General features: G+C 71.4%; 53 protein-coding genes and 2 tRNA genes. 28 read left to right on the forward strand and 27 right to left on the reverse strand.

Annotated features, from left to right (window positions below; genetic code table 11):
• The coding region (gene cueR, locus AC6H2I_RS24975; protein ID WP_497503474.1) for a Cu(I)-responsive transcriptional regulator at nucleotides 1-522 on the reverse strand (522 nt) is incomplete at its 3' end.
• 241 nt (nucleotides 523-763) lie between these two features.
• On the opposite strand from cueR, the gene AC6H2I_RS24980 reads away from it, so the two are divergent.
• The 6 genes from AC6H2I_RS24980 (at nucleotide 764) to lexA (ending at nucleotide 5,916) form a co-directional block, all read left to right on the forward strand.
• Nucleotides 764-1,354, forward strand: coding sequence for an anthranilate synthase component II (locus tag AC6H2I_RS24980; RefSeq protein ID WP_497503475.1), 591 nt, complete (start codon nucleotides 764-766; stop codon nucleotides 1,352-1,354).
• A complete protein-coding gene (gene trpD / locus AC6H2I_RS24985; protein ID WP_497503476.1) occupies nucleotides 1,351-2,403 on the forward strand; it encodes an anthranilate phosphoribosyltransferase in 1,053 nt (350 codons plus the stop codon). The genes AC6H2I_RS24980 and trpD overlap by 4 nt, the downstream gene beginning before the upstream one ends.
• Nucleotides 2,400-3,197: an indole-3-glycerol phosphate synthase TrpC gene (trpC, locus tag AC6H2I_RS24990; protein WP_497503477.1), complete on the forward strand. Its 798-nt coding sequence runs from the start codon at nucleotides 2,400-2,402 to the stop codon at nucleotides 3,195-3,197. Before trpD ends, trpC begins: the two co-directional genes overlap by 4 nt.
• Nucleotides 3,198-3,248: 51 nt before the next feature.
• Complete coding sequence (moaC, locus tag AC6H2I_RS24995; protein WP_497503478.1) at nucleotides 3,249-3,734, forward strand: cyclic pyranopterin monophosphate synthase MoaC; 486 nt, start codon at nucleotides 3,249-3,251, stop codon at nucleotides 3,732-3,734.
• Complete coding sequence (locus tag AC6H2I_RS25000; protein WP_497503479.1) at nucleotides 3,731-4,966, forward strand: molybdopterin molybdotransferase MoeA; 1,236 nt, start codon at nucleotides 3,731-3,733, stop codon at nucleotides 4,964-4,966. Before moaC ends, AC6H2I_RS25000 begins: the two co-directional genes overlap by 4 nt.
• A 158-nt stretch (nucleotides 4,967-5,124) precedes the next feature.
• Entirely contained in the window at nucleotides 5,125-5,916 is a 792-nt protein-coding gene (lexA, locus tag AC6H2I_RS25005) for a transcriptional repressor LexA (protein WP_497503480.1), read from the forward strand.
• Between the two features lie 30 nt (nucleotides 5,917-5,946).
• On the opposite strand, the gene AC6H2I_RS25010 is transcribed toward lexA, so the two are convergent.
• Nucleotides 5,947-8,046 (reverse strand): ComEC/Rec2 family competence protein, encoded by a 2,100-nt coding sequence (locus tag AC6H2I_RS25010; RefSeq protein ID WP_497503481.1) that lies wholly within the window; start codon nucleotides 8,044-8,046, stop codon nucleotides 5,947-5,949.
• 256 nt (nucleotides 8,047-8,302) lie between these two features.
• Between AC6H2I_RS25010 and gltA the strand changes: the two genes are divergently transcribed.
• Nucleotides 8,303-9,619: a citrate synthase gene (gene gltA / locus AC6H2I_RS25015; RefSeq protein WP_497503482.1), complete on the forward strand. Its 1,317-nt coding sequence runs from the start codon at nucleotides 8,303-8,305 to the stop codon at nucleotides 9,617-9,619.
• 207 nt (nucleotides 9,620-9,826) lie between these two features.
• Here gltA and AC6H2I_RS25020 read toward each other — a convergent pair whose 3' ends face one another.
• Nucleotides 9,827-10,450 carry a glutathione S-transferase family protein gene (locus AC6H2I_RS25020; RefSeq protein WP_497503483.1) on the reverse strand — a complete coding sequence of 208 codons (624 nt, stop codon included), beginning with the start codon at nucleotides 10,448-10,450 and terminating at the stop codon, nucleotides 9,827-9,829.
• Nucleotides 10,451-10,545: 95 nt separating this feature from the next.
• Here AC6H2I_RS25020 and AC6H2I_RS25025 point away from each other — a divergent pair, with 95 nt between their 5' ends.
• On the forward strand, nucleotides 10,546-11,094 hold the full coding sequence (locus AC6H2I_RS25025; protein WP_497503484.1) for a hypothetical protein: 549 nt from the start codon (nucleotides 10,546-10,548) through the stop codon (nucleotides 11,092-11,094).
• A 7-nt stretch (nucleotides 11,095-11,101) separates the two neighbouring features.
• Here the strand turns inward: AC6H2I_RS25025 and AC6H2I_RS25030 are convergent, their stop codons facing one another.
• Nucleotides 11,102-11,941: a glycosyltransferase family 2 protein gene (locus tag AC6H2I_RS25030; protein WP_497503485.1), complete on the reverse strand. Its 840-nt coding sequence runs from the start codon at nucleotides 11,939-11,941 to the stop codon at nucleotides 11,102-11,104.
• 175 nt (nucleotides 11,942-12,116) lie between these two features.
• On the opposite strand from AC6H2I_RS25030, the gene AC6H2I_RS25035 reads away from it, so the two are divergent.
• Nucleotides 12,117-12,752, forward strand: coding sequence for an ATP-dependent Clp protease proteolytic subunit (locus tag AC6H2I_RS25035; protein ID WP_497503486.1), 636 nt, complete (start codon nucleotides 12,117-12,119; stop codon nucleotides 12,750-12,752).
• Nucleotides 12,753-12,874: 122 nt separating this feature from the next.
• On the forward strand, nucleotides 12,875-14,905 hold the full coding sequence (locus tag AC6H2I_RS25040) for a M3 family metallopeptidase (RefSeq protein ID WP_497503487.1): 2,031 nt from the start codon (nucleotides 12,875-12,877) through the stop codon (nucleotides 14,903-14,905).
• Between the two features lie 342 nt (nucleotides 14,906-15,247).
• On the opposite strand, the gene AC6H2I_RS25045 is transcribed toward AC6H2I_RS25040, so the two are convergent.
• Together AC6H2I_RS25045 and AC6H2I_RS25050 are read right to left on the reverse strand one after the other, a co-directional pair.
• Nucleotides 15,248-15,676: a hypothetical protein gene (locus AC6H2I_RS25045; protein ID WP_497503488.1), complete on the reverse strand. Its 429-nt coding sequence runs from the start codon at nucleotides 15,674-15,676 to the stop codon at nucleotides 15,248-15,250.
• 17 nt (nucleotides 15,677-15,693) lie between these two features.
• The gene (locus AC6H2I_RS25050) at nucleotides 15,694-16,059 is read right to left on the reverse strand and encodes a hypothetical protein (RefSeq protein WP_497503489.1); all 366 of its coding nucleotides are present in this window, start codon (nucleotides 16,057-16,059) and stop codon (nucleotides 15,694-15,696) included.
• 305 nt (nucleotides 16,060-16,364) lie between these two features.
• Here AC6H2I_RS25050 and AC6H2I_RS25055 point away from each other — a divergent pair, with 305 nt between their 5' ends.
• The 7 genes from AC6H2I_RS25055 (at nucleotide 16,365) to AC6H2I_RS25085 (ending at nucleotide 22,545) form a co-directional block, all read left to right on the forward strand.
• Nucleotides 16,365-17,999 (forward strand): fumarate hydratase, encoded by a 1,635-nt coding sequence (locus AC6H2I_RS25055; protein WP_497503490.1) that lies wholly within the window; start codon nucleotides 16,365-16,367, stop codon nucleotides 17,997-17,999.
• Between the two features lie 159 nt (nucleotides 18,000-18,158).
• Nucleotides 18,159-18,461, forward strand: a complete 303-nt coding sequence (locus AC6H2I_RS25060) for a type II toxin-antitoxin system ParD family antitoxin (RefSeq protein WP_497503491.1) — start codon at nucleotides 18,159-18,161, stop codon at nucleotides 18,459-18,461.
• Entirely contained in the window at nucleotides 18,458-18,832 is a 375-nt protein-coding gene (locus AC6H2I_RS25065) for a type II toxin-antitoxin system RelE/ParE family toxin (RefSeq protein ID WP_497503492.1), read from the forward strand. The genes AC6H2I_RS25060 and AC6H2I_RS25065 overlap by 4 nt, the downstream gene beginning before the upstream one ends.
• An 81-nt stretch (nucleotides 18,833-18,913) precedes the next feature.
• Nucleotides 18,914-19,588 (forward strand): RluA family pseudouridine synthase, encoded by a 675-nt coding sequence (locus AC6H2I_RS25070; protein WP_497503493.1) that lies wholly within the window; start codon nucleotides 18,914-18,916, stop codon nucleotides 19,586-19,588.
• A 73-nt stretch (nucleotides 19,589-19,661) separates the two neighbouring features.
• The gene (locus tag AC6H2I_RS25075; protein WP_497503494.1) at nucleotides 19,662-20,513 is read left to right on the forward strand and encodes a TIGR02587 family membrane protein; all 852 of its coding nucleotides are present in this window, start codon (nucleotides 19,662-19,664) and stop codon (nucleotides 20,511-20,513) included.
• Between the two features lie 10 nt (nucleotides 20,514-20,523).
• A complete protein-coding gene (locus AC6H2I_RS25080; RefSeq protein ID WP_497503495.1) occupies nucleotides 20,524-20,934 on the forward strand; it encodes a hypothetical protein in 411 nt (136 codons plus the stop codon).
• Between the two features lie 258 nt (nucleotides 20,935-21,192).
• Nucleotides 21,193-22,545: a methyl-accepting chemotaxis protein gene (locus tag AC6H2I_RS25085; RefSeq protein WP_497503496.1), complete on the forward strand. Its 1,353-nt coding sequence runs from the start codon at nucleotides 21,193-21,195 to the stop codon at nucleotides 22,543-22,545.
• Between the two features lie 54 nt (nucleotides 22,546-22,599).
• On the opposite strand, the gene AC6H2I_RS25090 is transcribed toward AC6H2I_RS25085, so the two are convergent.
• Nucleotides 22,600-23,907, reverse strand: a complete 1,308-nt coding sequence (locus AC6H2I_RS25090; protein ID WP_497503497.1) for an amidase — start codon at nucleotides 23,905-23,907, stop codon at nucleotides 22,600-22,602.
• A gap of 107 nt (nucleotides 23,908-24,014) precedes the next feature.
• On the opposite strand from AC6H2I_RS25090, the gene AC6H2I_RS25095 reads away from it, so the two are divergent.
• Both AC6H2I_RS25095 and AC6H2I_RS25100 read left to right on the forward strand, forming a co-directional pair.
• Nucleotides 24,015-24,089 (forward strand) — tRNA-Asn (locus AC6H2I_RS25095).
• A 2-nt stretch (nucleotides 24,090-24,091) separates the two neighbouring features.
• Nucleotides 24,092-24,168, forward strand: a tRNA-Asp gene (locus tag AC6H2I_RS25100).
• Here the strand turns inward: AC6H2I_RS25100 and AC6H2I_RS25105 are convergent.
• The 13 genes from AC6H2I_RS25105 to AC6H2I_RS25165 all read right to left on the reverse strand — a co-directional run bounded on the left by AC6H2I_RS25105 (nucleotide 24,147) and on the right by AC6H2I_RS25165 (nucleotide 37,653).
• Entirely contained in the window at nucleotides 24,147-24,482 is a 336-nt protein-coding gene (locus tag AC6H2I_RS25105) for a DUF1488 family protein (protein WP_497503498.1), read from the reverse strand. The two genes, AC6H2I_RS25100 and AC6H2I_RS25105, sit on opposite strands and share 22 nt — an antisense overlap.
• Before the next feature lie 29 nt (nucleotides 24,483-24,511).
• Nucleotides 24,512-25,546, reverse strand: coding sequence for an MBL fold metallo-hydrolase (locus AC6H2I_RS25110; protein ID WP_497503499.1), 1,035 nt, complete (start codon nucleotides 25,544-25,546; stop codon nucleotides 24,512-24,514).
• Between the two features lie 80 nt (nucleotides 25,547-25,626).
• A complete protein-coding gene (locus AC6H2I_RS25115; RefSeq protein ID WP_497503500.1) occupies nucleotides 25,627-26,523 on the reverse strand; it encodes a polysaccharide lyase family 20 protein in 897 nt (298 codons plus the stop codon).
• 121 nt (nucleotides 26,524-26,644) lie between these two features.
• Complete coding sequence (locus AC6H2I_RS25120; RefSeq protein ID WP_497503501.1) at nucleotides 26,645-27,052, reverse strand: VanZ family protein; 408 nt, start codon at nucleotides 27,050-27,052, stop codon at nucleotides 26,645-26,647.
• Complete coding sequence (locus AC6H2I_RS25125) at nucleotides 27,049-27,258, reverse strand: hypothetical protein (protein ID WP_497503502.1); 210 nt, start codon at nucleotides 27,256-27,258, stop codon at nucleotides 27,049-27,051. The genes AC6H2I_RS25120 and AC6H2I_RS25125 overlap by 4 nt, the downstream gene beginning before the upstream one ends.
• 21 nt (nucleotides 27,259-27,279) lie before the next feature.
• Nucleotides 27,280-28,863, reverse strand: coding sequence for an FAD-dependent oxidoreductase (locus tag AC6H2I_RS25130; protein ID WP_497503503.1), 1,584 nt, complete (start codon nucleotides 28,861-28,863; stop codon nucleotides 27,280-27,282).
• Nucleotides 28,860-29,333: a hypothetical protein gene (locus AC6H2I_RS25135; RefSeq protein WP_497503504.1), complete on the reverse strand. Its 474-nt coding sequence runs from the start codon at nucleotides 29,331-29,333 to the stop codon at nucleotides 28,860-28,862. Before AC6H2I_RS25135 ends, AC6H2I_RS25130 begins: the two co-directional genes overlap by 4 nt.
• A gap of 5 nt (nucleotides 29,334-29,338) precedes the next feature.
• A complete protein-coding gene (locus tag AC6H2I_RS25140) occupies nucleotides 29,339-29,737 on the reverse strand; it encodes a c-type cytochrome (RefSeq protein ID WP_497503505.1) in 399 nt (132 codons plus the stop codon).
• A gap of 199 nt (nucleotides 29,738-29,936) precedes the next feature.
• The gene (locus tag AC6H2I_RS25145; RefSeq protein WP_497503506.1) at nucleotides 29,937-31,355 is read right to left on the reverse strand and encodes a hypothetical protein; all 1,419 of its coding nucleotides are present in this window, start codon (nucleotides 31,353-31,355) and stop codon (nucleotides 29,937-29,939) included.
• Nucleotides 31,356-31,369: 14 nt separating this feature from the next.
• The gene (locus AC6H2I_RS25150; protein WP_497503507.1) at nucleotides 31,370-32,452 is read right to left on the reverse strand and encodes a glycosyltransferase family 2 protein; all 1,083 of its coding nucleotides are present in this window, start codon (nucleotides 32,450-32,452) and stop codon (nucleotides 31,370-31,372) included.
• A 94-nt stretch (nucleotides 32,453-32,546) separates the two neighbouring features.
• Nucleotides 32,547-34,808, reverse strand: coding sequence for a GumC family protein (locus AC6H2I_RS25155; protein ID WP_497503508.1), 2,262 nt, complete (start codon nucleotides 34,806-34,808; stop codon nucleotides 32,547-32,549).
• 181 nt (nucleotides 34,809-34,989) lie between these two features.
• Nucleotides 34,990-36,525: a lipopolysaccharide biosynthesis protein gene (locus AC6H2I_RS25160; protein ID WP_497503509.1), complete on the reverse strand. Its 1,536-nt coding sequence runs from the start codon at nucleotides 36,523-36,525 to the stop codon at nucleotides 34,990-34,992.
• A gap of 60 nt (nucleotides 36,526-36,585) precedes the next feature.
• On the reverse strand, nucleotides 36,586-37,653 hold the full coding sequence (locus AC6H2I_RS25165; RefSeq protein WP_497503510.1) for a nitroreductase family protein: 1,068 nt from the start codon (nucleotides 37,651-37,653) through the stop codon (nucleotides 36,586-36,588).
• Nucleotides 37,654-38,075: 422 nt separating this feature from the next.
• Here AC6H2I_RS25165 and AC6H2I_RS25170 point away from each other — a divergent pair, with 422 nt between their 5' ends.
• From AC6H2I_RS25170 to AC6H2I_RS25185, 4 genes are all read left to right on the forward strand, one after another.
• Entirely contained in the window at nucleotides 38,076-39,365 is a 1,290-nt protein-coding gene (locus tag AC6H2I_RS25170; protein WP_497503511.1) for a polysaccharide pyruvyl transferase family protein, read from the forward strand.
• A 297-nt stretch (nucleotides 39,366-39,662) separates the two neighbouring features.
• Nucleotides 39,663-40,799: a non-hydrolyzing UDP-N-acetylglucosamine 2-epimerase gene (gene wecB, locus AC6H2I_RS25175; RefSeq protein WP_497503512.1), complete on the forward strand. Its 1,137-nt coding sequence runs from the start codon at nucleotides 39,663-39,665 to the stop codon at nucleotides 40,797-40,799.
• Entirely contained in the window at nucleotides 40,783-42,033 is a 1,251-nt protein-coding gene (gene wecC / locus AC6H2I_RS25180; protein ID WP_497503513.1) for a UDP-N-acetyl-D-mannosamine dehydrogenase, read from the forward strand. The genes wecB and wecC overlap by 17 nt, the downstream gene beginning before the upstream one ends.
• A 29-nt stretch (nucleotides 42,034-42,062) precedes the next feature.
• Entirely contained in the window at nucleotides 42,063-42,884 is an 822-nt protein-coding gene (locus AC6H2I_RS25185; RefSeq protein WP_497503514.1) for a WecB/TagA/CpsF family glycosyltransferase, read from the forward strand.
• Between the two features lie 6 nt (nucleotides 42,885-42,890).
• Here the strand turns inward: AC6H2I_RS25185 and AC6H2I_RS25190 are convergent, their stop codons facing one another.
• From AC6H2I_RS25190 to AC6H2I_RS25205, 4 genes are all read right to left on the reverse strand, one after another.
• Nucleotides 42,891-43,883 carry a CBASS cGAMP-activated phospholipase gene (locus AC6H2I_RS25190; RefSeq protein ID WP_497503515.1) on the reverse strand — a complete coding sequence of 331 codons (993 nt, stop codon included), beginning with the start codon at nucleotides 43,881-43,883 and terminating at the stop codon, nucleotides 42,891-42,893.
• Nucleotides 43,880-44,335, reverse strand: coding sequence for a PIN domain-containing protein (locus tag AC6H2I_RS25195; protein WP_497503516.1), 456 nt, complete (start codon nucleotides 44,333-44,335; stop codon nucleotides 43,880-43,882). Before AC6H2I_RS25195 ends, AC6H2I_RS25190 begins: the two co-directional genes overlap by 4 nt.
• Nucleotides 44,336-44,361: 26 nt before the next feature.
• On the reverse strand, nucleotides 44,362-44,838 hold the full coding sequence (locus AC6H2I_RS25200) for a HigA family addiction module antitoxin (RefSeq protein WP_497503517.1): 477 nt from the start codon (nucleotides 44,836-44,838) through the stop codon (nucleotides 44,362-44,364).
• A 101-nt stretch (nucleotides 44,839-44,939) separates the two neighbouring features.
• Nucleotides 44,940-45,314 carry a type II toxin-antitoxin system RelE/ParE family toxin gene (locus AC6H2I_RS25205; protein ID WP_497503518.1) on the reverse strand — a complete coding sequence of 125 codons (375 nt, stop codon included), beginning with the start codon at nucleotides 45,312-45,314 and terminating at the stop codon, nucleotides 44,940-44,942.
• Nucleotides 45,315-45,405: 91 nt separating this feature from the next.
• Here AC6H2I_RS25205 and AC6H2I_RS25210 point away from each other — a divergent pair, with 91 nt between their 5' ends.
• The 3 genes from AC6H2I_RS25210 (at nucleotide 45,406) to AC6H2I_RS25220 (ending at nucleotide 50,399) form a co-directional block, all read left to right on the forward strand.
• Nucleotides 45,406-46,584 carry a hypothetical protein gene (locus AC6H2I_RS25210; protein ID WP_497503519.1) on the forward strand — a complete coding sequence of 393 codons (1,179 nt, stop codon included), beginning with the start codon at nucleotides 45,406-45,408 and terminating at the stop codon, nucleotides 46,582-46,584.
• 70 nt (nucleotides 46,585-46,654) lie between these two features.
• The gene (locus AC6H2I_RS25215) at nucleotides 46,655-49,018 is read left to right on the forward strand and encodes a hypothetical protein (protein ID WP_497503520.1); all 2,364 of its coding nucleotides are present in this window, start codon (nucleotides 46,655-46,657) and stop codon (nucleotides 49,016-49,018) included.
• 13 nt (nucleotides 49,019-49,031) lie between these two features.
• A complete protein-coding gene (locus AC6H2I_RS25220) occupies nucleotides 49,032-50,399 on the forward strand; it encodes a hypothetical protein (RefSeq protein ID WP_497503521.1) in 1,368 nt (455 codons plus the stop codon).
• A gap of 188 nt (nucleotides 50,400-50,587) precedes the next feature.
• Here AC6H2I_RS25220 and AC6H2I_RS25225 read toward each other — a convergent pair whose 3' ends face one another.
• A complete protein-coding gene (locus AC6H2I_RS25225) occupies nucleotides 50,588-52,276 on the reverse strand; it encodes a DUF4347 domain-containing protein (protein WP_497503522.1) in 1,689 nt (562 codons plus the stop codon).
• 484 nt (nucleotides 52,277-52,760) lie between these two features.
• Between AC6H2I_RS25225 and AC6H2I_RS25230 the strand changes: the two genes are divergently transcribed.
• Complete coding sequence (locus AC6H2I_RS25230) at nucleotides 52,761-53,360, forward strand: class I SAM-dependent methyltransferase (protein WP_497503523.1); 600 nt, start codon at nucleotides 52,761-52,763, stop codon at nucleotides 53,358-53,360.
• A gap of 133 nt (nucleotides 53,361-53,493) precedes the next feature.
• Nucleotides 53,494-53,754, forward strand: a complete 261-nt coding sequence (locus AC6H2I_RS25235; RefSeq protein WP_497503524.1) for a hypothetical protein — start codon at nucleotides 53,494-53,496, stop codon at nucleotides 53,752-53,754.
• A gap of 12 nt (nucleotides 53,755-53,766) precedes the next feature.
• On the opposite strand, the gene AC6H2I_RS25240 is transcribed toward AC6H2I_RS25235, so the two are convergent.
• Complete coding sequence (locus tag AC6H2I_RS25240) at nucleotides 53,767-54,210, reverse strand: cupin domain-containing protein (RefSeq protein ID WP_497503525.1); 444 nt, start codon at nucleotides 54,208-54,210, stop codon at nucleotides 53,767-53,769.
• 53 nt (nucleotides 54,211-54,263) lie between these two features.
• Nucleotides 54,264-54,869, reverse strand: a complete 606-nt coding sequence (locus AC6H2I_RS25245; RefSeq protein WP_497503526.1) for a glutathione S-transferase N-terminal domain-containing protein — start codon at nucleotides 54,867-54,869, stop codon at nucleotides 54,264-54,266.
• Between the last annotated feature and the right edge of the window lie 184 nt (nucleotides 54,870-55,053).

Genomic DNA, 55,053 nt, shown 5'->3' on the forward strand with positions numbered 1-55,053 from the left:
CCGGCGCGGCCGGCGGCTGCCACGACGCCGGGCAGCCCGGGCGATGAGCGCGCGGCGCGGTAAGCGGCGGCCGCCGCCCGCCCGGCCCCGGCCGAAGGCGGCCGGCACCCGCCGTGTCGCGCCGGCGCGGCGCGACGGGTCGGCGATGCCGTCCAGGATCGGGCAGTCGGGCCGGTGGTCGCCGGCGCAATGGTCGACCAGATGCTGCAGCGTGCCCCGCATGGTCAGCAGCTCGGCGACCTTGGCGTCGATGGCGGCGATATGGTTCAGCGCCAGCGCGCGCACATCGCCGCTGGCCCGCTCCCGGTCGTGCCAGAGCGCCAGCAGCGCCGCCACCTCCTTCACCGGGAAGCCCAGCGACCGGGCGCTGTGGATGAACCGCAGGGTGGCCACGTCGCGCTCGCCGTAGACGCGGTAGCCGGCGGCGGTCCGCCCCGCCGAGGGGATCAGGCCGACGCTCTCGTAGTAGCGGATCGTCTTCGCCGGTACGCCGGAGCGGCTGGCGACGGTGCCGATGTTCATGGCGGGTCCCGGATGCGGTGCGACGGCGCGGCCGTGCCGGCGCGGGAACGCGCCGGCGCAGCACCGGCACACTCCGCCTTCCAGTGGCGGGAAGGTCAAGCGCGTTTCGCGCGCCCCCGCTGCCCGCCGGCTGCGCGGCCGGCGCGCCCGGTGTGCGGACACGGCCGCGACGCTGGAAATCCGCCGACCGGCCGGTTAGGGTAGCGCCCCGTGAACGAGGCCGGAACGGCGGACCGCTGCCATGCTGCTCCTGATCGACAACTACGACAGCTTCACCTACAACCTCGTCCATTACCTGGGCGAGCTCGGGGCCGAGGTGGTGGTGCGCCGCAACGACGCCCTCACGGTCGCCGAGGCGATGGCCCTCAAGCCCGACGGCATCGTGCTGTCCCCCGGCCCCTGCGACCCCGACAAGGCCGGCATCTGCCTGCCCCTGATCGCCGCGGCGGAGCGGACGCGGATGCCGCTGCTGGGGGTGTGCCTGGGCCACCAGGCGATCGGCCAGGCCTTCGGCGGCAACGTCGTGCGGGCGCCCCTGCCGATGCACGGCAAGGTCGACTCCATCCACCACGAGGGGCGCGGCGTGCTGGCCGGCCTGCCCTCGCCGTTCCGCGCCACCCGCTACCATTCGCTGATCGTCGAGCGCGGCAGCCTGCCGGAATGCCTGCGCGTCACCGGCGAAACCGCCGACGGCCTGATCATGGCGCTGATGCACAAGGAGCTGCCGATCCACGGCGTGCAGTTCCACCCCGAGAGCATCGAGAGCGAGCACGGCCACGCCATCCTCAAGACCTTCCTGACCACCACCCGCCCGCTGGAGACCGCAGCATGAGCCAGCCCGGGTCCGGCGACCTCGCCGACATGAAGGCCATCCTCGGCCGTGTCGCGTCGGGCGCGCGCCTGGGGGAGGCCGACGCCGGGCGCGCCTTCGACATCATCATGTCGGGCAACGCCACGCCGTCGCAGATGGGCGGCTTCCTGATGGCGCTGCGGGTGCGCGGCGAGAGCGTCGACGAGATCGCCGGGGCGGCCCGGATCATGCGCGCCAAGGCGGTGCCGGTGGCCGCGCCGCCCGGCACCATCGACACCTGCGGCACCGGCGGCGACGGCGCCGGCACCTACAACATCTCCACCGCCGCCGCCCTGGTCGTGGCGGCCTGCGGCGTGCCGGTGGCCAAGCACGGCAACCGCGCCATGTCGTCCAAGTCGGGGGCCGCCGACGTGCTGGCGGCGCTGGGCGTCAACCTGGACTGCGACATGGCGCTGGTGAAGAAGGCGCTGTGGGAAGCCGGCATCGGCTTTCTGATGGCGCCGCGCCACCACCTGGCCATGCGCAACGTTGGGCCGACCCGGGTGGAGCTGGGCACGCGCACCGTCTTCAACCTGCTGGGGCCGCTGTCCAACCCGGCCGGCGCCCGGCGCCAGCTCCTCGGCGTGTTCGCCGCCCAGTGGGTGGAACCGCTGGCCCAGGTGCTGAAGCGGCTGGGCTCCGAGGCCGCGTGGGTGGTGCACGGCAGCGACGGGCTGGACGAGATCACCACCACCGGGCCGACGCGGGTGGCGCAGCTGCGCGACGGCGCCATCACCGTGTTCGACGTCGAGCCCCAGGACGCCGGCCTGTTCGTCGCCTCGCCCGAGGCGCTGAAGGGCGGCGACGCCGCCACCAACGCCGCGGCGATCCGCGCGCTGCTCGACGGCGCCCACGGCGCCTACCGCGACATCGTCCTGCTCAACGCCGCCGCCGCCCTGGTGGTGGCCGGCACGGCGCAGGACCTGCGCGGCGGCGTCGACCGCGCCCGCCACGCCATCGACAGCGGGGCGGCCCGCGACGTCCTGGCCCGCCTTGTCGCCATCACCAACGAAGCGATTCCCACCGTATGAGCGATGTCCTGACCCGCATCTGCGACGCCAAGCGGGCGTTGGTTGCGGCGCGCAAGTTCGCCCGCCCCCTGGCCGAGGTCGAGGAGGCGGCGCGCGCCGCCGGGGCACCGCGCGGCTTCGCCGCCGCCCTCCGCCGCGCCGTCGCCGACGGCCGCTACGGGCTGATCGCCGAGATCAAGAAGGCCAGCCCGTCCAAGGGCGTGATCCGGCCCGACTTCGACCCGCCGGCGCTGGCCCGCGCCTACGCGCTGGGCGGCGCGTTCTGCCTGTCGGTGCTGACCGACGAGCCCTACTTCCACGGCCGCGACGAGTACCTGGTCGCCGCGCGCGCCGCCGTCGACCTGCCGGCCCTGCGCAAGGACTTCATGCTCGACCCCTACCAGGTGGCCGAGGCGCGGGCGCTGGGCGCCGACTGCATCCTGCTGATCATGGCCGCCCTCGACGACGGCCAGGCGGCGGAGCTGGCCGCCGCCGCCCATGGCTGGGGCATGGACGTGCTGGTCGAGGTCCACGACCGCCCGGAGCTCGATCGCGCGCTCCGGCTGGACGTCGCGCTCTATGGTGTGAACAACCGCAATCTCAAGACCTTGGCGGTCGATCTTGCGACAACGGAAGACCTGGCGCCGCATCTGCCGGCGGGCCGCACCCTGGTCGCGGAAAGCGGCTTGAACAGCCCGGCGGACCTGGCGCGCATGGCACGGATCGGGGCGCGCTGTTTCCTGGTGGGCGAATCCCTGATGCGCCAGGACGACGTCGCCGCCGCAACACGCGCCCTGCTGGCGGACCCCGCCTGAGCGTCGCGGCGGCCGGATCACGGAGACGACCTGCGGGTCGGGGGAGGCGCGATGAGCGGCGGGTTCACCCATTTCGACAGCGAAGGCCGGGCCGTCATGGTCGACGTCTCGGACAAGGCGTCGACCGCGCGCACGGCCACCGCGCGCGGCAGCGTGCTGATGCAGCCGGAGACGGTGCGGCGCATCCTCGACCGCGGGTTCAAGAAGGGCGACGTGCTGTCGGTGGCGCGGCTCGCCGGGATCATGGGCGCCAAGCGCACGCCCGACCTGATCCCGCTGTGCCACCCGCTGATGCTGACCTCCGTCACGGTCGACCTGACGGTCGATCCCGCCCGCAACGCCGTGGACATCGAGGCGACCTGCCTGGTGACCGGGCAAACCGGCGTGGAGATGGAGGCGCTGACCGCGGTGACGGTGGCGGCCCTGACGGTCTACGACATGTGCAAGGCGGTCGACCGCGGCATGACCATCACCGAGGTCCGCCTGGTCCACAAGGCCGGCGGCAAGAGCGGCGACTGGGGCGCGGCACCGGCATGACGCCGCCGCTCCTGAGCGTGGACGAGGCGCGGGCGCGCATGCTGGCCGCCTGCCCGCCCCTGCCCGCCGAAACGGTGCCGCTGACCGCGGCGCTGGGCCGGGTGCTGGCCGAGCCGGTGGTGGCCCGGCTGACCCAGCCGCCCTTCGCGGCGTCGATGATGGACGGCTGGGCGGTGCGCGCCGCCGACGTCGCCGGGGCGTCGGCCGGCGCCCCGGTGATCCTGCGCCGCGTCGGCGAGGCCGCCGCCGGCCATGCCTTTCCCGGCACCGTCGGGCCCGGCGAGGCGGTGCGGATCTTCACCGGCGCGCCGCTGCCCGCCGGCGCCGACGCGGTGGTCATGCAGGAGGACTGCGAGCCCGCCGACGGCGGCGCCGGGGTGCGCGTCGGCCGCGCCGTGGCGCCCGGCCGCTTCGTCCGCCCGCCCGGCCTCGATTTCACCGCCGGCAGTGCGGTGCTGGCCGCCGGCCGCCGGCTGACCAGCCGCGACGTGGCGCTCGCCGCCGGCGCCAACGTGCCCTGGCTGTCGGTGCGACGACGCCCCCGCGTGGCCGTGCTGGCCACCGGCGACGAGGTGCGCCTGCCCGGCGACCCCCTGGGCCCGAGCCAGATCATCAGCTCCAACGCCTTCGGCCTGTGCGCCCTGGTGGACTCCCAGGGCGGCGTCGCCCACAACCTGGGCGTCGTCGCCGACGACCCCGCCGCCCTGGCCGAGCGGGTCGCCGCGGCCGACGGCGCCGATCTTCTGGTGACCGCCGGCGGCGCCGCCCAGGGCGACCACGACCTGGTGCGCGGCCTGATCGGCGGGGCGCCGGCCGTCCACGGCGTGGCCATGCGGCCCGCCAAGGGCATCCTGTTCGGGCAGGCCGCCGGGCGCCGCCTGCTCGGCCTGCCGGGCAACCCGGTGTCGGCGGCGGTGGCCGCGGTGCTGTTCCTCAAGCCCATGCTGCGGGCCTTTCAGGGGCTGCCCGCCGAGGACGGGCCGCAGCGCTTCGCCCGCCTGGCCGCGCCGCTGCCGGCGAACGGTGACCGCGCCGACCATGTCCGCGCGACGCTCTCCTGGACCGATGACGGGGAGGCCGTCGCCACCCCGTTCCCCCGCCAGGACGCCGCCATGACCACCCGCATGGCCTGGGCCGACGCTCTGGTCCTGCGCCCGCCCCACGCGCCGCCGGCACGGCAGGGCGACCGGGTGGCGATCCTGCCGCTCGGCGGTGGCTTTCTGGAGCTTTGACCAGACGGCGACTCGGCGGTTATCTTTTCCACCGGGGCACCGTTTCAGGCTTGACGAGGCCGCGGAACCAAACTAGAACAAACCAAGTCGTTTTACATTTGTTCCGATTCGGTTCGGCCATCTGGTTCCGCCGGTTCGCCCGGTTCGGGGAGGCACGCATGCTCACGCGCAAGCAGCAGGAACTCCTGCTCTTCATCCACGAGCGGTTGGGACAGGGGGGCGTCTCGCCCTCCTTCGACGAGATGAAGGACGCGCTGGGGCTGAAGTCCAAGTCGGGCATCCACCGCCTGATCACCGGGCTGGAGGAGCGCGGGTTCATCCGCCGCCTGCCGCACCGCGCCCGGGCGCTCGAGGTGACGCGCCTGCCCGAGGGCATGGAGCAGCCCCGCCATGCCGCCGCGGCCGCCGCGGCCGCCGCGGCCGTGCCGTCGCCCGGCGCGGCGGACGCCGCCCCGCCGGGCGATGCGGCGGCGGCGGTGCGGGCGCCGCGGCCGCGGTTCCAGCCCAACGTCATCCGCGGCGATTTCTCCGGCGCCATGCCGGGGCGCGAGGTGGTGGCGCCGGCCGAGACGGTGCAGCTGCCGCTCTACGGCCGGATCGCCGCCGGCACGCCGATCGAGGCGCTGCGCGACGGCTCGGCGGTGGTCGACATCCCCGCGACCATGCTGACCCCGGGCGAGCATTACGCCCTGGAGGTGTCCGGCGATTCGATGGTCGAGGCGGGCATTCTCGACGGCGACACCGTGGTGATCCAGCGCTGCGACACCGCCGACAGCGGCGCCATCGTGGTGGCCCTGGTCGACAACCACGAGGCGACGCTGAAGCGGCTGCGCCGCAAGGGCCACACCATCGCCCTCGAGCCCGCCAACGCGGCCTACGAGACGCGCATCTTCGGCGCCGACCGGGTGCGGGTGCAGGGCCGGCTGGTCGGGCTGATCCGCAAGTACTGACCGCCGCGCGCCGTGCGGCGGGGGGAACGCTCACCGCCCCGTCCAGGGCCGTTCGCCGCGCCAGCTCCGGGCGTCCTCCACCCGCACGCCGGCGGGCGACAGGTAGAGGGCGTGGGCGCCCTTGCGCCAGCGGTCCCAGCGGTCGACCACCACCGGCGCCCGGCAGCCGCCCGCCGCCTCGACGCTGACGACGGCGTCGGCGAGGCCGCAATCCTCCACCAGGGCCTCCGGGGCGCGGACCAGGGCCACCGCCCGCCCCGCCGCACGATAGACGCAGCCCAGGGCGTCGCAGGAGAGCCGCCCGTCGGCGCTGCGCCCGGCCGTCGGCCACGGCGCCGCGCGGGCGCGGGCGCCGTCGCGGCGCAGCCAGACGTCGGCGGTGAAGCGCTGTCCGCGGGCCGACGAGAAGGACAGGCCACCGTCGGCGGTGCGCACCGCGACCAGATCGCCCTCCCCGGCGACCAGCACGTCGGGCCGCTCCATCAGGGCCGGGGTGGCCAGGCCGAAGACCAGGCACGGCACGCCGAGCAGCCGCCAGGGCCGCCGCCACAGCGCCAGCCACAGGCCGCCCAGGGCGACGACCGCCACCCCCCAGGCCGGCATCGCCGGCACCACGGCGACGGCGCCCGGCAGGGCGCTCACCGTCTCCGCGGTCCACAGCACGGCGGCCACGCCCCAGCCCATGACGACCAGCGCCGGCGCCTCCAGCCCCAGCGGCATCAGCAGATAGGCGGCAAGCCCCGCCGGCATCACCCAGAAGGACGTCACCGGCACCGCCACCAGATTGGCCAGGACGCCGTAGAAGGTCACCGTCTGGAAGTGATGGAGCGCAAAGGGTGCGGTCGCCGTCGAGGCGACCACGCTGGTCAGCGCCAGCCCCCCGGCGTAGAGGGCGGCCCGGCCGATCCAGCCCTGGCCGGTGCGCCACCGCGCCAGGCCCGGCGCCACGAGCTCGTAGGTGGCGATCAGCGCCACCACCGCGGCGAACGACATCTGGAAGCTGGGTCCGAGCATCCCGTCGGGCAGGACCAGCAGGACGACACAGGCGGCGAAGGCCACCAGGCGCATGCTGAAGGGGTCGCGGTCCAGCATGACCGCCGCCAGCACCACCCCGGTCATCAGCACCGAACGCAGGGTCGGCACCGGCGCGCCCACCATCATGGTGTAGGCGACCGCGGCCACCAGCCCGGCGGCGGCGGCGATCTTCTTGATCGGCCAGCGCAGCGCCACCGGCTCGACCAGGGCCAGCAGGGCGCGCACCGCGAAGAACACCAGCCCGGCGACGAGGCCGATGTGCAACCCGGAGATCGACAGCAGGTGGGCCAGCCCGCTGTCCCGCATCGCCTGCAGGGCGGGCTCGGGAATGCCCGAGGGCTCGCCGTTCAGAAGCGCCGTGGTGATGCCGCCGGCCGGCCCCTCGACGATCGCCGCGACCCGCGTGGCGACGGAGTCGCGCGCCGCCTCCAGCGCCACCTGCACCGCCTGCCAGCCGCCCGGCGGCGGCGCCTCGACCAGGTCCGGCCGGCCCAGGGCGTAGCCGACGGCGCCGATGCCGTCGAAGAAGGCGTGGCGGCGGAAATCGAAGGCGCCCGGGGCGGCCGGGGCGGGCGGCGGGCGCAGCGAGGCCCGCAGGCGCACCACCGCGCCGGGCGGCGGCAGCGCCCCGCGGGCGAGCAGGCGCACCCGCACGCGGCGGGGCGTCGCCGCCGGCTCCAGCCCCTCCACCACCGGGTCGGCCAGCACCACCCGCCCGCCGCGGGCCTGGCGCTCGACGTCGACGACGCGTCCGGTGACCGCCACCGCGCGGGTGGCGCGCTCCAGCAGGGGGGCGGCGACCAGCGCCGTGCGCGCCTGCGCCGCGGCGAAACCGGCGGCGATCGCCAGCACCGCCAGGGCCGCCGCCAGCACCGCCGGGCGCCGCCGGGCGGCCCATGCCGCGGCGGCGGCCAGCGGCAGCAGGGCCGCCGCCGGCCAGGCCTCCGGCTCCGCCGGCAACGCGAAATAGACGGCGATGCCGGTGCCGAGCCCGACCGGCGTCCACAGCGCCCAGCGGTCGCGCTCGGCCGCCAGCAGCGTGGCCAGCGCGCCCCGCCGGTTCCCCGCCATCGCCACCGCCATCGCGTCACTCACCGCGGCACCGCCCTGCCTCCATGGAATGGCTCCCACCGGCGCGTGAATGTGTTAAATCTCCGCGGCACCCTGGCGGTGCCACGAACAGGACACCGACGCCGATGCCCGCGGACGCCCATCGCAGCCGAACGCCACCCCCGGGCGACGCGGGCGCCGGCGATGTCCCGTGCGTTGATATCCGGCGGCCGCGGAACTATGCTGCGCCGATTCTGCACGGGCGGGAAGGCCCCCAACCCATAAATAAGGACGTGCCGAGATGACCCAGAACGAGTCGTCGTCCAACGACACCGTCACCCTGATCGACAACCGCACGGGCAAGCAGGTGACGCTTCCCGTCATGCACGGCTCGACCGGCCCCAGCGTGATCGACATCCGCAAGCTTTACGCGGAGACCGGCCATTTCACCTACGATCCGGGTTTCACCTCGACCGGCAGCTGCGAATCGCAGATCACCTACATCGACGGCGACGAGGGCGTCCTCCTCCACCGCGGCTATGCCATCGACGATCTCGCCGAGCACTGCGACTTCCCCGAAGTGTGCTTCCTCCTGCTGAACAACCACCTGCCCAACGCGGCGGAGAAGCAGGAGTTCGAGAACATCATCCGCCGCCACACCATGGTGCACGAGCAGCTGACCCGCTTCTTCAGCGGCTTCCGGCGCGACGCCCACCCGATGGCGGTGATGTGCGGCGTGATCGGCGCGCTCTCGGCCTTCTACCATGATTCCACGGACATCGACGATCCGGTGCAGCGCAAGATCGCCGCGCACCGCCTGATCGCCAAGGTGCCGACCATCGCCGCCATGACGTACAAGTACGCCATGGGCCAGCCCTTCATGTATCCGCGCAACGACCTGACCTACGCGGAGAACTTCCTCTACATGACGTTCGGCACGCCGTGCGAGCCGTTCAAGGTCAACCCGATCCTGTCCAAGGCCATGGACAAGATCTTCATCCTGCACGCCGACCACGAGCAGAACGCGTCGACCTCGACGGTCCGCCTCGCCGGCTCGTCGGGCGCCAACCCGTTCGCCTGCATCGCCGCCGGCATCGCCTCGCTGTGGGGCCCCGCCCACGGCGGCGCCAACGAGGCCGTGCTGAAGATGCTGCAGGAGATCGGCTCGGTCGACCGCATCCCGGAGATCGTGAAGCGGGCCAAGGACAAGAACGACAACTTCCGCCTCATGGGCTTCGGCCACCGCGTGTACAAGAACTACGACCCGCGCGCCCAGGTCATGCGCAATACCTGCCACGAGGTTCTGGGCGAGCTCGGCGTCAAGGACGAGCCGTTGCTCGACATCGCCATGGAGCTGGAGAAAATTGCGCTCGAGGACGACTACTTCGTCGAGAAGAAGCTGTACCCGAATGTCGATTTCTACTCCGGCATCATCCTCAAGGCGATGGGCTTCCCGACCAGCATGTTCACCGTGCTGTTCGCGGTGGCGCGCACCGTCGGCTGGATTTCCCAGTGGAAGGAGATGATCGAGGACCCCGTCCAGAAGATCGGCCGCCCGCGCCAGCTCTACACCGGCCAGACCAAGCGCGCCTACGTGCCGCTTGCCGAGCGTGGCTAACCGGTCCACGACGCAGTTCGGAACGGGTGGCTCCGGAGGAGCCACCCGCCCCCCGCCGGAGGCCATCGTTCCGGCCCGCCGCCTGCGGTTCGCGTCCGTGGCCAACGACAACAAGGCGCCCTTGCGCCACCGCGTGGTGCGCGCGGCGGTGCTGGCGACGGTGCTGTCGGTTCTGGCCGCCGCCGCCGGCCGGGCCCTGGGCTGGTTCTAGCCGGCGCCCACCGGGTCCAGGGTGATGGGAATGTGCCGCTCCTGCGTCGCGACGCGGTCGAGCCAGGTCCGCACCCGCGGGTACCCCCCGAGATCGAATCCGCCCTCGTGCGCCACGTGGGTGTAGGCGTAGAGCGCGATGTCGGCGACCGTCAGGCCATGGCCGACGAAGAAATCCCGCTCCGCCAGATGCCCCTCCATCACCGCCAGGGCGTCGTATCCCGATGCCCGTTTGCCCGGCAGCGCCAGGGTGCGCTCCTCGGTCATCGGCACGTGGTGGGCGATCCAATACCGCACCGTGGCGATGTTCGGCTCGTGGCTGTACTGCTCGAAGAACATCCATTGCAGCGCCTGGGCCCGCTCCAGCCGGTCGCCCGGCAGCAGCGCCGTCCCCTCGGCAAGGTAGCAGAGGATGGCGTTGGACTCCGCCAGCACCGTCCCGTCCGCCAGCTCCAGGGCCGGGATGCGACCGTTGGGGTTCTTGGCCAGGAAGGCGGCGGCCCGTGTCTCCCGCCGGTCGATGTCGAGCTCGACCCGGTCGTAGGCGATTCCCAGCTTGTGCAGGATCAGCCGGCACTTGTATCCGTTGCCCGACGAGAGATTGTCGTACAGCCGCAGCATCGTCGTCCCCGTGTCATCCATCCGTGGGCGGATGAGAGCACGGTTCGCCGGCGGATGCCACAGCGACGACACGACGAGGGGACGGCAAGGATCGGATGACGGACCCGGCGGATTTCCTGGCCCCCTTCCTGGCGGCGATCGGCAGCCGCCGGGTGCCGGAGGCGGTGCCCGAGGACGCGCTTCCCCCGCGCTTCCGCGCGCTGCTGGCCCACCGCGCGGGCATGACCGGGACGCTGGCGGCGCGCTGGGGCGGGCCGATCCGCGTGCAGCGGCTGGCGCAGTGGGAGGCCGCCGGCCCGGCGGGGCGCACGCTCTCCCGGCTGGTGGTGCTGCACGCCGTCACCGCGGCGGGGCCGCGGGCGGCGGCGCTGGCGGCGATCCGTGTCGATTGCGAGGCCCTGCCCTCCTCGGTCCACGCCGGGATGACCGGCTCCGACACCGCCTTCGGCCGGCTGCTGGACGAGGCCGGGGTCGCCCACCGGGCGGAGCCGCTGGCCTTCCTGCGGACCGCCGCCGACCCGCCGCTGGCCGCCGCCCTCGGCGCGGCGGACGGCGCGGCCCTGTGGGGCCGCTACGGCTGCCTGCGCGGCGCCGCCGACGGACGCCTGCTGTGCCACGCCCTGGAACTGCTGGCCCGGGCCTAGCCGGGGGTCACGGGCCAGCGCCCTGCTGCGCCAGGAACTCCTGGAAGTTGGCGCAGCGCCCGGCGCGATGGGCCGCCTCGTAGGCGGCGTTGAGGGCACGCTTGCGCTCCAGGGCGGCGGCGAAGCGGCGGCGCAAGGACACGTCGGCGATGCCCAGGCCGTCGCCGGCCAGCCGGGCCAGCACGTGCCGGTAGCAGCGTTCCGCCCGCTCTCCGGCGTCGGCGGCGAAGGTGATCGACCCCTCGCGCTGGCGGTACTCGTAGAGCGGGCGGCCCACCAGGGGCATGGCGCCGGCGCGGTCGAGGACGTGGACGTTGAACACCACGTCGTCGCAGAAGGCCACGTCCTCCGACCAGCGCGGGCAGAGGTCGCGGCGCACCACCGGGAACATCGGCACCGAGGTGGCGAGGAACCCGTCGGCGTCCAGGTCGCCCACGCCGTCGTGCGGCGCGAACAGCGTGGACAGCGCCGCGCCGTCGGCGTCGCGCACCACCGCCACGTTGTCGACCGCAGCCCCACGGCGCGCCGCCAGCGGCGCCAGGACCGCCAGGCGGTCGGGCGTGCAGCGGTCGTCGGCGTCGAGCGGCGCCACCAGGGCGCCGGTCGCCACGGCGAGCCCGGCGTTGCGGGCCGCCGGCGCCCCGGCGCCGACCCGCCCCGTCGACGCGAAGCGCAGCCGCGGGTCGGCGATTCCGGCGGCGGCAAGGATGGCGCGGTAGTCGGCGCCGTCGTCGGCGACGATCACCGCCTCCCACGCGTCCCAGGTTTGCGCCAACAGGCTGCGCACCGCCCGGGCGATGGTGCGCTCCGCCCGGAAGGCCGGAACGATGACCGAAACCCTGTGCATGGACCCTCCAGCCCGACGCCCCGTCGACGCCCGCATTGCGGCGCGGCCCCGGCGCTTTGTCAACGCGCCGCCGCCAAAAGCTCCCCCGGGCGTTGAACGGAGACGGAATAGGGGCTATGTGGAAGAGCGACGTGCGTTCGCCGCACGGAGACAGACACCAGGGAGTTCGACAACGATGGCGCACGCCGGACACTACCGGTTCGACGACGAGGATCCGAACGAACCGGGCACCGAGCCGGACGAGAAGTCGAAGGAAAGCGCCCCGCCCTTCGCTGCGGTCCAGCAGAGCCTGTTCAAATCCCGCACCGTGCTGATCTTCGGCCAGATCGACATGAAGCTGGCGCAGGGCATCACGGCGCAGCTCCTGGCGCTGGCGACCGAGAGCGACGATCCCATCCGCGTGATCGTCAACTCGCCGGGCGGCCACGTCGAGGCGGGCGACACCATCCACGACATGATCCGGTTCGTGAAGCCGCAGGTGAAGATGCTGGGCACCGGCTGGGTCGCTTCGGCCGGCTGCCACATCTTCCTGGCGGCCAAGCCCGAGAACCGCTACTGCCTGCCCAACACCCGCTTCCTGATCCACCAGCCGCTGGGCGGCGCCGGCGGCCGGGCCACCGACATCGCCATCGAGGCGAAGGAAATCATCCAGATGCGCGAGCGGCTCAACCGCATCATCGCGCGCGAGACCGGCCAGACCTACGAGCGGGTCGCCAAGGACACCGACCGGAATTTCTGGATGCAGGCCGAGGCGGCCAAGGAATACGGCATCGTCACCCACATCACCGAGGAGTGGTCGGCGATCTACTGATCCCGGCCCCCGCGGCACGAGTCCGCAGCGTGATCGAGCCCCTCGTCCCCGGCCCGGGAGGAGGGGCTTTTTTCATGCCCCGTCCGGCGCCATATTCGCCGGTGCCGCACCACGAGGACCGCATGACCGAGAACCCGTTCTTCGAGGCCTGGACCACCCCGTTCGGCCTTCCCCCGTTCGACCGCATCCGCGCCGATCACTTCGCCCCCGCCTTCGCGCGCGCCATGACGGAGCACGCCGCGGAGATCGCCGCCATCGCCGGCGAGGCCGCGGCGCCCACCTTCGCCAACACGGTGGAGGCGATGGAGCGCGGTGGCCGCCTGCTGTCCCGGGTGTCGCACGTGTTCTACAACCTCAACGCCAGCGCCACCGACGACGCGCTGGAGGCGGTCGCCCGGGAGATGGCGCCCAAGCTGGCCCAGCACCACATGGCGGTGGCCCTGAACGCCGACCTGTTCGCCCGGGTCGACCATCTGTTCGAGAGGCGGGCGCTGCTGGGGCTGGAGCCCGACCAGCTCCGCCTGCTGGAGCGCGAGCATCTGGGCTTCGTGCGCAGCGGCGCCCGCCTCGACGCCGCCGCCAAGGCCCGCATGGCGGCGATCTCCGAGCGCCTGGCCACCCTGCACACCCTGTTCGCCCAGAACGTGCTGCACGACGAGAAGGCCTGGCAGCTCGTGCTGGGCGAGGACGACCTCGCCGGCCTGCCCGCCTTCGCCCGCGACGCGGCCGCCCAGGCGGCCCGCGAGCGCGGGCTGGAGGGGCGCTACGTCATCACCCTGGCGCGCTCCTCGGTGGAGCCGTTCCTCACCTTCTCCGCCCGGCGCGATCTGCGCGAAACCGCCTTCCAGGCGTGGACGCAGCGCGGCGGCAATCCCGGCGACCACGACAACACGCCGCTGATCGGCGAGATCGTCGCCCTGCGGGCCGAGCAGGCCCGGCTCCTCGGCTACCCCACCTACGCCGACTACCGCCTCGACGACACCATGGCCAAGAGCACGGCGGCGGTCGCCGACCTGCTGCGCGCGGTGTGGGAGCCGGCCAAGCGCAAGGCGGCGGTCGAGCGCGCCGCGCTGCAGGAGGCCGCCCGCGCCGACGGCATGAACGAGCCGATCGCGCCCTGGGACTGGCGCCACTACGCCGAGACGGTGCGCAAGGTGGCCTACGACCTGGACGAGGCGGAGATCAAACCGTACTTCGTGCTGGAGAACATGGTGGCCGCCGCCTTCGACTGCGCCGGCCGGCTGTTCGGGGTGACCTTCACCCCGCGCGACGACCTGCCCCTCTACCATCCCGACGTCCGGGCCTACGAGGTGCGCGACCGCGACGGTGCCCATGTCGGCCTCTTCCTGCACGACAATGTCGCCCGCGCCGGCAAGCGCTCCGGCGCGTGGATGAGCAGCTACCGCGACCAGGAGAGCTTCGACGGCCCGGTCAGCCCGATCATCGTCAACAACAACAACTTCGCCCGCGGCGAGCCGGCCCTGCTCAGCTTCGACGACGCGGAGACGCTGTTCCACGAGTTCGGCCACGGCCTGCACGGCCTGCTCAGCCGCGTCCGCTATCCCTCGCAGTCCGGCACCGCGGTGCGCCGCGACTTCGTGGAATTCCCGTCACAAGTGTTCGAGCATTGGCTGGCCGCGCCGGAAACCCTGCGCCGCTTCGCCCGCCACCACCAGACCGGCGCGCCCATCCCCGACGCCCTGCTGCAGCGCCTGCTGGCGGCGCGTACCTTCAACCAGGGCTTCGCGACCGTGGAGTACGCCGCCGCCGCGCTGCTGGACCTGGAATTCCACACCCGCAGCGACGCCGGTGACCTGGACGTCGCCGCCTTCGAGGCCGGGGTGCTGGCCAAGATCGGCATGCCGGCCGAGATCGTGGTGCGCCACCGCCCGGTGCATTTCCAGCACCTGTTCGCCGGCAGCGGCTACGCCGCCGGCTACTACGCCTATCTCTGGGCCGAGGTGCTGGACGCCGACGGCTTCGCCGCCTTCGGGGAGAGCGGCGACGTCTTCGATCCCGCCCTGGCGCGGCGCCTCGAGGCGATCTACAGCGCCGGCGACACCCGCGACCCCATGGAGCTCTACGTCGCCTTCCGCGGCCGCGAGCCCACCATCGACGCGCTGCTGGAGCATCGCGGGCTCGTGGCGGCGTGACCTCGTCCGGCCGTCCGCGGGGCGACGGGCCGACGCCACCTCTGTAAGAAACCGCCCCCCGGTCGTGTCCGATGCCGTAGCGCAGGAGCTGTGGGTAAGAGCCCCGCCGAAGCGTTCGCCATAACTGGCGCAGGCGGTCGCCTTACCCACAGCGGGGCGGTCATCAACACCACGTCGTGGACCGTCTGGCACAGCAAGTGCCGAAGGAGGCGCCAGAACCGCTAATGCAGTGTTTACCACACCGGGAACGTCGACAGCAGCCACCATCCACAGATTAGTCAGGGCAAGAAGAGCTACGAATTGAATATTTCCCAATATACGTTAATAGTATGTAAATAGATCCTAGTTTCTCTTCCCACAATTGGCGTATTTTTCGCGGATTTCATCAAAGAATTTCTTATTTTTCTGGGATATGTCCCCTCTCAATAAATGATAAGTTATCTTATTAACTTGTAAAATGCAATGAGAGTTTGATATGAGGACAAGGCTATTCTCCATGCCTGCCCCTTCTTCGTCTCCAAAGAAATATTTTACGCCGCTTTCAATCAACGCCCCCTCAGCCACGTCGATGGGATTTGATGTGAACAATTGAACCAACGGAAGAAGGTAGTAATTTGCAGCGAACTCGCTTAGCGCTTTGTCCTTTTCGTTGAGTTCATTAACGACCTTTGTTTCGTTTGGCGTCAAAACCACCTCAGCGGCCTTTGCGACCGTGCTGGACAGAACCAGCGCGAAGGCCATGGCGACGATCGGCATCGGTCCGAAGCGCATGTCACGAACTCCTCTGCTCAGTATCCGCTGCACCCTTGCATCTCGCTGTATTGCTGCGCCAAAACGGCGCCGCCGCAAGGAAGCGCGCAGGCCACAGTCACGCTGCCACCGGAAGCGACAACCGTCGCGACCACGCAACTGGCGCACTGGTACGTTGCGCCGGCCTCGACAATTTTTTCAGCCAGACACCCTGAACACGCATTGCGTGCAGCCACGCACCATGGGTTGTCAGCCTTGGCAATACACCCGCCGCCCGCCCATTTGGGTTTGTGAGCAATGCACACCGTACACGAACGATTGCATTGTGCCTGCGCAAGCTGCGCGTGCCCAACGACAGCCAAAAATGACAGTGCTATGATGATTATTGCGATCTTAGGATGCATTTTTTCCATCCTTATATCATTATCATCCGCACCATGAGTTTGTCACATCTCCAACACCGGGAAAACCATAAAATCAATATCGATTGGCGTGTGTTTCCTCCCCCAAACGGTGTCGACGTTACCAAGCTGCCACGACGAAGCGTCGCCTGCCTTATCTTGGTCGGCCCCATCGGCTGCGGGTCCACTGGCGCCCGTTGTGCGCCGTGTCCAGCGGTGTATAACGGGCTCGACAACGCCCCCGGGCCGCGGTCTAGCCCGCGCCGAGGGGCAGCGAGGACCGGACGCAATGCGAGGGAACAACAACGATGCCCGACGATTCGAGCCTTGGCCGGGGACAGACCACCCTCTTCCCGCTTGAGACGGACGACACCCCCTACCGCACCCTGACCACCGACCACGTCTCGGTGGTCGAGTTCGATGGCGAGGAGGTGCTGAAGGTCGAACCGGAGGGCCTGCGTCTCCTGGCCGAGGCGGCGTTCGCCGACATCAACCACCTGCTGCGCCCCGGCCACCTGCGCCAGGTCCGCTCGATCCTCGACGACCCCGAGGCGTCGGGCAACGACAAGTTCGTCGCGCTGGACCTGCTGAAGAACGCCAACATCGCCGCCGGCGGCACCCTGCCAATGTGCCAGGACACCGGCACCGCGGTGATCATGGGCAAGAAGGGCCGGCGGGTCTGGACCAAGGGCGGCGACGAGGCCGCGCTGGCGGACGGCGTCAAGGACGCCTACCTCAAGCGCAACCTGCGCTACAGCCAGTTGGCGCCGATCTCCATGTACGAGGAGACGAACACCCGGACCAACCTGCCCGGCCAGATCGAGATCTACGCCGAGGGCGAGGACGCCTACAAGTTCCTGTTCATGGCCAAGGGCGGCGGATCGGCCAACAAGACCTTCCTGCACCAGGCCACCCCGTCGGTGCTGGCACCGGACCGGCTGCTGGCCTTCCTGGAGGACAAGATCCGCTACCTCGGCACCGCCGCCTGCCCGCCCTACCACCTGGCGGTGGTGATCGGCGGGCTGAGCGCCGAGCAGACCCTGAAGACGGTCAAGCTGGCGTCGGCACGCTACCTCGACGCGCTGCCCACCGAAGGCGGCGCGGACGCCCACGCCTTCCGCGACCTCGCCATGGAGGCGGAGATCCACACGCTGACCCAGGGCATGGGCATCGGCGCGCAGTTCGGCGGCAAGTATTTCTGCCACGACGTCCGCGTCATCCGCCTGCCGCGCCACGGCGCCTCCATGCCCATCGGCATCGGCGTCTCGTGCTCGGCCGACCGCCAGGCGGTGGGCAAGATCACCCGCGACGGCATCTTCCTGGAGCAACTCGAGACCGACCCGGCCAAATACCTGCCGGAGATCGACGACGGCCTGCTCGGCGGCGAGGTCGTCACGATCGACCTGACCCGGCCGATGGACGAGATCCGCGCCATCCTCTCGCGGCATCCGATCCGCACCCGGGTGTCGCTGACCGGGCCGCTGATCGTCGCCCGCGACCTCGCCCACGCCAAGCTGCGCCAGCGCCTGGACGCGGGCCAGGGCCTGCCCGACTACTTCAAGAACCACCCGATCTACTATGCCGGCCCGGCCAAGACGCCGGAGGGCATGGCATCGGGGTCCTTCGGGCCGACCACGGCGGGCCGCATGGACAGCTTCGTCGACCAGTTCCAGGCAGCCGGCGGCTCCATGGTCATGCTGGCCAAGGGCAACCGCAGCGGCGCGGTGACGGCGGCGTGCAAGGCACACGGCGGCTTCTACCTCGGCTCCATCGGCGGTGCTGCCGCCCGCCTCGCCCAGGACTGCATCAAGAAGGTCGAGTGCGTCGAGTACCCCGAACTCGGCATGGAGGCGATCTGGCGCATCGAGGTGGAGGACTTCCCCGCCTTCATCATCGTCGACGACAAGGGCAACGACTTCTTCCAGGAGCTGAAGCTGGGCTGACCGGAGCGGGCCGCGGCCCCGAGCGGCCGCGGCTCCACCCCCTCTGCCAATGTGGACATGCGCAAGCATGCGATCACCGCCGCGCAAACACGCGGCTGAACTTGCCCGCGTCCCGGCATTGGCATATTCTGCCAGTTATCGGTGTTCCCGGAGCGTAGCATGCCGACCCGGAACGTGGTTCTCACCCCCCACCAGGCTGAGTTGATCGAGCGGCTGGTGGCGTCGGGCCGCTATCAGAACGCCAGCGAGGTTCTGCGTGAGGGGCTGCGGCTGGTCGAACACCGGGAAGCGGAGGACCGCGCCCGGCTGGACGCGCTGCGTGAGGCGGCGCGGTCGGGTATCGCCGACATCGAGGAGGGGCGGTCCCGTTCATTCACCTCCGCCGACCTCCTGGGGCGGCATCTGGCCGGATTGACGGCAAACGCGCTCGGCGAAGAGACGGGTGGCCGGAACCGGTCATGACGTCCCGCGGTCCGATCTGGACGGTGCGGCTGGCGGCAGCGGCCGAGCGGGATTTCGCAGAGATCCTGCACTGGACGGCAGAGCGGTTCGGACGCCGGCAGGCCGTCTCGTACGCAGGGGCCCTGAGTGCCGCCGTCGAAGCCTTGTTCGCCGGTCCTGCGACCATCGGCGTCCGACAGCGGGATGAGATTTCGCCGGGCCTCCTGACGCTGCATGTGGCGCGGAACGGCAACAAGGGACGGCACATGGTGCTGTTCCGCATCGCGCCGCCCCCGGATGAGCGGACCGTCGATGTCTTGCGACTGCTGCACGATTCGATGGACATCATCCGACATCTTCCAACAGCCGAAGACCATCGGAATGATCCGTAAAGACTGCCAAGCGTTCGGATGCCGTTTGGCGTCCACCATATCCACAAAGCCAACACAGCGGCACTGTCGAACGGATGCATCATGACACCCGAAGAGATCCAGGCCCGCGTGCTGCACCGCGACGGGCTGGTGCTGATCCTCGACAAGCCCGCCGGGGTGCCGGTGCACGCCGGCCCGGGCGGCGGACCCAACCTGGAACGCTGGTTCGATGCCCTGCGTTTCGGGCTGCCCCGGCCACCCGGGCTGGCCCACCGGCTCGACCGCGACACCTCCGGCTGCCTGGCGCTGGGCCGCCACCCCAAGGCCCTGCGCAAGCTGGGGCGCCTGTTCTCCGAGGGGTTGGCGGAGAAGACCTACTGGGCGGTGGTGGCCGGTGCACCGCCCGACGAGGAGGGGCGGGTCGAGGCGCCGCTGGCCAAGGTGTCCAACCGCAGCGGCGGCTGGCGGATTGCCGTCGACCCCGCGGGGCAGCGTGCGGTGACCGACTACCGCGTGCTCGGCCGCGGCGACGGCTGGACGTGGCTGGAGTGCCGGCCGCGCACCGGGCGCACCCACCAGATCCGCGTCCACGCCGCCCATCTCGGCTGCCCGCTGCTGGGCGACCCGCAATACGGCGGGCCGGCAGGGATGGCGCTGCACCTCCACGCCCGCGCCTTGCGCCTGCCGATCCAGCCCTCCAAACCGGCGGTGGAGGCCGAGGCCCCGGTGCCGGAGCATCTGCTGCCGGGGCTGCGTCGATGCGGCTGGACGGGGTGATCCGTCGGCGACGGTGAACGCCAGGGGTGCGGCGCTGTTGTAGGGGGCACCGCGCCACCGCATGGACCCGCCCATGGCCGACACCGACCGCCCACCGCCCCCGCCGGGCGCCCTGGAGCGGCAGTTCTGGGTGGGCGTCGCCCGCGCCTTCGGCGGCGCCATCCTCTTCTCGCTGCCCATGTTCATGACCATGGAGATGTGGTCGCTCGGCTTCACCATGGACCGCGGCCGGCTCGCGCTGCTGCTGGTCCTCGGCGTGCCTCTGCTGGTCGGCCTGTCCCACTACATCGGCTTCGAGGACACCTTCGGCTGGCTCGACGACCTGGTCGACAGCTTCGCCGCCTACGCCGTGGGGTTCGTCGCCGGCGCCGCCGTGCTCGTGCTGTTCGGCGTGGTCCGGCCGGGCATGGCGCCGGACGAGGTGGCCGGCAAGATCGCCCTTCAGGCCCTGGCCGGGGCGCTGGGCGCCATGCTGGCGCAGAACCAGTTCGGCCAGTCCACGCACAGCCCGCCGGCCGAACGCAACGTCAAGAGCTATGGCGGGGAGCTGTTCATCTTGGCGGTGGGCAGCCTGTTCCTGGCCTTCAACGTGGCGCCGACCGAGGAGATGGTGCTGATCGCCCACCGCATGTCGCCCGCCATGGCCTTGGCGCTGGCCGGGCTGTCCCTGGCGCTGATGCACGGGTTCGTCTACGCCATGCGCTTCGCCGGCGAGGAGCGCCGCCTGCCGGACGGCACCCCGTGGTGGAGCCTGTTCCTGCGCTACACCGTCGCCGGGTACGCCGTTGCCCTGGCGATGAGCCTCTACGCCCTGTGGACCTTCGGCCGCCTCGACGGCCTGGCCCTGGAGCCGGCCGTCGTCGCCACCGTCGTGCTGGGCTTCCCCGCCGCCATGGGCGCGGCGGCCGCCCGCCTGATCCTGTGAGGTCACCGCCATGAACGCGCCGCCCCGCCGCGCCGCCACCGCGGCCACCGGACCGATCCCCTGGTCGGAATGGGCGGTGGCGCTGCTCGGCCTGGTTCTGGTGGGCGCGACGGTGGGGTATCTCGGCTGGCTCGCCGTCGCCACACCCGAGCGCCCGGCGGAGCTGGTGGCGACCGTGGACGGCGTCGTGCGGGTGGGCGACCGCCACCATGTGCGCATCCGCGTCACCAACCGCGGCGGCAGCACCGCCGCCGAGGCGCGGGTCGAAGGCACGCTCGGCAGCGGTGACGCGGCCGAGGTCAGCGCGGTCACGTTCGACTACGTCCCGCAAGGCTCCGACCGCTCGGGAACCCTGGTGTTCCAGGGCGATCCCCGCACCGCGGCGCTGCGGCTGCGGGTCGTCGCCTTCCGCGAGCCGTGAGCCGACGCCGTTCGGGCATGACCGAATGCAGATTGCGACGGGAACCGCAACGCACACCGGACGCCGCGGCCTCGATTCCATCCCTGGTCCCAACCAACGGCGAGGGCGAACCGGCCAACCCCCGCCAATTGGCGGATATTTCACGCTATTTCGTTCTATGTCGTCCCTTTTGGAAATCTGGCCCGCGCCTTGCTTCGTATGGTTGGAACCGACGGAGCATCCGCCGCCGGGAAAACGCCTACCAAGGAGAAGGGCACCATGTCTTCCGCCGCTTCGGACAGCCAGCGCAAACGCCTCGCCGCTTTTCACGTCGGGGAGCGCGACCTCGCACTGTTGCGCCGCAACGCGGACTTCGTGGCGAACCACCTGCCCCGCCTGCTCGGGGAGTGGCACGACGCCTTCAAGGCGTGGCCGGAGATCATGGCAGCGCTGCAGAAGCCGGAGGTGCACCGCGTCCGCGTCGAGCATTGGTCGCGGGTCGCGGCGGGGCGTGTCGACGACGGGTTCCTGGAGTCGGCGCGGCGCCTCGCCCAAGCCTTCTACGACAACGGGGTGCCCGGTTACGCCGTGGCGATCTGCCACCACACCGTGTCGAACGGAATCATCAAGGCGCTCGGCCTCGACAGCGTCGGCGGCGGCTTCTCCCTGTTCGGCGACAAGGGGGCGGCGGACCGGCTCGCCGCCCGCGAGGCGCTGGGCAAGATCGCCTGGCTCGACCTGGAGGTGCTGCTGGAAACCTACGCCGAGGCGGAGCGGGCCAGCAAGACGGCGCTGCTGAACGGCCTGGCGGAGAACTTCGAGGGCAGCATCCGCGGCATCGTCGAGACCACCGTGTCGGCCTCCAACGACATGGCGGGCGACGCCAAGCGGATGTCGCAGATCGCCTCCTCCACCACGCGCCGCTCGACCGAGATGGCGGTGGCGGCGGAGCAGGCCTCGACCAACGTGCAGACCGTCGCCGCCGCGTCGGAGGAGCTGACCGCCTCGATCGCGGAGATCGGCCGGCGGGTGGCGGAATCGTCGCAGATCGCCGGCGACGCGGTGCAGGAGGCGGAACGCACCAACGGCACGGTGAGCGGCCTGGTGGACGCCGCCCAGAAGATCGGCGACGTGGTCCAGCTCATCAACAACATCGCCAGCCAGACCAATCTGCTGGCGCTCAACGCCACGATCGAGGCGGCGCGCGCCGGCGAGGCCGGCAAGGGCTTCGCCGTGGTGGCCCAGGAGGTGAAGAGCCTGGCCAACCAGACCGCCAAGGCCACCGAGGACATCTCGCGCCAGATTTCCGGGATGCAGGACGCCGCGCGGATGTCCGCCGACGCCATCAAGGGGGTGGGCGGCACCATCGTGCGCATCGACGAGATCGCCACCTCCATCGCCGCCGCGGTGGAGCAGCAGGCCGCGGCGACCCAGGAGATCGCCCGCAACGTCCAGCAGGCGGCCCAGGGCGCCCAGAGCGTGACCAGCAGCGTCGGCCAGGTGAGCCAGGGGGCGTCGGAGACCGGCAGCCTCGCCGACAACGTCGCCGGTGCGGCCGAGCAGCTGCACAAGCAGGCCGACACCCTGCGCTCCAGCGTCAGCTCCTTCCTGGGTCGCATCCGCGCCGCCTGAGCGGGTCTCGCCCGGTCCGGGTCCGTCAGATCCGGGCCAGAGGTCCGGCCGGTCTCAGTCCCGGCCCCGCACCACGCCCTCGACCGCCGCGGCGATCGCCAGCAGGCGGCGGTCGGTCCCGGGCGGCCCCATCAGCGACAGGCCGCATGGCAGGTCGCCCGGGCGCTGCATGGGCAGCGTCACCGCGCAGCGGCCCAGCACATTGGCCAGGGTCGGGTTGCGCAGCACCAGGGCGTTGATCCGGGTGAACGCGGCGTCGTCGGTGACGGCGTCGAAGCGGGGCGCCGTGCAGGGCACGGTGGGCAGCACCAACGCGTCCCACCCCGCGGTCGCGGCGTCCACCCGGCGCACGAGGGCGGCGCGGGCGTCCAGCAGGTCGATGTAGTCGGCGGCGTCCATCGCCGCCCCGCGCTCGATCCGCACCCGCACCCGGGGATCGTAGAGGGTGCCCTTCTCGGCCAGCAGGCGGCGGTGCCAGGCCCAGGCCTCGGCGGCGGGAAAACCGCCCTTGGCGTTGAGGGCGGGGATCTCCGCCAGCTCCGGCAACGGCATCGCGCCCACCAGCACGCCGCAATCGGCGAGGCGCCGGCAGGCCGCCTCGAAGGCGGCGGCGACCGCCGGCTCGAGATCGTCGAGCACCACCATGCCCGGCACCGCCAGGCGCAGCCCCGCCACCGCCACCGCCGGCAGCGCCGCGTCGGCCTCGCCCAGCCCGGCCAGCACCGCGTCGGCCACCGCACATTCCGCCACGGTGCGGGCCAGCGGCCCGACGCTGTCGAGGGTGCGGGCCAGCGGCACCACCCCGTCCAGCGGCACGCGCCCGTGCGTTGGCTTGAATCCGACGAGCCCGCACAGCGCCGCGGGAATGCGCACCGACCCGCCGGTGTCGGTGCCCAGCGCCAGCGGCACCATGCCCGCCGCCACCGACACCGCGGCACCGGACGACGAGCCGCCGGGGATGCGCGCAGGATCGGCCGGGTTGGCCGGGGTGCCGTGGTGGGGATTCAGGCCGAGGCCGGAGAACGCGAACTCGGTCATCGCCGTGCGCCCGACCACGACGGCGCCGGCGGCGCGCAGGCGGGCCACCGCCACCGCGTCGCGGGGCGCCGGCGGCCGGCCCTCCAACGCCCGCGAACCGGCCAGGGTGACCCGCCCCGCCTCGTCGAACAGGTCCTTGACCGACACCGGGACGCCGGCCAGCGGCCCGCGCCGGCCGGCGCGGGCCAGCAGGTCCTGGGCCTCGGCCTCCAGCGGCGCGGTGTCGGCGTGGACGGCGGTGAAGGCGAGACGCCCCTGCTCCCCCGCCGCGGCGATGGCGGCAAGGGCGGCGTCGGTGCGGGCGCGGGCGGTGGCGTCGGTCATCGGCGGGTCCCGGCGGTGGGCGGCCATCCTACACCGTCGATTTCCGCGCCGCGCCCCACTTTTCCCCTTGCACGCCCCCGCGGTTCCGGATTATACAGCGCGCCTCTTCCGGCGTGGCGCAGCGGTAGCGCAGCGGACTGTTAATCCGTTGGTCGTAGGTTCGAATCCTACCGCCGGAGCCAGCGCGGGTGTAGCTCAGTTGGTTAGAGCGCCGGCCTGTCACGCCGGAGGCCGCGGGTTCAAGTCCCGTCACTCGCGCCATTCTCCTCCTCGTGCCCCTCCCGGCGATCAGCCGGGGCGGCGCGCCTCAGGTCGCGGGGCGTGAGGTGGATGTTGGCGTCCGCGTCCAGGTTGCGGTCCTTGATCCGCATCTCCACCGCCCTCTCGAACACCGGCCGGTTCAGGCACACCAGCTCCACCGCCTCCTCCGGGCGCGGCGTGTGGCCGGCCAGGGACTGCAGCGCGCGGCGCGCCACCAGCACCCGGCCCCGGTACTCCCCGACCTCCACCGCGAACTCCACGGCGTCGGCCTCCTCGTTCCATTCGGGATCGTCGGGAAAGCGGAACAGCGTCATGGCCTCGTCTCTCCTCGTGCGCGGTCGGGTCAGACCGCGACGTAACGGTCGGGGCCCACGGCCGGGCGGTCGCGGCGCACGGTGCCGCGGTGCATCAGGTGGTTGAGGTGGGCCAGCGTCTCACCCACGGCGAACCGCGTCTGGTGCAGGTCCAGGTCGCGGGTGAAGAGCGCTCCCATCACCTGCCAGGCCGTGCGCGGTGCCGCGCAGGCGTCGCGGCAGGTGGCCAGCCGCTCGGCGTGGTGGTCCGCCAGCGCGCGGAGGCGGGCGTGCAGGCCGGTGAAGGGCACGCCGTGGGAGGGCAGGATCAGCACGCCGTCGGGCACCGCGGCGCGCAGCGTCTCCAGACTGTCCAGGAACTCGCCCAGGGGGTCGTGGTCGGGCTCGCTGGGCCAGACGCCGACGTTGGGGCTGATTCGCTCCAGAACCTGGTCGCCGGCGATCAGCACGCCGGAGTCGGGCGCGTGCAGGCAGACGTGCTCCGGCGCGTGGCCGCGCCCGACCAGCACCCGCCAGGCGCGCCCCCCCACCGCCACGGTGTCGCCGTGGCGGAGGCGGTGCAGCACCGCCGGCACCGGTGTCACGCTGTCGCGGTAGGCGGTGGCCCGGCCGCACAACCGCTCCACCTGGTCGTCGGGCGCGCCGGCCCGGCCGTAGAAGGCGCGCGCCGGCGGCAGCGCCAGGTCGGCGGTGTCGAGGCTGAGCGCCCGGCCGTACAGCCACTCCGCCAGGCTGGTGGAGAAGGTCGCCCCGGTGCGCGCCACCAGCCAGCCGGCCAGCCCCATGTGGTCGGGATGGAAATGGGTGCAGATCACCCGGTGCACCGGGCGGCCCGCCAGGACCGTGTCGAACAGGCCCTGCCACAAGGCCCGCGGCCGCTCCCCGTCGAACCCGGTGTCGACCACGGTCCAGCCGTCGCCGTCGTCGAGCAGCCAGACGTTCACGTGGTCCAGCGCGAAGGGCAGCGGCAGGCGCGCCCACAGCACGCCCGGCGCCACCGCCAGGGCGCCTCCGGGCGGCGGCAGGGTGGCGGCGGCGGGTGCGGGGCGGGGGGCGGGAGGCATGGCGGCCGGCGGTGTGGTGGAGGGGGCGGCGCGGAACGACGCGCCCCCACCCTATCGGCCGGCCGGTCCGCAGGGAAGCGTCACGCCGGGCCGGGCTCCTCCGCCGTCTCCGCCACGCCCTCCAGCCCGCCGGGACCGTGCCCCACGCGCAGGCCATCCACGTAGAGGGTGCGCCGCGCCGGCCCGGTGCTGGCCGGCCGCTTCCAATCGTACTTGTACAGGCCGAACTTGAGGTAGGGGCCGGCCGGGTCGTTGAAGCTGTTGGCGCCGGCCAGGTCGGCGACCAGCCGGCCGTCGCGGTAGAGCCGCAGGAAGCCCTCGCCGTCGTGGTTCCAGCGGACGTTCCACACCCAGTCGGTCCACCGCCCGACGGCGCCGTCGATGGGGCCGAGGTCGACCTGCTCGGACCGGTCGTAACGCGTCTCGCCGCTGCCGATGGTGTAGCGGCTGGCGTCGGCACGGACGATCAGGTTGAAGTGCGCGGCGCCGCCGCGCGGCACCACCTGCAGCGCCACCGGGGGGTTGCGCCAGGGCTCCCCGGGATCGGGGACGGAGTGGAACTGCATCAGCACGGTGTCGCTGCTGTCCGGCTCCAGCCAGTCCGTCGGCATGAAGACCCGCAGGCCGTACCAGTACTCCTGCCCGGTGCGGGCGAACATGCCGTCCTCGAAGGCCGGCGCCGGCAGGGCCACGGGCTGCAATTCGGTGCGGTAGGGGTATGCGCTGGCGTAGTGGTCGAGGACGAGGCGGGCCGCCGGCCGGCCGTCGATCTCGACCACGCTGGCCGGGTTGCCGGAGGTCTTGAAGCCCAGGGCCTTCAGGGGCGCGTCCAGGGCGAAGCCGGTGGCGAACAGGGCACCCCCCCGCCCCGCGGAGGATGCGTCCTGGGCCGCCACCTCCGCGCATTCGACGAGGATTCCCAGGACCGGCAGCGTGGCCAGCATGGCCTTGCGCAGGGCTTTGCGACGATCGCTCATGGTGCGGGCTCCCACTTTCGATGCGGCGACAAGGGATGCCCCTTATCCTAGGAACGGCGACGCCGGGGCGGCAGACGGGCAACCCGGCGACCCCCATTGCGCCGCACCACGCCCGAGGGGGTCACCCCCGAAAGCGGCGCGCCACCACGCGGGGATGGTTCAGGGTCCAGCGCGCCAGCGCCGCCCCGGCGGCGACGCCCAGCAGGCTGGCGGCGGCGTCGGCCAGCGAGGGGGAGCGGCCGGGAACCAGCGCCTGGACGCCCTCGATGCCCACCGCCATCAGGGCGAGTGCGCCCCAGCCGGCCAGCGCCTGGCGCCGCCCCCTGGCGGCGACGGTGACGCCGAGGCCCAGGGCGGCGAAGGCGCCGGCGTGGAACAGCTTGTCGACGCCGTGGCCCGACGGCGGCGCCAGCTGGGGCAGCACCGCCCCCGCCACGACCAGGGCGAACAGGGGCACCAGGGCGCGCCGTGCGCCGCGGCGCACGGCGCGGCGTGCGGTCGTCGGTGCCGCGGCGGCGGCGGCCGTCACCGGCGCCCCAGCAGCACGGACAGCGCCGCCGCCAGCCCCGTCACCCCCCACAGCAGCGCCCCCGGCCCAGCCCACAGCGCGAAGAACACGGCGGCCGAGGCGGCGGCCAGGGCCAGCAGCAGGGCGCGCCCGGCCGGCGAGCGCAGGGCCAGCGCCGCCGCCGGGGGGAAGAACAGGCTCGCCGCGGCGAGCAACGCACGGTGCATGGGTCGTCTCCCGTTGTCCGGTCACGCCTTGGCCAGCCCGCCCGGGCGCTTCAGGTGGTCGGCCAGGCGCAGGGTCAGCGCGATCAGCATCATGGTCGGCCCGGAATAGCCGGCGGTGGGGAAGACCGAGCTGCCGGCGACGTAGAGGTTCTCCAGCCCGTGCACCTTGAGGTCGCCGTCGACGACGCCGTCCTCGGGCCGCGCGCTCATGCGCGTCGTGCCGATGTGGTGGAAGTGGCCGTGGACGCCGCGCTCCACCAGCTCCGGGGTGATCGGCTCGAGCTGGAAGCGTCCCATGCCCAGCGCGCTGACCTCGGCCGCCACCAGCTCCGCCCCTTCGTGGAAGGTGCGGTAGTCCAGCTCGTTGAGGCGCCAGTCGAGGTGGGCCGGCCGGCTGCCCAGGGCGTCGCGCCGGTCGGCCAGCACGACGCGGCTGTCGCGGTTGGGCGCCTGCTCGATGCGGTGCTCCAGCACGTAGTAGGGGGCGTCGCCCCGGGGCGGGCGGAGCTTGCCGGCGATGGCGTCGACCGCGCCCGGCAGGTTGCCCAGCACATCGGCCAGATCCTCCAGGAGCACCGGGTCGAACGGCTCCCAGAAGGCGTCCTTGATGCGGCCCATGGCGGCGCGCACCCCCTCGTTCTCCTCCGGCGGCATGAACCGGCAATAGTATTGGAGGATGCCGCGCTCGCGCATCGCCTCGGCGGTCAGGCTGATGTTGGCGTTGACGTCGATGCCGGCCATGTAGCCGGCGTCGTAGATCGCCGGGAAACGCCCGGGCGCGGGGATGAAAACGCCGGCGGCGACCTGGGCGTGCTCCATGAAATAGCGGCCGACGTGGTCGTGGGCGTTGCCGACCCCGGTCGGCATGACGTCGGTGGAGTCCAGCAGCAACCGGGCGTTCTCGATGGCGTGGCAGGCCAGCACGACGGTGCCGGCGCGCACCGTGGCGGTGGCGCCGCCCAGGGTGCGCACGGTGAGGCGCTCGACCCGGGTGCCGTCGGCAGAGAGGCCGACGTTGGTGACGTTGGCGTGCAGCACCACGTCGAGGTTGGCCTGGGCCTCCAGCGCCTCGCGGTAGAGGGTGCGAAACCGCAGCTTGTGGCTGATCTGGAAGACCTTGGTCATCAGCCGTGCGCTGTGCCGCTCCATCAGCGCGCCGTCCGGCAGACCGCGGGCGCGCAGCTGGGTGGCCGGCTCCCAGCCCTCCGGCTCCAGGTCGAGCGTGGCGGCGGCCCGCTCGATGTGGGGCATCATCGCCTCGAGGCTGAGCGGCCAGGCCGGCACCCCCAGCTCCGGCCGGCCCTCGTGGTCGATGGGGTCGTTGGGCCGGCAATAGCCGCCCCAATGGTTGGTGGTGCCGCCGAGATAGCGCAGCCGGCAGGCGGTCAGGTCGTAGTAGGGAAGCCCGAGGTTGGCGCCGCGGTAGAGGCCCTGGGTCTGGCCGTCGATGTCGAGGCCGCCGCTTTCCAGCAGCAGCACCCGCACCGGCGTGCCGGCGAGCTGCATGGCCAGCGTCATGCCGGCGGCACCGGCGCCGACGATGCAGACGTCGGCCTCCAGGGTGTCGGGCAGGCCGTCGGTGAGCGCGTCGCGGAAGCGGGTCATGCGATGGGAACCTCGGCGGCGGGGTGGTCGGGGCGGCGGGCGGCGGGGTCGCGGTGGGGCCGGCGCACGGCCTCCGGCCAGCGCTCGGCGGCGGCGAGGCAGAGCGCGCTTTCCAGCTCCGACAGGCGCAGCCCGTCGATGCGCACGGCTCGGCCGGCCAGGAAGTCCTCGGCGATGGCCAGGCGCACGGTCTCCGCCGGGTTGCCCAGGCGCCCGGCCGGCAGGGCGGCGAGACGGCGTTCCTGGCGGTCCATCAGCGCGTCCGCCGCGGCGTCGCCGAGGCGCGCGCGCAGCCAGGCGCCGAAGGAGGCGAAGGCGCCGCCGCCGCCCAGCGCCGCGGCGGTGGCCGGCAGGCGGGCGCCGATGGCAAGCGCCACCTGCGGGCGCAGGCCGCACAGCACGATGCCGGCCGCCGCCCCCGCCAGGGAGACCAGCAGACGCCGGCGCGTCGGAGAGAGCGGTTCGGTCACGCGGGTCACTCCCGGCTGAGGATGTACTGGACGAGGGCGTCGGCCTCCTCGGCCGCATAGCCCTGGATGGCCATGTTGGTGCCCGGCAGGAACGCCTCGGGGTCCTCCAGGAACCGCTTCAGACGCGGCGCGTCCCAGGCGAAGGGGGCCTGGGCGACCGCCTCGGAATAGGGATAGTCGCGGGCCTCCCCGGCGTCGCGGCCGACGATGCCCACGAGGTGGGGGCCGACGCCGTTGCGGCGCTTGCGGATGTCGTGGCAGGCGGCGCAGGACTGGAACAGGCTGCGCCCCTTCTCGACCTGCGCCGGGTCGAGCGCCACCTCCGGCTCGCCCGCGCAGCCCGCGGCGGCCAGCAGCGCGGCGCCCGCCAGGGCGCGGAGAAGCCACGGCGACGAATTCGGCATGGGAAGCGGTCCTCGGGGGTTGACGGTCCGGAACCGGCGCGGAAGGCGCGCCGGGCACCCTCCGTTTTTGGGGACGGGGGGAGGGGCCGGCAACGGAGCGGAATGGGGGCGGGCGGGTGCGGGCGGGGTACGACCGGGGAGGCGCGGCCGGGACCTGCCGGCCGGGACGGTGCCGGCCCGGCGGATCAGGCCGGGCGGATCAGGCCACCGCCATCCCCGGCAGCGGTGCCGCGGCGGTCGCCTCGTAGCGGGCGCGGCTGCGGTAGTACCAGGTGAGATAGAAGGCCCAGGCGCCGAAATGGATCGAGGTGTTCATGGTGAAGGCGTTGAGCTGCACCGGCACGCACATCCAGCCCAGGAAATAGGCCCCCAGCAGGGCCGGCCGCCACGCCTCCTGGGCCGGCAGGCGGCGCGCCGTGCGCAGGCCGTGGAAGATCACCATGCCGGTCAGCAGCACCGCCAGGGCCCCGCCCAGCACGCCGAACTGCATGAAGGCGCCGTAGAGGCCGAGGTCGGTGATGTTCACGGACATGCCGATGCTCTCGGCCAGCACGTTGTTGCGCGTCGCCGTCGCCGACATCATGCCGAAGCCCAGGCCGTAGGTCTCGCGGAAGTAGTCGGCGTAATGGTCGAAGGTGTGGAAGCGCACCGCGACGTTCAGCTCGCGCGATTCCAGCAGGTCGGAGCGGAACAGCATCTCGATGTATTCGTACATCAACAGCGGCACGATCATGGCGCCGATGAACAGCACGGTGGCGCGCACCAGGAAGGACTTGACCTCGAAGCTGCGGCGGTCGACCGCCAGCAGGACGATCATGCCGACGCCGGTGGCCAGCATGCCCTGGCGGCTCTGCACCACCGCCTCCTGCAGGCCCAGGCAGCCGAGCAGCGCCGCCCCGGCGGCGATCTTGCCGGCCAGCGGCACGTGGGGGGCCAGCAGCAGCGCGAACATGGCCAGCGAGGCCAGGAAGAACTCGTACTTCATGATGACGATGCGGGACACGTCGAGGCCGAAGATCGAGCGGCGCGCGTACCACGACAACGCGTCCCACAGGCCGAAGCGGTAGAGGGTCATCAGGAACGCCGCGATCAGCCCGCCGGCGATCAGCCCCCACAGAACCTCGCGGTCGTTGAAGCGCAGCGCCATCAGGATGTAGACCTGAAGGATCGGCATGTAGACGTAGTGCGCCGGCAGCCAGTCCTTCAGCGGCTTGGGGTAGAAGATCGTGTTGGCGAACAGCGACACCAGCAGCATCACCCCGACCAGGACCAGCGGCCACAGGGCGAAGGGGTGGCGGAACAGCTCGCCGCGGTGGATCAGCAACGCCAGGCTGGCGATGCCGCCGACGGTCACCAGGGCCGCCCCGCCCTGACGGAACAGCACGTCGTCGATCCCCCACACCACCGCGAACAGCTCGGCGTAGTAGAGCGACATCACGGTGACCAGCGCGACCCGCCACCAGGACAGCCCCGGCCGGTCGAACGCCCGCGGCGCGGCCCCGGCGCCCGGGCCGCCACGGGGGCCGCCACGGGGGCCGCCACGGGGGCCGCCACGGGGGCCGCCACGGGGGCCGCCGACGGGGCCGCCGACGGGGGTGGCGTAGGGTGTCGGCTCCATCACGCTCCCTCCTGTCAGGCGGCCGAGGTTTCCGGATGCGGGCTGAGCGGCCGCACGTGGTAGCGCACGGTGGCGCTCGGCGGCGCGATCACCCCCACCAGCACGAGCCAGGGCGCGAACAGCCGCGTGCCCACCCACTCGGGCCCCTTGCCGGCGCGGGCGCTGCGCACGGCGTCGACGGTGAGCAGCAGCGCCGCCGCCGCCGCCAGCAGCGGCACGCCGCCCAGCAGCGCCACCAGGATCGCCGCCTGCAGGCCGCCGCCCAGGAACACGCCGCGCTCGCGCTTCACCATTTCCATCAGGCCGGGCGGGTTGCCCAGGTGCTTGCGCAGCACGCTGCCGAGGTTGCGCGGCCGCAGGTCGCGGTAGAAGTCGAGGCGGCGCTGCGGCGAAAAATAGTAGTGGGTGAGGTGCAGCGCCATGGTCTCGGGAACCCGCAGCAGCCGCGCGTGGCGGCTGAGGCGCATGGCGAAGTCCCAGTCCTCGCAGATCTTCTGCCGCTCGTCGTAGCGCAGGCTGGCGCGCCGGGCGTCCGGCCCCAGCAGCAGGGCGCCGCCGCTGAGGTGGACCAGCCCCGGCCCGTCCGGGGCGTGGCGCCAGATCTCCTCGCCGTCGGGGCGGTTGTCGGCGTCGAAGCGCTGCTCGCGCAGCGCCCCGACCACCGCCTCGGCCTCGCCGGCCCGGATGCGCGCCACGCCGTCGGCGATGAACGCCGGGTTCAGCACCATGTCGCCGTCCAGCATCATCAGATAGCCCGGCGGCGCGTTCGCCAGCACCACGTTGCGGGCGACCGCGGCGTTGGCCTGGCCCTCGATGCGGTGCACCTCGGTGTCGCGACGGGTCGCGGCGAAGGCGGTCATGGTGCCGGTGGTGCCGTCATCGGACGCGCTGTCCACCAGCACCATGTGCAAGGAACCGGCGAACGCCCCCTCGGGCGGCAGCGAGCGCAGGCAATCCTCCAGGAACGGCAGCCCGTTGCGGGCGATGATGCCGATGGTCAGCCGCTGGCCCGCCGGGATGCACCCGGCGACGGCCGACCAGCGGCCCTGGGGTCGGGCGTCGCGCACGCCGTGCATGGGGTCGGTCATCGCGTCCATGATGTCTCCTGCTCGGATGGTCCGGGCTCCGTCCCGGCCGCATCCGCCGCCACCCCTCGGGCGCGGCGGCGGGCGGGTCCGGGCATCCGGACGCTCAGCTCGTGTAGTAACGGTAGGACGAGCGCTGCGAGGTCGCCGCGTCGCCGTAGCCGTAGAGGGCGTGCCGCTTCGATTCGACCTGCGACAGCACGACGCCGGTGACCCGCGCCCCCGCGTCGTGGAGTTGCTCCAGCGCGTAGCGGGCGACCCGCGGCGCGGTCTTGCGCCAGCGCACCACGAACATGCAATGGTCGACCACCATGGCCAGCGCCCGGGCATCGGACACCGGCACCACCGGCGGCGTGTCGATCAGGATCAGGTCGTAGTGCTGCTGCACCGTCGCCAGCATCGAGGTCAGCACGTTGGGCCGCAGGATGTACGGGGTCTGCCCCATCTCCTTCAGCATGGCCGAGAGGCGGACGGCGGAGACCACGTGGGCGCCCGACGCGCTGTCCTCCTGCACCACCGGGGCCAGGGGGTTGTCGTCGGGCAGGGCGTGGCTGCGCGGGTCGACGAGGTGGCTGGCGCCGATCAGCTGCTCCACGTTGGGGCGCCGCAGGTCGGCGTCGATCACCAGCACCCGCTGCCCCTGGGCGGCCACCTGGCGGGCCAGCGACACGGTCAGGGTCGACTTGCCCTCCCGCGGGACCGAGGAGGTCACCATCACCGCCTTGCCGTCGCCGGTGCGCTGCTGCTCGATCTGCAAGGTGGTGTAGAGGCTGCGCAGGGCCTCGGCGTAGGCCGACACCGGCTTGTCGACGATGTAGCGGGCCCGCGACGACGCCGATCCCAGCAGGCCCGGCACCTTCGGCACCAGGCCGAGCGGCACCGCGTTGAGGGCGGAGCGGACCTCCTCGGTGCTCATGACACCGTTCTCCAGAAGCTCGGTCATCACCACCATGACCAGCCAGACGGCGATCGTCACCACCAGCACGCCGCCGGCCAGCAGCTTGCGGTTGGGGCCGGACGGGCTGGAGGGAACGGCGGCCTTGGACAGCACCCAGGCGTCGGGCTGCTCCACCGCCAGGCGCTCCTGGGCGTTGAGCTGCTCGAGGTACTGGTTGAGCAGCGCGGCGTTGGCCTCGGCCTCGCGCTGCATGCCGCGCATCTCGACCTCGGCGTTCTTCATCTGCCCCAGCTCGCCCTCGAGCTGGTCGAGGGACTCCTGCAGGGTGGCGGCGCGGCGCCCGGCCACCTGGGCGTCGCTGCGCGCCGCCGACACGGCGTTGGAGGCCTCCGACTGGATGCGCCCGGCCAGCGACGACACCTCGGCCCGGCTGTTGACCACCGACGGGTGCTGGTCGCCGTAGTTGCCGCGCAGCTCGGCCAGGCGCTGGCGCGCCGCGGTGTCGCGTTCCATCAGGCCGGCGGTGCTGGCGGTGCCCAGCATCTCCAGCACGGCGCGGGGACCGCGGTCGCGCATGGCGCTCTCGATCTCGCGCAGCCGCGCCGCCGCCGTCTCGTAGTCGGCGCGGGCGGAGATCAGTTCGGTCGAGACGTTGGAGATCTGCTCGGCGACCAGGGACGCGGTGCGCGCCTCGACGATGCCCTTGCCGGCCCGGTACTCCTCGATGCGGTGCTCCAGATCGGCGATGTGGGTGCGCAGTTCGTCGACCCGCTCGCGCAGCCAGGCGGTGGCCAGCTCCTTGGCCTCCAGCTTCGATTCGAGCTGCTGGGTCAGATAGAGGTTGGACATCTCGTTCACCACGCGCGCCGCCACCACCGGGCTCTCGGAGCGGAACTGGATGGTCAGCACGCGGGATTCGCGCAGCGGCGCCACCATCAGCCGTTCCTGGAAGCGGGGCAGCACCTCGGCCTCGATGATGTCGCCCGGCACCTCGGGCGCCGGCGCCTCCAGGGGCGCGTAGCCGAACCAGCCCAGCACCGGCGAGGCAACGTCGCGCCAGCCCGGCAGGGCCGGCAGGTCGAAGGGCAGCACCCCCGTCTCCTCCACCGGGATCAGCGGGTTGAACTCCGGTCGCTCGGCCAGCCCGACGTTGGCGACGGCGCGCCGCGCCAGACGGTCGGAGGTGAGGATCTGCATCTCCGTCTGCAGGGTCTGGACGTCGGTCATGACGTTCTGGGCGGTCTCGACCGGCCTCACCACCAGGGTGCCCTGGGCGGTGTAATGGGTCTTCAGCCCGGCGATCATGGCGATCGCCGGGACCAGGATGAACAGGATCGGGATGATCGCCAGCCACAGGCGGCGGCGCAGGATCAGCAGCAACTCGTGCACCGTGATGGTGCGCGCACCGTCCCACAGCCAGGGCTCCTGGCTCTCGCCGATGGACGCGGTGCGTCGTGACACGTGGTTCATGGTCCAGATCCCGTCCGGTGAGGATTGTCTTGGGCGACGGTGCGGCGCAGCGGATGAGCGCTCTCCCGACAATGGCGGCCGCGCCCCGCCATTCCGAGCGCGCCGACGGCTACTCGCTCTTTGGCGGCAGGGCACCCCGTCCGAAGTATTCCAACGGGGGCGGCGGGGTGTGGCGGCACGGTCACGTCGGGCGGTGGCGCCGCCCGATCATGCGCTGCAACGCCTCCCGCTCGACCAGGGTGAACGGCCACAGGAGCAGCGCCATCAGGCCGAACAGCAGCACCGGCAGGGCGGCGGTGGCGATCTCCGCCATCCCCGGTCCGGCGCCGAGGCCGGGCAGCGCCAGCAGCGTCACCGCCAGCGTCACGCCGGCCGCGGCGAACAACCGGCTGAAGGCGCGCAGGTCGAAGCGGTAGGGATAGCCGCGGCGGTAGAGGGCGGCGATGATGACGATGTGGGACAGCACCTCGCCCACCAGCAGCGCCACCACCAGGCCCTCGGCGCCGAAGCCGGCGGCCACCAGGCCGAAGGCCAGCGGCAGGGCGACGACGCTGGCCAGCGAGCCGCGGGTGGTCAGCTCCGGGCAGCCGAGGATGTTGGTGACCAGGGACAGCGCCACGCGGTGGCTCTGGGCCACCAGGAACAGGGCGAACCCCACGGCGACGCCCCAGGCGTCGCCGAACTTGCCGCCGGAGATCAGCTCCAGGATGGTGTCGCCGTAGGCGATGGTCAGGATCACCACCGGCAGCAGCACGATCAGGTTGGCCTTGTAGAGGAACTGCACCCGCTCCAGCAGGCGGTCGAAGCGGCTGTCCATGCTGTAGGCGGCGACGATGGAGGGCCGGGCCACGGTGAACAGCAGGGAGATCGGCAGGTAGCGCCGGATCTGCTCGGCGAAGGTGCGGCAGAAGCCGAAGCCGGCGACCGCCGCCGGGCTCAGCATGGCGGTGCCGATCAGCATCAGGGTGTTGGCGCTGGCCAGGCTGGAGATGAGCTGGGCGGCGTAGTTGTGCCCGGCCACCGCGAACACCTCGCGCAGCGGCGGGGTGGTCCAGCCCTCGGCCGCCGGGTCGTCGCCGAGGTGACGCAGCGCGTACACGGCGAGCTGCACCAGGGCCAGGGCCAGTGACACGCCCGACGCGACGAGGTCGGCGGTCACCACCTCGGCCAGGGTCAGCCCGTCGCCCATGGTGAGGAAGACGAGGCCGGCGAACAGCGCGCCGCGCACCGCCGCGTTGACCTGGGACTGGCCCTGCAGCAGCAGCGGCTCGAAGATCTCGCCGCGCATGGAGCGCACCAGGCCCTCCATGACGATCACCAGCAGGTACATCTCCAGCACGTCGACGTACTGGGGAATGCCCAGCCACTCCGCCTCCAGCCCGAGCAGGGCGTAGCCGACCAGCGCCAGCAGCGCCAGCGACACCGCCCGGCCGCCCAGCAGGGCCAGCACCAGCCGCCCGAGCTGCCGGCCGCCGGCGTGGATGCGGAACTCCGGCAGGTACTTGGCGCTGACCCAGTCGAGACCGAGGCTGCTGTAGGTGATGGTCAGGCTGAGCGCCGACAGCAGCAGGGCGTAGACGCCGAACTCCGCCACCCCCAGGCCGCGGGCCGCCAGCACCATGGCGGCGAGCGTCAGCCCGGCCGACACGAAGCGTCCGCAGACCAGGGAGACGAAGCCCCGCCGCACCGCCTTCAACGAATAGAACTCCGCGCGCACCGCACCCTCGCGTTGGCCGTTGATCCGAAACCGTCGATCCGAAACCGTCCGCCGCCGCCGTCAATGGGCGACCAGCACCTCGTCGAGCGGCTTGCGGTGGGAATGGGCGACCTCCAGCCGCTCGGGCAGGTGGCCGACCGCGATCATCATGATGACCACCTCGCTGTCGGGGATGCCGGCGGCGGCGCGCATGGCGCGGTCGGTCTCCTTGACCACGCTCCAGTTCAGCATGCAGGTGCCGAGGCCGAGCGCGTGGAGGGCGTAGACCAGCGACATGGCGAACAGCCCGCCGTCGATCCAGCACTGGAACCGCTCACCCACGCTGGTGAAGTGCTGCAGGTCGGCGGTGACCACCAGGATCCTGGAGGCGCGGTCGCCGAAGCCGCGGTTGCCGTTCTGGAAGCTCAGCACCCGCTGCTTCTGGGCGGGATCGGAGAAGGCGTGGACCTTCCAGGACTGGCGGTTGCACACCGAGGGCGTGCGCTGGGCCATGCGGACGGCCCGCGCCAGGGTCTCCGTCGGCACCTCCTCGCCGGAGAACTGGCGCACGCTGTGGCGGGTGGCGAAAAAGGCTTCGGGGTCGGCCGGGGCGGCGGCGGCGACGGCGGCGCGCGCCACCGCGACGGTGCCGCCGCACGCCCCCTCGCCGGCCATCCGGCCGCCGCCGAAGCGGTCCAGGGCGGCGTCCAGTTCCGGGAAGCTCAGGCCATGGCCGAGGCTGAAGGCGCGGTAGGCGGCGAGCGTGTCGATCCCCGCCCGCGCCGTGCCGTCGACGCCGTGGCCGGCGACGTAGCGGTCGAGCTGGGCGATCAGCAGGCGCACCGCATCCTGGCCGAAGCCGGGCCGCGGCTCGGCCAGGGCCAGGCCCTTCTCCAGGCGGTGGTAGTTGAGGGTGACCAGGGCGGCGAGCTGGGTCTTGGAGAGCTCCTCGCGGCCGGCCGACGACCAGCGGAGATAGCGGCCGAGGTCGTAGAGCCCGTTGCCGGCCAGCGCCAGCACGGTGCGCGTGCGCCGGTGCGTCTCGACGAGGCGCCGCATCGCCCCGGACGGCAGCACCCGGGCGAGGACGGCGCGCTTGCGGGACAGGGGCGGCGACAGAGCGGTGACGGTGGCGGCGGTCTGCGACATGGGCTCCTCGGACGCTGCGGGCGGTGGTGCGGGCGGTGGTGCGGGCGGTGGTGCGGGCGGTGGTGCGGGTGGCGGTGTGATGGTGTGGTGGCGGTGCGGTCGCGCAGCGCCGGGCGCGGCGGGCGGTGCCGTTTCGGCTGTGCGCGTCACGGCCTTGAGGATGGGGATTTCCGCTGCCGGCCGTCGGGCGGCTTCGGTGGTAGGGGGGCGGTCAACGGCGTTAGCGGCGGCTACCCGATCGGCGCGGCACCGGCCGGACAGCGGCGCGAACGTTCGGAGGACCCATCCCCCGAAAGAGTGCCCCCTGCCCCGTTCCGGCGGCCGCGCGGCCCAACGGGCGATGCTGCTTCCGGGCGCTTCGCCGGGGCGGGGGCGGGCCATTACCTTTGGCCCCGACCCACCACGAGCCGGGAGGACGACGGGTGACCGCCCCCACGCCGCTTCGCATCTACCTCACGGGCCACCGCACCTTCGCCAACCATGGCTGCGAGGCGCTGGTGCGCGCCGCCGTGGCGATGTTCCGCGACACCTTCGGCCGGGTGGAGGTGCTGGTGCCCTCCGACGATCCGGCTCAGGACGCCCGCTACTGGCCCGACGCCGCCGCCGCCGGGGTGCGCTTCGTGCCCGCCGTGGATCCCCCCGGTCTCTACCGGTGGTGGAACCGCGCCGCCCGGGTGGCGCCGGGCTGGAACCGCCTGCCCTGGCCGCCCATGCCGCTGGCCGATGCGGCGCGGCGGGCGCTGGCCGAGGCCGACCTGGTGATCTCCACCGGCGGCGACAACTACACCCTCGACTACGGCCCCGTGTCCCTCTACGGCCAGGCCGGGCTGGACGGCGCGGCCATGGACCGCGGCATCCCCACCGTGCTGTGGGGCGCCTCGGTCGGCCCGTTCGACCGCACGCCGGGTGCCGCCGACGCCATGGCCCGCCACCTCAACCGCTTCGACGCCGTGGTCGTGCGCGAGACGGTGAGCCTGGAGTACCTGCAGGGGCTGGGCGTGCGCGACCGCCTGTCGCTGTCGGTCGACCCGGCCTTCCTGATGACGCCGGAGCCGGTGGCCACCGCCGAATTCTGGCCGGCCGAGGGCGGCGCCGGCACGGTCGCCCTGAACCTCAGCCCGATCATCCGGCGCTACCACGAGGCCCGCCATCCCGGCGTGCCGATCGAGGACGATGTCGGCGCCTTCGTCCACGACCTCGTCGACAAGGGGCACGGCGTGCTGCTGGTGCCGCACGTGGTCAGCCCCGACGGCCGCAACCCGGCCAAATGCGACCACGCCTTCCTGGCGAAGCTGCTGGCCCACACCGGCCCCCGCGGCGGCCGCATCACCCTGGCGCCGCGCACCTTGAACGCGCCCCAGCTCAAGCATGTGCTGGCGCGCTGCCGCTTCATGATGGGGGGGCGCACCCACGCCACCATCGGCGCGCTGTCCAGCGGCGTCCCCACCATCTCCATCGCCTATTCGGTGAAGGCCAAGGGGATCAACCGCGACCTGTTCGGCGACGAGCGCTACGTGCTCGACGGGGCGGCGCTGGACCGCGCCAGCCTGCACACGGCCTTCGCCCGCCTGGTCGACGACGAGGCGACGGTGCGCCGCACCCTGGCGGCGCGCAAGCCCCACTGGCCGGAGGCGCTCCACGGCGCGTTGCAGCGGGTGCGCGCCGTGGTGGAGCGGCGCCGCGGCACGATGGTGGCCGTGGCGGCGGAGTAGACGGCGTCCCCCCGCACCGGTGCCGCCGCGCACGGGGGGCCGACCACGGGTGACCGGACACGGCACGACGGCGCGGATGCGCCCGCGCCGTCGTGCCGGCGCGCCCTCCCAGAAGACCAATACGCGCACCACCTTCGAATAGGCCCGGCATCTCCAAAGAAACATTGCGACATTGGCGCAAAAAGCCAACTACGGTCGTGTCGTCATCGGATAGATTTCTTTGGACAATCCTGACAGTTCGCACAGCGTCACCGACGATACGCGGGCAACAGCCGCCACAACCGGTGGAGAATTTGGATGAAAGTGCTGATCGTCTTCGGCACCCGGCCGGAGGCCATCAAGATGGCCCCCCTCCTCAAGCGGATCGAACGCGAGCCGGGGCTGGAGCCGCGGGTCTGCGTGACCGCCCAGCACCGTCAGATGCTCGACCAGGTGCTGACCCTGTTCGACATCACGCCCGACTACGACCTGGACGTCATGCGCGACGGGCAGGGCCTGGCCTACGTCACCTCGGCCGTGCTGAACGGTCTGACCGAGGTGATCCAGGACTGCCAGCCCGACCGGATTCTGGTGCAGGGCGACACCACCACCACCATGGCGGCGGCGCTTGCCGCCTTCTACGCCCGGGTGCCGGTCGGCCACGTCGAGGCGGGGCTGCGCACCGGCAACCTGATGTCGCCCTGGCCGGAGGAGCTGAACCGCAAGCTGGCGAGCTGCATGGCCGACGTCCATTTCGCCCCGACCACCGTGTCGCGCGACAACCTGCTGCGCGAGGGCGTCCGGCCGGAGGCGGTGGAGGTCACCGGCAACACGGTGATCGACGCCCTGCTCTACGCCGTGTCGATGATCGACGGCGACGACGCGTTGCGCGCCGAGCTGGACGCCCGCTTTCCCTTCCTCAACGAGGCGGAGGCCCAGGGCCGGCGCATCGTGCTGACCACCGGGCACCGTCGCGAGAACTTCGACGGCGGGCTGGAGCAGGTCTTCACCGCGCTGTCCTGGCTGGCCGAGCGGCCGGACGTCTCGGTGGTCTTCCCGGTCCACCTGAACCCCAACGTCCAGAAGGCGGCGCAGCAGGTCCTCAAGGGGCGGGGGAACGTCCACCTGATCCCGCCCCAGGAGTACCTGCCCTTCGTCTACCTGATGAAGCGCGCCCACCTGATCGTCACCGACAGCGGCGGCGTGCAGGAGGAGGCGCCGTCGCTGGGCAAGCCGGTCCTGGTCACCCGCGACACCACCGAACGGCCCGAGGCGGTGACCGCCGGCACCGTCGAGCTGATCGGCCCCAAGGCCGACGCGGTCGTCAGCCACGCCACCCGGCTGCTGGACGACGCCGAGGCCTACCGGCGCATGAGCCGTGCCCACAATCCCTATGGCGACGGTCGCGCGTGCGACCGCATCGTTGCGAGGTTGCTCCATGAAATCCGTCAATAAGGTTTGCGTCGTCGGCCTCGGCTACATCGGCCTGCCGACCGCCGCCGTGTTCGCCGACCGTGGCGTCGAGGTCGTCGGTGTCGACGTCAACGAGAGCGTCGTGGAGAGCATCAACGCCGGCGAGCCCCACATCGTCGAGCCCAACCTGGGCGCCCTGCTGCGCCGGGTGGTCGAGGCCGGCAAGCTGCGCGCCGCCACCGAGGTGGCCCCGGCCGACGCCTTCATCATCGCCGTGCCCACCCCGTTCCAGACCGTGGAGGGGCGGCACTGGCCCGACCTCACCTACGTCGAGAAGGCCTCGCGCGCCGTCGCCAAGGTGCTGAAGGCGGGCGACCTGGTGATCCTGGAATCGACCTCGCCGGTCGGCACCACCGAGCGCATGTGCACCTGGATGATGGAGGAGCGGCCCGACCTCTCCTTCCCCACCCACAAGGGCGAGATGTCGGACATCCGGGTCGCCCACTGCCCGGAGCGCGTGCTGCCCGGCAAGATCCTGGACGAGGTGGTGAACAACGCCCGGGTGATCGGCGGCATCACCCGCAAATGCGCCCAGCAGGCGCTCCAGCTCTACAAGATCATCTGCGAGGGCGAGTGCCGGCCGACCACGGCGCGCACGGCGGAGCTGGCGAAGCTGACGGAGAACGCCTACCGCGACGTCAACATCGCCTTCGCCAACGAGCTCTCGGTGATCTGCGACCGCCTGAAGATCAACGTGTGGGAGCTGATCAAGATGGCCAACCTGCACCCGCGGGTGAACATCCTGCGCCCCGGCCCGGGCGTGGGCGGCCACTGCATCGCCGTCGACCCCTGGTTCATCGTCGACAGCGCCCCCGACGAGACCCGCCTGATCCAGGCGGCCCGCAAGGTGAACGACGACAAGCCCGACTTCGTCTGCGCCAAGGTGGCCGAGCGCGCGCGCCTGCTGAAGGAGCCGGTCATCGCCTGTCTCGGCCTGTCCTACAAGAAGGACGTCGACGACCTGCGCGAGAGCCCGGCGGTGCACATCGTGGAGTGCCTGGCCAGGGAGAAGGTCGGCCGGCTGCTGGTGGTCGAGCCGCACATCTCCAAGCTGCCGCCCCACCTGGCGGCGCTCGGCCTGGAGCTGACCGACTTCGACGCGGCCCTGGAGCAGGCCAGCCTGGTGGTGCTGCTGGTCGACCACATGAGCTTCACCTACGTCGACCGCGACCTCTTGAAGGACAAGTTCGTCATCGACACCGTCGGCGTCTGGTGACGCCGGCCCTGGGGAGGGAGGAGACGGCCATGAGCGACCCGACCGCCTGCCGCGCGCTGCTGGAGCGCTTCGGCGTGCCGCAGCGGCGCATCACCTTCATGGGGGTGCCGATGGACCCCCTGGACATGGACGAGACGGTGCGCCTGATCGACGCCGCCATGGCCGAGGGCGTCTGCCTGAAGCACGTGGTGGTCAACGTCTCCAAGCTGGTCACCATGCGGTCCGACCCGGCGCTGCACGCCGACGTGGTGGAGAGCGACCTCATCAACATCGACGGCATGGGCGTCGTCTGGGGGGCCCGCCTGGCGGGCCGCCCCGTCCCCAGCCGGGTCGCCGGCATCGACCTGATGGACCGCGTGCTGGCGCTGTGCGCCACCCGCGGCTACCGCCCCTTCATCCTGGGCGCCCGGCAGGAGGTGCTGGACCGTGCCGTCGTCAACATCGAGGCGAAGCACCCGACCCTGGAGTTCGCCGGGGTGCGCAACGGCTATTTCAGGCGGGAGGACGAGCCCGGCATCGTCGAGCAGATCCGCGCCTCCGGCGCCGATTGCCTGTTCGTGGCCATCTCCAGCCCCACCAAGGAGCGGTTCACCCAGGAATACCGCGACCGCCTGGGGGTGAAGTTCCTGATGGGCGTCGGCGGCTCGGTCGACGTGATGGCCGGGTTGACCCGCCGGGCGCCCCGGTGGATGCAGCGCACCGGCATGGAGTGGCTCTACCGCGTCCTGCAGGAGCCGCGGCGGATGTGGAAGCGCTACCTCGTCACCAACAGCCTCTACGCCGGTCTGCTGGCCCGCGAGATCCTGCGGCCGCGCCGCCCCCTGCCACCGCCCCCCTCCCCCGCGGAGTAGGGGCGGTCACGCCCCGACGCTGGCGAGGCGGCGATGGTGCACCATCGCCCGCCACAGGTCCGGCCGCTCCGAGCGCGCGACCAGGCACGCCTCGTCGGCGAGCACACGCAGCGTGCGCAGCGTGCCGCCATCCGCCGCGTCGAGGGGGATGCGCGGCGCGCCGCGGGCGTCGATGCGCATCCATCGGCCGGGCAGCAGCAGGCGCGCCTGGTCGAGCGCCAGCGTCTCCTGGGCGCTGAGCGTAAGGTCGAACACCCGGTGGCGCAGCAGCCAGTCCAGACGGCCCGGCGCGCCCATCTCTCCCACCGTGCCGAGAGGCCGCCAGGCCGCCGTGCCGACGCTGATCATGTGGAGGGTGTCGAGGCCGGTGCCGAACCGCCGCATGGCCTCGGTGAGTGCCACCAGGTCGGGGGCGTTGGCGCTCAGGCCCCCATCCACATACCATCGGTTCTCCACCCGATGCGGTGGAAAGTACCCGGGAGCCGCCGAGGTCGCCAACGCCGCATCAAGCAGTGTCATGCCCTGCCGAGGCTGGCTCTCCCCGCGATAGGAGGCGATCACCCGGGTGCAGCGGGCGGTTTCGTCCACGGTCGTGACGAGCGCATCCATGGGCAAAGAGCCGATGTCCGCGGTCGCATGCGGGCCCAACACCGCGGCGATGGCATCGCGCAACCCGCTCTGCCCGTATCGCGACACGAGCCATCCCATGCCCGGAAAGCGCCGCCGGCGAAACACGGTCGGCGCATGGGCCTCGATGACGGTGCGCAGGTCGCGCGCCGGGATGCCGGCGGCGAGGCCGATCGCCAGAATGCCGCCGATCGACGTGCCGGCGATGAAGTCGAACTGGTCCCGGCACAGGGTTCCGGTCTGCTCTTCGATGCGCTCGAGCACCCGGGCCGTGAAGAGGCCGCGCACGCCCCCTCCGGACAGCGCCAGCACCCAGGTCGGCCGCGACCGGACCGGGAGGGGTTCGCTGTCCAGGAGCAAACGTCCCATCATCCGCTCTCGGCCGGATCGACGACGTCCAGCTCGTAGTGGCGACGCACCGCGTCCTGGTATGGGCTGCGGGGGGCGACCAAGGTCAACCCGTTCGCCATGGCGGTCGCGACCACCAGTCGGTCGTCTTCGCCCAGATCGACGAGGACGCCGCCCTCTTCGGTCTTGAGATCCATGTTGCGCAGCTTTGCCCACACATCCACGACCCGCTGCTCCACAGGGATGATGCGCCCGGATTCCGAAAACTCATGGCGCGCCCGCGACAGGGCGTTCTGCCACGTGTCCCGGCGGGCGCCGTCCGTGATCCGCTGGATTTCCCCATCGATCATCCCGAACGAGATGACGCTGACGAAGGCACGGCCACGGCGCCCCCCGTCCGCCAGCCACCGTCGTGTCGGGGTGTCCGAATTCCCGGCATAGGCAAGGAGGGCCAAGGTGCCGAGGAGATAGCCCATCACTTTCCCCCGCCGTCGAAGTGTCGTTAAAGCGGCAACCGTCCCCCGCGTCGGCCGGTCCGCAGCGTCGGCGGGTCATCCGGCGATGCGGCAGGACCGGAGCCGTCGACGGTGGTGCCGCCCGTCCTCCCCTCCTCCAAGACGGCCGGTGCGCCGATCTTCGCCAGCTCGTACGCCGATTGGAGATTCAACAAGAACAGGGGCGCCACGCCCAGGGCGCGACCAATCTTGGTTGCGGTGTCCGCCGTCAGCTTTCGCTTGCCGTTGATGATCTCGCTCACGGCCTGCACCGCCAGCCCCGCTTGGACCGCCAGGTCCTTCTGATTCATGCCGAGGGGCTTGAGGAACTCCTCCCGGAGGTAGATCCCCGGCAGCAGGGGCCAGGCAAGCGCTTCTTCCTGGTCGTTCTCCTCCCGGCGCGGTTCCCGCGCCTCCGATTCGATGGGCTCGCCATTGCCGCTTGGTTCCGGCGTTCTGGCGATGCGTTCCGGCGTCGGTGCCATGGTTCTCTCTGTCCTTCACAGTCAACGATGTGCCACCCAGCGACACGATAGTCCTTGGCCCGTCGGATTTCACCGAGCCACGGCCACCTGAACCGCCACCGTCACTCGAAACACGACTTCTTGTAGTGATCGGTGACGTCCACGTCGTACGCCCCGTCCTCCTCCCAGCGGAACACGATGCGATAGCGATCGTTCAGGCGGATGCTGTGGTATCCCGCATAGGGTTCGCACCGCAGCTTTTCCAGGTGGTTGCCCGGAGGGGAGCGGAGGCTTTGCAGGTCGGTGGCGGCCTGCAATCCGGCCAGTTTCAGCACGATCTTGTTCCGCATCACGGCAGGCACGCGCGGCGGACAGCATGTGGGATCATGAAGAAAGCGCTCCAGCGCCCTGTGGCGATAGGATCGTATTTTCCCCCTGAACGCGCCCATCCCCGCCCGACCTTGCCTGATCACGCCGCGCATGATATCGTCGCGCATGACAATTGCAAGGGGAATGACTGCGCCCCATACTCCTCCTTTCGTTATCGATCGTGCCGTTGCCGCGCCAACACAGTGGTGCCTTCCAGACATGACGATGGGTTCCGGCTACCAAACTCCGAAAAATGCATCCATAATATCCGGGATCGCCCCGGATGCCGCGCGCATAAGTGCATATGCAGCGGGCGACACGTCGTTTCCGTGCGGAGTGGGACCGGAGATGGATGCACCCGGCAGCTGGCCGTTGAGCAGTGAACCGGAACACTGGGACGCGCAAACCATTGATGCCTACGTCCACGCCGCACGGGCGGGCATGCTGGCGACGCTGGTGGAGAGGGCCAAGACTCGCTGGTACGACTGCCCGGGAAGCCGGGACCGTCTCGCCCGGAATCACGTGATCGCCGTCACCAAGTGGCGGGCAAGCGATGGCTACGGGCCATTGTCCGCAATCGCGACCGTCTTGACCCATGTCGGCTCGGAAGAAGCGGTGCGCCCCCTGCTCGGGCTGCTGCTGCGTGACGCGCCGGCGCGAAGCACGTGTGAGGACGCGCAGTACGACGCGGAGGTCGCCAGCATCGTCGCCCGCTACCTGGACGAATGGTCAGGAGGGATTCTTCCGAAACTGGCGGACCTGGTGAACGCGTTCCTGACGCAAAACGTCCCGATCGGTCGCTGCTGCCAGGCCGGCCTGGTCACGTTGGCCGCCTACCTGGCGCGCATCGGCTACATTCATGGGGTGGTGACGACGCTGTTCGACACCGCGACCTGGAAGAACAACCAGGCCCTTGGCACGGCCATCCACCTCGCCGCCGCCGCCACGGAACTCGCCGCGTGTCTCGGCCTGGAGTTCTTTGCCGAAACCATGCACAGGCTCGACTATGGGGATCTGCCGCTGGACACCATCCGTCACGCCCCGGACGGTGGGTACACGCTGCCCAGCGAGGCCGTCGGGCAGATCGGCCCGGCCGACCGTTTCTTCATGTTCATGTTCATGCACGAGCGAGCGCCGCTCCGCGTGATCAAGAGTTGGCATATTGCCAGACCCTACGCCTTCCACGTGGCAACGCCGGATCATGTCGACCGTTACCGGCAGAACAAGGCCACCAGTTTCGCATCCTACCCGATGATCAACACCAACGTGATCGGGGGCCTCGTGGACGACCCGCCCTTCTTCCGGCGCCTCGAAGAAGCAAGACGGTTTGCAGAGAGTGAGCGCGTGGCTCCATCGCCCACCGACGCCTCCACCGCGCCTCCTCCCCCCTATCCCTGAACCCAACGCCGGATGCGCGAGCGGCGGTCACTTGATGAGGGCGATGATGGCCACAACCAGGGACGTGAAAATGGAAGGCGCTCGCAGGGTCCGTTCGGTTGAGCAGCCGCTGGCGCGCATGCAGGTCGGAATGGCCCTCATCGACTCGGACTTCCGCTGGCTCCAAGGGAAGAAGCGTATCACCTACGTTCTCGACTGCAATCTCCTGGAATTCTGCCTGTTCCCCGCCGATGAACATCGCCAGGTCGCGTTGTTCGATGGCGATGATGACTTTCACCGCCATTATGCCGAAGCCATCGCGTCGCGCCTCATCGACGAGCTGGACTCTGACGACGAGTCCGACAACGTCCGGCTGCGAATCTTGACTCCACACTACGACGAGTTCAAGCAACTTCCCAAGGACATCCTCGACGACCTCGCTGCCCTGGAGCGTCAGGCGTTGGAGCAGGCCGATCGACTTCAGCAACTTCCTCTGAACGTGCAGAATCGCTCCCCGGAAGACTTCACGGGCGAGGACCTGCGCACCCTCGTCGAGTGGCTGGAATCGCAGGCCGGCGCCCTGCTGCATGTTCTGCGGGGCGATTCCGCTGATTCGGCTCGCCTCTACGACCGGATTTTCAGCAATCTGCGCCGGGAAGCCGCCCCCCCGTCGGAACGCATGCTGGAGGGGCGGAGCACGTTCGAGGCGTGGCGTTCAGCGCTCGCCGCGTTCGCCACGATGCGTCACCCCGCCCAAGGGAATGCGTCGGTCATCAACCATGTCCGGGACGCCCGTGCGCTTCTCCAACTGGATATCGCGAACACGACCACCGCACCGAATCATCGCACCATCCTCGTCACGATGGACAGCGGCATCTGTTCCCTGGCCCATTTGGTCGCGGAGGCCGATAATGGCCGTTGGCGCAACATCCACGTCCGCGACGCACGTTTTCTTCCCTTCATGCCGCGCTTCTGCGGAGAGCGCTCGTCACGCAGCGACTCCGCACGCTTTGTCACCACCATGGCTGGCAACCTGAAGCGCGTGCTCGGCGTGGAGCCACACCGGCTCAGCACCCCGTGCGCGCTGTTATCCGCCTATCCCTTCCTGCAGATCGGGGACGAGGAGTCGAGAAAGACGATTGAAGAACAGTTGCATGTGTCATTTTTCCTGGACGGCTGCGAGGTGCCGCCCGCTCTGCGGAGGGAGACCGGTCGCGACGACGATTTCTTGCGGGACATGCTGGAGCAGGCGAAAATCCAGCTTCGCCGTGCCATCAATCTGGACATCGCGTCGCACACGCTCGACACCCGGCGCGACGCCCGGGCCAACCAGGCCGCGCTGCGCGTCCTGGAACTCATGAAGAGTGGCACCATCCGCAAATCGGTCACCGACGAAACGGCACGGGCGTTCAGCACCGCCGTCAACCTCGTCGGTTTCGTCGACGCCTTCTCCCTGGTCCACCGGACTCTGCTGAAAAGCCTCCAGGACCTGGACGACCGCCGCCGCAAAACCGGATTCCTCGCCGGGCGCATGCCCATGGCGCTGCGTGATCCGCAGGACGCGGACGTTCATTACCTCGAGGATCTTTCCGAGGCCCTCAATGGCCGTGACATCGGCGGCCTCCTGCGCATGGCGCAGCTCACCCCGTTCCAGGCCTGCCTGGCAACGGCGTATGTTCTGGGCCTGCACGGCTCATGGAGACAAGCCGAGGCCTATTGCCAGCAGGCCATTCACGTCGCCCAGGACGGCGACAACCGGACGGAAGCGCTTCTGTTCCACGCTCTCGCCAAGAGGATCAACGCCCGCACGCCGGCGGAATTCCGCCAGGCCCGAACCGCCCTCGCCGACGCACGGGCCGAGTACGAGGGTGCACGCGAGGCCAACGCCCCCGAAGACCTGCGCTTCGAATCCGAAGAAATCGCCCAATCGATTGTTTACCACAACGCCGCTCTTTTCCTGCGCGACGACCCCCAGTGGCGGGACGAACGGGGGACGGATTTCCCCCCGCTGGCCGATCTTTGGGACCGCCTGGTCGCGCTCCGGTCCGCGTTCGAGCGCACGCTCCCCCCCGAGCCGCCGGCGATCGCCGAACGTCTGGAAGCGCAGATTCACATCAACATCTGCTCCTGCTTCCTGTTGGAGGCTGTGTGGCAACACCCGGTCGGGACCGCCTCCGCACCCGGCGCCGAGGTCGTTTTTTCCAATGTTCTCAAAACATTGAAGGGGTCCGGCGTGCCCCTGGCGGCGCGTTCCTACATGTATCAGATCGTCTTCCTCACCGCGGCCTGGTGGCACGCCGACAGCGACGACGAGCGGTCGGCGCTGAGCCGGGACGCGGTCACGCTGATCGACCGCGCCGAAGCGGACCGCTGCCTCCAGCCTTACGAGGCGGCCAAATATGCCGACCTGAAGCGCATTCTCAACCCATTCAGGCCGCAGCGGACGTCTCTGTAGAAGGGGGGCCAGTGTGTTCTCATTGGAAGCGGGCAACTACATCTGGCGCGTCGCCACCGCGATCGCCGACGCGGAATCCGAGGCGGGCGCGGACGCCGCCCCGGATGCGAACGTCCGTATCGCCCCGGCCGCGCTCGTTCCCGGGATCGCATTCCGCGAGATCTGGCCATATGACAACGGCCGCTGGTCGCCCTTGCAACCGCTCTTTGGCGAAAGCACCGTTCCCCGCAAGCAAAGCCCGCGAACCGCACAATGGTTGCGCGACTGCCTCGCCCGGACCCTCGCTCCCAACACGGAGCGTGTCGAAATCATCTGCGTCGGCGACGGCAGCGGCGACGCGCAACTGGCCCGGCTTCTGGGGCACCTCCCGGAAGATGCGACGCCACGGGTGACCGTCAAGGCGTTCATCCGCAGGAGCGACCACTGGTATCCTCCACCCGACGAGGGTGAGGATCATCTGGACGGATGCCGCATACGGTATTTCGATTCCTGGCAAACACTGCAGGACGCGTGCCAGGCGGCCCTATCGGCACCTGGAATGGAAGCCCGGTTCCTGGTCTTCGATGTCGACCGCACCTTGATCCTGCCGCGCGGCTTGGCGGACGATGCGTTTGAGGAGGTCGGCCGCCGGGCCTTCCAGCGCTACGTCCGGCGATTCCGGCGGGTCGGGAGCCCGCTCGACGATGCCACCATCGACGCGGCGATGGCGCTGGCGGGGGAGTATTTCCATCCGTACACCGCCGTGGGCGAGCCCCACCACAAGGATGAGGACGCCCGCGTGTTCGCGGCCCTCGCGCTGCTGACCGGGCTCGTCACCCTGGAGGACTTTCTCGGCGACGCAGCGGATCAACGGACGTTCCGGGAGTGGGCCGGCGCCATTTCCGCCTGGTGCGACCTCGGAGGATGGAACCCCGTCCTGATCGACGGTGTGTGGGCATCGGGCGCCGACGAATGGGAGGTGCCTCTGCTTCAGGCGGAATTCGCGGACATCAGGATCCTGTTGCACGGCGGCGACTGCTGCGTCGCTCAGGGCTACCGGAGCGAGGAGGCCAGGGTGTTGCAGCAGCTTGCGGACGAGGGTCGTTGTCCGCTGAACGGGCATCTTTTGACGCTCATCCGGACCGCCGTCGCGCCGGTGTGGACCGCGGCGAACACGTCACACGATGATTCGAAGGACGTGAAAACGAACCGGCAGAACCGGGACCGCGCCATCGCCGATGCCTTGCGGTCCGGTGCGACCCTTCCCGTCGCCTACTCCGACAGACCCAGTGCCTCGGTCGGCCTGCGGCTGATGTCCTATCATCGTGCCCGCCCCGACCGGGCCCAGCGGTCACTGGTCGAAACCCCATTGCCGCTGATCTGGGAAACGGGCGCTCCGTGACGCACGGGTCCAACCGCACCGCCACAGCGGCAGCGGCAGACCGAAAAAACACCCCCGGCGAAGCGCCGGGGGTGAAGTTTGGTTCCGAACCCCGCCGCAGCCGGGCCGCGGAAGGGTGCGGCACAACCGGCGGAGTCAGGGGCATTGTACCCATGGCAGCGTTATGCGCAAGCGCGCATAACGCTGCCTCATCCGGTCGTGAACCAGTCGGCGGTGACGTCCGCCGCGCGGATGCCAGTCAGCGTCACAGTTCCGCCGTCGCCGAACGTCACCACCGCCCCGGTGGCGCCGTCCGCCACGGTCCAGGTCATGCCGGGATCGGTCTGCAAGCGGTCCCCGGCGACGGCGTTGAAATCGGTGACGGTGTCGGCCCCGCCCTCGGGCCCGAAGACGAAGGTGTCGGCGCCGTCGTTGCCCTCCAGGGTGTCGTTGCCGCGGTTGCCGGCCAGCGTGTCGTTGCCGGCGTTGCCGAACAGCAGGTCGTCGTCCTGGCCGCCGAACAGGGTGTCGGCGCCCTGGCCGCCGAAGACGGTGTCATTGCCGAGCTGGCCGTAGACCAGGTCGTTGCCGAGCTGGCCGTACAGCTCGTCCCCCGCCTGGCCGCCGAAGACCGAATCGGCATCCTGGCCACCGAAGATGGTGTCGACGCCCCAGTTGCCGTAGAGCTGGTCGTCGCCCTGGTTGCCGATGATGTAGTCGTGCTCCTCGCCGCCGAAGGCGGTGTCGGCGCCGCTGCCGCCGAAGATCGAGTCGCCGCCGCCATGGCCGACCAGCAGGTCGTCGCCCTCGCCGCCGAACAGCTTGTCGAAGCCGTGGTTGCCCAGCAGCGTGTCGTTGTCCCAGTGGCCGTAGAGGTCGTCGTCCTCGCTGCCGCCGTCGATCCAGTCGTTGCCGTGGCCGCCTTCCAGGGTGTCCTTGCCGACCGCACCCGACAGGGTGTCGTTGCCGCCATGGCCCCAGAAATAGCTGTTGCCGGTTTCACCCTCCAGCAGTGTGGTCTTGTCGACGAACAGGTCGCCGCCCTCGCTGCCCTCGATCAGGTTGATCCGCACCAGCGTGTCACCGGCGGCGAAGCCCTGGCTGTTGGCCGGGGTCTCCAGGTCCAGGACGATGCCCTGGGTGCCGGCCGACGCGTAGGTCACCCGGTCGAAGGCGGTGTAGTCGGAGCCGCCGGTCATGTAGTCGGCCCCGGCCCCGCCGTCCAGGGTGTCGGAGGTGTCGCCGCCGTCGAGGGTGTCGTCGCCGTCGCCGCCGTAGAGATAGTCGTTGCCCTGGTTGCCCGACAGCAGGTCGTTGCCGCCGCCGCCCAGGACGATGTCGTCGCCCGGCAGGGCGTCGATGGCGTCGTTGGCGTCGTCGCCGATCAGGGTGTCGTTGCCCGAGGACGGCGTCCCGGTGACGGCCAGCAGATGCGGCCAGGCCTCGTGGCCCGCGAACGGGGGGGCGGCGGTCACCGGCCCGGTCGCCCGGTCCAGCACCCAGCCTCCACCCTGCGCCGCGTCGCCGACCGGGCCCGACGCCGCGGCGACCGTCGCGCCGGTCGCCGCGGCCAGCCGGTTCAGGAACACCCGGCCGGCCTCGCCGTCGCCGACGCCGCAGGCGTGGACGTGGATCTCGGTGCCCGGTGCGGCGGGCCAGTGGCGGTCGGCCAGGGAGGCCGCGTCGATGGCGCCGGCGCCCAGGCGCAGGAGCCCGGGCTCGCCATGGGCCAGCAGGTGGACCGCCGCCGGCCGCCCGGCAAGCGCGCCGGCCAGCGCGGCGTGGCCATCGTCCCCGGCCGACACCAGGACGACCTCGACGCCGGGCCGCCGCCGCTCGACAAGATACGCCAGATCCTCTAGCGCGGAGTCCGCGATCAGAAGCTCACGCACTGCCATACCCCTCTTGCTCTTGTGTCACGCCGAGGCCCGGGCAGGCGTCGCGCCGGGTGGCATGCCCCCGCCGACGGACCCCGTAACCACACCACGGCTGGAAATCGTGGCCAGTGTGCCGCCCCAAGGGACCACAATAAACACGGAAGAGGAGGTATACCCCGGAAGCCGCCGCTGCCGATCCGAAGGGACCTTCCGGAGAAAAACGCCCTATGCCGGACTTATTTTACTTATGCGATGTTGGAGCCCTCGGCCGGGTGGACTGCCCCGAAGAGCGGCGCCCGGCGCCGGCCGGGGCGCCCGAGCGGCCGTCGACCGGAGCCGTCGGCCGGGGCCGTCGGCACGCCGGCACGCGCCGGCCGCCCGGCGCGCCTTCCGCTGGATGGGAGCCCCCATCACGGCACTGGACGTGAAGCGTACGGAGGATCATCATCCCGCGCCATGGCGATGATGTGGGAATCGCCGGGGCCCAGCGCGGGACAGGGATCGCATGACGAAGACGGACATGGCATTCGCCGAACGCAAGCTGTTTGTCGAGCGCTGGGTGAAGGCGCCGCTGAAGGTCGCCTCGGTCACCCCCAGCGGCACGGACCTGTGCCGCGCCATGGTCGAGGGTGCCGGCGCCGGGCCGGGCCGCCGGGTGGTCGAGTTGGGGCCGGGCACCGGCCCCATCACCACGGCGCTGCTGAAGGCCGGGGTCGCGCCGCAGGATCTCCTGCTGCTCGAGCTCGACGACGTGTTCGCACGCCACCTGCGCGACCGCCATGCCGGGGTGACGGTGGTGGAGGGCGACGCCCGGCGGCTCGGCGCGATCGCCACCCGCGAGGGCTGGGCCGGCTGCGACGCCGTGGTGTCCGGGCTGCCGCTGATCGCCCTGCCGCTGTCGGCGCAGATGCGCATCGCGCGCGGCGCCTTCGAGGCGATGGGGCCGCACGGAGTCTTCGTGCAGTTGACGTACGGACCCTTCTCGCCGCTCAACCCCGGGCTGGTCCGCCGCTTCGGGCTGGTGGCGCGGCGCTTCCGCTGGATCGCCCGCAACCTGCCGCCGGCGTCGGTCTGGGTCTACCGCCACCGCACCGCCAGCGCCTGACGGGCAGCGCCTGGACGGGCGGTCCACCCGGGAGCGGCTCCCGCGGCGAATCGCGACCGGCATGAGATCGATCAATGCGCCGCGGGTAGCGGGCCGCCACAGTGGCGCGGTTCCATCCACCGCCGGTCGCCCCATGCAGCCCTACGCCCGCCCCGCCATCCTGTTCCTCGCACGGCATCTCGTCGCCGGCCTGCTGGCCGGCCTCGCGTTCTGCCTGGGAATGCTGTGGTTCGACGTCGCCGGCCTCGGCACGTTGCTGCTGGATTCGGACAGCATGGCCGTGGGTCTGTACCTGTTCTTCGGCTCCGTCTGCTCGACCTTCGGCGGGGTGGCCATGGCGGTCGGGATCATGAGCCTGGGTGACCACGCCGACCGGCCCGACCGCGGGCACTGACCCCTCCTCCCGTCAAAGCGGCTTCCCCGGCTCCCACCCCTCGGGGGCCAGCCGGAAGCCGTCGAACCGGAAGGCCGGCGCGACGGTGCAGCCCACCAGGGTCCAGGCGCCCAGCGGCCGGGCGGCCTGCCAGGCGCCGGCCGGCACCACCGCCTGCGGCCGCTCGCCGCCCAGCAGGTCCATGCCCAGGCGCAGGGTGCGCACCGCCGCACCGCCGTCATCGGCGATCGCCAGTTCGAGGGGACCGCCGCCGTACCAGTGCCACATCTCCACGGCATCGACGGTGTGCCAATGGGACCGCTCGCCCCGGCGCAGCAGGAAATAGATCCCGGTCTTGGCGCCGCGCCCGCCCTCGGGATCGGCGTGGCGGTAGGTTTCCACGAAATGCCCGCCCTCGGGGTGCGGCTGCATGCCCAGGAGGGCGACGATGCGGTCGGCGTCGAGCTCGGTCGCCATGGCGGTCTCCGGTGTCGCGGCGTCTTTGGTGGCCGTCAGGCCGGGGGCGGGAGTCAGGCCGGGGGCGGCGCCGTGGCCCGCGCGCTGTCCCGTCCCGCGGCGGCGGCGTACCACGCGGCAAGGGCCGGCCGGCCGGCCCGCCAGTCCTCGTGGCCCCAGCGGAAGTCCAGGTAGCCCAGCGCCGCGACGACGGCGAGCGTGCCGATGGTGGGCGGCCCGGCCAGCGCCGCGGCGTCCGCCTCCAGGGCGTCGCAGGCGCGGACCATCGCGTCGCCCTGGCGGGCGATCCATTTGGCCGACCGTTCGCCGTCCGGCCGCAGCGCCTCGAGTCGCCGCAGCACGGCGGCGTCGCACAGCCCGTCGCCCAGCGCCTGCTGCCGCAGCGCCGTCCAGCGCGCCGGACCCTCCGCCGGGAACAGCCGCGGGCCGTCGTGCCGGCTGTCCAGATACTCGCAAATCACCGGGCTGTCGTAGAGGACGGTGCCGTCCTCGACGATCAGCGTCGGCACCCGGCCCAGCGGATTGTCCTGCGGCAGATCGGTTCCGGGTGCCCACGGGTCGGTGGCCACCCGTTCGATCGCGGCGTCGAGGCCGCATTCCATGGCGACCATCATCACCTTGCGCACATAGGGCGAGGTGGCGCTCCAGCGCAGCTTCATCACCGTCAGTCTCCCTGGGGGGCGGGGGGAGCCAGGATTAGATCCCATGGCGCCGCGCCTGGCAACCGCGCCGGGGCGGCCCGCCCCGCCCCGCCCGCACGGCAGGCTGGCGTCGCGATCACGGCTCGGGCATAAGACGCCCACACCGCCACGCGACCGGGGGGCGCCGCCACCCCGCCGTTTC

This window comes from Azospirillum sp. NS33 (assembly GCF_059703765.1).

Excerpts from the sequence above, each read along its gene's own strand:
- AC6H2I_RS24980 (WP_497503475.1), top strand. The coding sequence starts at position 764 with ATGCTGCTCCTGATCGACAACTACGACAGCTTCACCTACAACCTCGTC.
- trpD (WP_497503476.1), top strand. The coding sequence starts at position 1,351 with ATGAGCCAGCCCGGGTCCGGCGACCTCGCCGACATGAAGGCCATCCTC.
- trpC (WP_497503477.1), top strand. The coding sequence starts at position 2,400 with ATGAGCGATGTCCTGACCCGCATCTGCGACGCCAAGCGGGCGTTGGTT.
- moaC (WP_497503478.1), top strand. The coding sequence starts at position 3,249 with ATGAGCGGCGGGTTCACCCATTTCGACAGCGAAGGCCGGGCCGTCATG.
- AC6H2I_RS25000 (WP_497503479.1), top strand. The coding sequence starts at position 3,731 with ATGACGCCGCCGCTCCTGAGCGTGGACGAGGCGCGGGCGCGCATGCTG.
- lexA (WP_497503480.1), top strand. The coding sequence starts at position 5,125 with ATGCTCACGCGCAAGCAGCAGGAACTCCTGCTCTTCATCCACGAGCGG.
- gltA (WP_497503482.1), top strand. The coding sequence starts at position 8,303 with ATGACCCAGAACGAGTCGTCGTCCAACGACACCGTCACCCTGATCGAC.
- AC6H2I_RS25020 (WP_497503483.1), bottom strand. The coding sequence starts at position 10,450 with ATGCTGCGGCTGTACGACAATCTCTCGTCGGGCAACGGATACAAGTGC.
- AC6H2I_RS25025 (WP_497503484.1), top strand. The coding sequence starts at position 10,546 with ATGACGGACCCGGCGGATTTCCTGGCCCCCTTCCTGGCGGCGATCGGC.
- AC6H2I_RS25030 (WP_497503485.1), bottom strand. The coding sequence starts at position 11,941 with ATGCACAGGGTTTCGGTCATCGTTCCGGCCTTCCGGGCGGAGCGCACC.
- AC6H2I_RS25035 (WP_497503486.1), top strand. The coding sequence starts at position 12,117 with ATGGCGCACGCCGGACACTACCGGTTCGACGACGAGGATCCGAACGAA.
- AC6H2I_RS25040 (WP_497503487.1), top strand. The coding sequence starts at position 12,875 with ATGACCGAGAACCCGTTCTTCGAGGCCTGGACCACCCCGTTCGGCCTT.
- AC6H2I_RS25045 (WP_497503488.1), bottom strand. The coding sequence starts at position 15,676 with ATGCGCTTCGGACCGATGCCGATCGTCGCCATGGCCTTCGCGCTGGTT.
- AC6H2I_RS25050 (WP_497503489.1), bottom strand. The coding sequence starts at position 16,059 with ATGCATCCTAAGATCGCAATAATCATCATAGCACTGTCATTTTTGGCT.
- AC6H2I_RS25055 (WP_497503490.1), top strand. The coding sequence starts at position 16,365 with ATGCCCGACGATTCGAGCCTTGGCCGGGGACAGACCACCCTCTTCCCG.
- AC6H2I_RS25060 (WP_497503491.1), top strand. The coding sequence starts at position 18,159 with ATGCCGACCCGGAACGTGGTTCTCACCCCCCACCAGGCTGAGTTGATC.
- AC6H2I_RS25065 (WP_497503492.1), top strand. The coding sequence starts at position 18,458 with ATGACGTCCCGCGGTCCGATCTGGACGGTGCGGCTGGCGGCAGCGGCC.
- AC6H2I_RS25070 (WP_497503493.1), top strand. The coding sequence starts at position 18,914 with ATGACACCCGAAGAGATCCAGGCCCGCGTGCTGCACCGCGACGGGCTG.
- AC6H2I_RS25075 (WP_497503494.1), top strand. The coding sequence starts at position 19,662 with ATGGCCGACACCGACCGCCCACCGCCCCCGCCGGGCGCCCTGGAGCGG.
- AC6H2I_RS25080 (WP_497503495.1), top strand. The coding sequence starts at position 20,524 with ATGAACGCGCCGCCCCGCCGCGCCGCCACCGCGGCCACCGGACCGATC.
- AC6H2I_RS25085 (WP_497503496.1), top strand. The coding sequence starts at position 21,193 with ATGTCTTCCGCCGCTTCGGACAGCCAGCGCAAACGCCTCGCCGCTTTT.
- AC6H2I_RS25090 (WP_497503497.1), bottom strand. The coding sequence starts at position 23,907 with ATGACCGACGCCACCGCCCGCGCCCGCACCGACGCCGCCCTTGCCGCC.
- AC6H2I_RS25105 (WP_497503498.1), bottom strand. The coding sequence starts at position 24,482 with ATGACGCTGTTCCGCTTTCCCGACGATCCCGAATGGAACGAGGAGGCC.
- AC6H2I_RS25110 (WP_497503499.1), bottom strand. The coding sequence starts at position 25,546 with ATGCCTCCCGCCCCCCGCCCCGCACCCGCCGCCGCCACCCTGCCGCCG.
- AC6H2I_RS25115 (WP_497503500.1), bottom strand. The coding sequence starts at position 26,523 with ATGAGCGATCGTCGCAAAGCCCTGCGCAAGGCCATGCTGGCCACGCTG.
- AC6H2I_RS25125 (WP_497503502.1), bottom strand. The coding sequence starts at position 27,258 with ATGCACCGTGCGTTGCTCGCCGCGGCGAGCCTGTTCTTCCCCCCGGCG.
- AC6H2I_RS25130 (WP_497503503.1), bottom strand. The coding sequence starts at position 28,863 with ATGACCCGCTTCCGCGACGCGCTCACCGACGGCCTGCCCGACACCCTG.
- AC6H2I_RS25140 (WP_497503505.1), bottom strand. The coding sequence starts at position 29,737 with ATGCCGAATTCGTCGCCGTGGCTTCTCCGCGCCCTGGCGGGCGCCGCG.
- AC6H2I_RS25145 (WP_497503506.1), bottom strand. The coding sequence starts at position 31,355 with ATGGAGCCGACACCCTACGCCACCCCCGTCGGCGGCCCCGTCGGCGGC.
- AC6H2I_RS25150 (WP_497503507.1), bottom strand. The coding sequence starts at position 32,452 with ATGGACGCGATGACCGACCCCATGCACGGCGTGCGCGACGCCCGACCC.
- AC6H2I_RS25155 (WP_497503508.1), bottom strand. The coding sequence starts at position 34,808 with ATGAACCACGTGTCACGACGCACCGCGTCCATCGGCGAGAGCCAGGAG.
- AC6H2I_RS25165 (WP_497503510.1), bottom strand. The coding sequence starts at position 37,653 with ATGTCGCAGACCGCCGCCACCGTCACCGCTCTGTCGCCGCCCCTGTCC.
- wecB (WP_497503512.1), top strand. The coding sequence starts at position 39,663 with ATGAAAGTGCTGATCGTCTTCGGCACCCGGCCGGAGGCCATCAAGATG.
- wecC (WP_497503513.1), top strand. The coding sequence starts at position 40,783 with ATGAAATCCGTCAATAAGGTTTGCGTCGTCGGCCTCGGCTACATCGGC.
- AC6H2I_RS25185 (WP_497503514.1), top strand. The coding sequence starts at position 42,063 with ATGAGCGACCCGACCGCCTGCCGCGCGCTGCTGGAGCGCTTCGGCGTG.
- AC6H2I_RS25190 (WP_497503515.1), bottom strand. The coding sequence starts at position 43,883 with ATGATGGGACGTTTGCTCCTGGACAGCGAACCCCTCCCGGTCCGGTCG.
- AC6H2I_RS25195 (WP_497503516.1), bottom strand. The coding sequence starts at position 44,335 with ATGGGCTATCTCCTCGGCACCTTGGCCCTCCTTGCCTATGCCGGGAAT.
- AC6H2I_RS25200 (WP_497503517.1), bottom strand. The coding sequence starts at position 44,838 with ATGGCACCGACGCCGGAACGCATCGCCAGAACGCCGGAACCAAGCGGC.
- AC6H2I_RS25205 (WP_497503518.1), bottom strand. The coding sequence starts at position 45,314 with ATGCGCGACGATATCATGCGCGGCGTGATCAGGCAAGGTCGGGCGGGG.
- AC6H2I_RS25210 (WP_497503519.1), top strand. The coding sequence starts at position 45,406 with ATGACGATGGGTTCCGGCTACCAAACTCCGAAAAATGCATCCATAATA.
- AC6H2I_RS25215 (WP_497503520.1), top strand. The coding sequence starts at position 46,655 with ATGGAAGGCGCTCGCAGGGTCCGTTCGGTTGAGCAGCCGCTGGCGCGC.
- AC6H2I_RS25225 (WP_497503522.1), bottom strand. The coding sequence starts at position 52,276 with ATGGCAGTGCGTGAGCTTCTGATCGCGGACTCCGCGCTAGAGGATCTG.
- AC6H2I_RS25230 (WP_497503523.1), top strand. The coding sequence starts at position 52,761 with ATGACGAAGACGGACATGGCATTCGCCGAACGCAAGCTGTTTGTCGAG.
- AC6H2I_RS25235 (WP_497503524.1), top strand. The coding sequence starts at position 53,494 with ATGCAGCCCTACGCCCGCCCCGCCATCCTGTTCCTCGCACGGCATCTC.
- AC6H2I_RS25240 (WP_497503525.1), bottom strand. The coding sequence starts at position 54,210 with ATGGCGACCGAGCTCGACGCCGACCGCATCGTCGCCCTCCTGGGCATG.
- AC6H2I_RS25245 (WP_497503526.1), bottom strand. The coding sequence starts at position 54,869 with ATGAAGCTGCGCTGGAGCGCCACCTCGCCCTATGTGCGCAAGGTGATG.